General features: G+C 61.1%; 60 protein-coding genes (1 of these 60 running past the window's edge). 32 read left to right on the top strand and 28 right to left on the bottom strand.

The window, feature by feature from the left end:
- Together Q0Z69_RS09120 and Q0Z69_RS09115 are read left to right on the top strand one after the other, a co-directional pair.
- On the top strand, nt 1-462 hold the end of the coding sequence (locus Q0Z69_RS09120; protein ID WP_298032393.1) for a sodium-dependent transporter. 999 nt of this gene lie to the left of the window's left edge; the window shows 462 of its 1,461 coding nt (coding positions 1,000-1,461); the start codon falls outside the window, past its left edge; the stop codon is at nt 460-462.
- Nucleotides 463-716: 254 nt separating this feature from the next.
- A complete protein-coding gene (locus Q0Z69_RS09115; RefSeq protein ID WP_298032390.1) occupies nt 717-1,361 on the top strand; it encodes a sugar O-acetyltransferase in 645 nt (214 codons plus the stop codon).
- 64 nt (nt 1,362-1,425) lie between these two features.
- On the opposite strand, the gene Q0Z69_RS09110 is transcribed toward Q0Z69_RS09115, so the two are convergent.
- From Q0Z69_RS09110 to Q0Z69_RS09085, 6 genes are all read right to left on the bottom strand, one after another.
- Nucleotides 1,426-2,451 carry a rod shape-determining protein gene (locus Q0Z69_RS09110; RefSeq protein ID WP_298032388.1) on the bottom strand — a complete coding sequence of 342 codons (1,026 nt, stop codon included), beginning with the start codon at nt 2,449-2,451 and terminating at the stop codon, nt 1,426-1,428.
- Nucleotides 2,452-2,636: 185 nt separating this feature from the next.
- Nucleotides 2,637-3,296, bottom strand: coding sequence for a ComF family protein (locus Q0Z69_RS09105; protein WP_298032386.1), 660 nt, complete (start codon nt 3,294-3,296; stop codon nt 2,637-2,639).
- Nucleotides 3,293-3,538, bottom strand: a complete 246-nt coding sequence (locus tag Q0Z69_RS09100; RefSeq protein WP_298032383.1) for a helix-turn-helix domain-containing protein — start codon at nt 3,536-3,538, stop codon at nt 3,293-3,295. The genes Q0Z69_RS09105 and Q0Z69_RS09100 overlap by 4 nt, the downstream gene beginning before the upstream one ends.
- A gap of 654 nt (nt 3,539-4,192) precedes the next feature.
- Nucleotides 4,193-6,397: an ATP-dependent RecD-like DNA helicase gene (locus Q0Z69_RS09095; RefSeq protein WP_298032380.1), complete on the bottom strand. Its 2,205-nt coding sequence runs from the start codon at nt 6,395-6,397 to the stop codon at nt 4,193-4,195.
- Nucleotides 6,375-6,743: a hypothetical protein gene (locus Q0Z69_RS09090; protein WP_298032378.1), complete on the bottom strand. Its 369-nt coding sequence runs from the start codon at nt 6,741-6,743 to the stop codon at nt 6,375-6,377. Before Q0Z69_RS09090 ends, Q0Z69_RS09095 begins: the two co-directional genes overlap by 23 nt.
- Nucleotides 6,744-6,853: 110 nt before the next feature.
- On the bottom strand, nt 6,854-7,060 hold the full coding sequence (locus Q0Z69_RS09085) for a helix-turn-helix domain-containing protein (RefSeq protein WP_298032376.1): 207 nt from the start codon (nt 7,058-7,060) through the stop codon (nt 6,854-6,856).
- Nucleotides 7,061-7,148: 88 nt separating this feature from the next.
- On the opposite strand from Q0Z69_RS09085, the gene Q0Z69_RS09080 reads away from it, so the two are divergent.
- The gene (locus Q0Z69_RS09080) at nt 7,149-7,364 is read left to right on the top strand and encodes a hypothetical protein (RefSeq protein ID WP_298032373.1); all 216 of its coding nucleotides are present in this window, start codon (nt 7,149-7,151) and stop codon (nt 7,362-7,364) included.
- Here the strand turns inward: Q0Z69_RS09080 and ybeY are convergent.
- From ybeY to Q0Z69_RS09060, 4 genes are read right to left on the bottom strand one after another with little or no spacing between them, the layout of a single operon-like run.
- Complete coding sequence (gene ybeY / locus Q0Z69_RS09075; RefSeq protein WP_298032370.1) at nt 7,354-7,848, bottom strand: rRNA maturation RNase YbeY; 495 nt, start codon at nt 7,846-7,848, stop codon at nt 7,354-7,356. The genes Q0Z69_RS09080 and ybeY overlap by 11 nt on opposite strands.
- Nucleotides 7,848-8,822, bottom strand: a complete 975-nt coding sequence (locus Q0Z69_RS09070; protein ID WP_298032367.1) for a PhoH family protein — start codon at nt 8,820-8,822, stop codon at nt 7,848-7,850. Before Q0Z69_RS09070 ends, ybeY begins: the two co-directional genes overlap by 1 nt.
- 27 nt (nt 8,823-8,849) lie before the next feature.
- Entirely contained in the window at nt 8,850-10,043 is a 1,194-nt protein-coding gene (locus Q0Z69_RS09065; RefSeq protein WP_298032364.1) for a sporulation protein YqfD, read from the bottom strand.
- The gene (locus tag Q0Z69_RS09060; protein WP_298032361.1) at nt 10,037-10,333 is read right to left on the bottom strand and encodes a YabP/YqfC family sporulation protein; all 297 of its coding nucleotides are present in this window, start codon (nt 10,331-10,333) and stop codon (nt 10,037-10,039) included. The genes Q0Z69_RS09065 and Q0Z69_RS09060 overlap by 7 nt, the downstream gene beginning before the upstream one ends.
- An 89-nt stretch (nt 10,334-10,422) precedes the next feature.
- On the opposite strand from Q0Z69_RS09060, the gene Q0Z69_RS09055 reads away from it, so the two are divergent.
- Nucleotides 10,423-11,337, top strand: coding sequence for a nucleoside recognition domain-containing protein (locus Q0Z69_RS09055; RefSeq protein ID WP_298032359.1), 915 nt, complete (start codon nt 10,423-10,425; stop codon nt 11,335-11,337).
- Between the two features lie 68 nt (nt 11,338-11,405).
- On the opposite strand, the gene deoC is transcribed toward Q0Z69_RS09055, so the two are convergent.
- Both deoC and Q0Z69_RS09045 read right to left on the bottom strand, forming a co-directional pair.
- Nucleotides 11,406-12,062 carry a deoxyribose-phosphate aldolase gene (gene deoC, locus Q0Z69_RS09050; protein WP_298032357.1) on the bottom strand — a complete coding sequence of 219 codons (657 nt, stop codon included), beginning with the start codon at nt 12,060-12,062 and terminating at the stop codon, nt 11,406-11,408.
- Between the two features lie 3 nt (nt 12,063-12,065).
- Entirely contained in the window at nt 12,066-12,335 is a 270-nt protein-coding gene (locus Q0Z69_RS09045) for a hypothetical protein (protein WP_298032354.1), read from the bottom strand.
- 116 nt (nt 12,336-12,451) lie between these two features.
- Between Q0Z69_RS09045 and Q0Z69_RS09040 the strand changes: the two genes are divergently transcribed.
- The 3 genes from Q0Z69_RS09040 to Q0Z69_RS09030 all read left to right on the top strand — a co-directional run bounded on the left by Q0Z69_RS09040 (nt 12,452) and on the right by Q0Z69_RS09030 (nt 15,303).
- Nucleotides 12,452-13,021, top strand: a complete 570-nt coding sequence (locus Q0Z69_RS09040) for a DUF4304 domain-containing protein (protein WP_298032351.1) — start codon at nt 12,452-12,454, stop codon at nt 13,019-13,021.
- A gap of 33 nt (nt 13,022-13,054) precedes the next feature.
- Entirely contained in the window at nt 13,055-13,510 is a 456-nt protein-coding gene (locus tag Q0Z69_RS09035; RefSeq protein ID WP_298032348.1) for a DIP1984 family protein, read from the top strand.
- A 491-nt stretch (nt 13,511-14,001) separates the two neighbouring features.
- Nucleotides 14,002-15,303 (top strand): trypsin-like peptidase domain-containing protein, encoded by a 1,302-nt coding sequence (locus Q0Z69_RS09030; protein ID WP_298032345.1) that lies wholly within the window; start codon nt 14,002-14,004, stop codon nt 15,301-15,303.
- A gap of 48 nt (nt 15,304-15,351) precedes the next feature.
- Here Q0Z69_RS09030 and Q0Z69_RS09025 read toward each other — a convergent pair whose 3' ends face one another.
- Entirely contained in the window at nt 15,352-16,008 is a 657-nt protein-coding gene (locus Q0Z69_RS09025; RefSeq protein WP_298032341.1) for an HAD hydrolase-like protein, read from the bottom strand.
- A gap of 270 nt (nt 16,009-16,278) precedes the next feature.
- Between Q0Z69_RS09025 and Q0Z69_RS09020 the strand changes: the two genes are divergently transcribed.
- Nucleotides 16,279-17,643, top strand: a complete 1,365-nt coding sequence (locus Q0Z69_RS09020; RefSeq protein WP_298032339.1) for an MATE family efflux transporter — start codon at nt 16,279-16,281, stop codon at nt 17,641-17,643.
- Between the two features lie 359 nt (nt 17,644-18,002).
- Here the strand turns inward: Q0Z69_RS09020 and Q0Z69_RS09015 are convergent, their stop codons facing one another.
- From Q0Z69_RS09015 to Q0Z69_RS09005, 3 genes are read right to left on the bottom strand one after another with little or no spacing between them, the layout of a single operon-like run.
- Nucleotides 18,003-19,892, bottom strand: a complete 1,890-nt coding sequence (locus Q0Z69_RS09015; RefSeq protein WP_298032336.1) for an ABC transporter ATP-binding protein — start codon at nt 19,890-19,892, stop codon at nt 18,003-18,005.
- Nucleotides 19,885-21,648 carry an ABC transporter ATP-binding protein gene (locus tag Q0Z69_RS09010; protein ID WP_298032334.1) on the bottom strand — a complete coding sequence of 588 codons (1,764 nt, stop codon included), beginning with the start codon at nt 21,646-21,648 and terminating at the stop codon, nt 19,885-19,887. Before Q0Z69_RS09010 ends, Q0Z69_RS09015 begins: the two co-directional genes overlap by 8 nt.
- The gene (locus Q0Z69_RS09005) at nt 21,642-22,082 is read right to left on the bottom strand and encodes a MarR family winged helix-turn-helix transcriptional regulator (protein WP_298032332.1); all 441 of its coding nucleotides are present in this window, start codon (nt 22,080-22,082) and stop codon (nt 21,642-21,644) included. Before Q0Z69_RS09005 ends, Q0Z69_RS09010 begins: the two co-directional genes overlap by 7 nt.
- Nucleotides 22,083-22,554: 472 nt before the next feature.
- On the opposite strand from Q0Z69_RS09005, the gene Q0Z69_RS09000 reads away from it, so the two are divergent.
- Genes Q0Z69_RS09000 through Q0Z69_RS08970 form a run of 7 tightly spaced genes read left to right on the top strand, consistent with a single transcriptional unit; the run spans nt 22,555 to nt 26,414 of the window.
- The gene (locus Q0Z69_RS09000; protein WP_298032328.1) at nt 22,555-22,731 is read left to right on the top strand and encodes a hypothetical protein; all 177 of its coding nucleotides are present in this window, start codon (nt 22,555-22,557) and stop codon (nt 22,729-22,731) included.
- Nucleotides 22,732-22,748: 17 nt separating this feature from the next.
- Complete coding sequence (locus Q0Z69_RS08995; RefSeq protein WP_298032325.1) at nt 22,749-23,288, top strand: DUF2975 domain-containing protein; 540 nt, start codon at nt 22,749-22,751, stop codon at nt 23,286-23,288.
- 17 nt (nt 23,289-23,305) lie between these two features.
- Nucleotides 23,306-23,527, top strand: coding sequence for a helix-turn-helix transcriptional regulator (locus tag Q0Z69_RS08990; protein WP_298032323.1), 222 nt, complete (start codon nt 23,306-23,308; stop codon nt 23,525-23,527).
- Complete coding sequence (locus Q0Z69_RS08985; RefSeq protein ID WP_298032320.1) at nt 23,524-23,880, top strand: hypothetical protein; 357 nt, start codon at nt 23,524-23,526, stop codon at nt 23,878-23,880. Before Q0Z69_RS08990 ends, Q0Z69_RS08985 begins: the two co-directional genes overlap by 4 nt.
- Before the next feature lie 52 nt (nt 23,881-23,932).
- Nucleotides 23,933-25,450: a DUF4173 domain-containing protein gene (locus Q0Z69_RS08980; RefSeq protein ID WP_298032317.1), complete on the top strand. Its 1,518-nt coding sequence runs from the start codon at nt 23,933-23,935 to the stop codon at nt 25,448-25,450.
- A 34-nt stretch (nt 25,451-25,484) separates the two neighbouring features.
- A complete protein-coding gene (locus Q0Z69_RS08975) occupies nt 25,485-25,982 on the top strand; it encodes a hypothetical protein (RefSeq protein WP_298032314.1) in 498 nt (165 codons plus the stop codon).
- 15 nt (nt 25,983-25,997) lie between these two features.
- The gene (locus Q0Z69_RS08970) at nt 25,998-26,414 is read left to right on the top strand and encodes a hypothetical protein (RefSeq protein WP_298032311.1); all 417 of its coding nucleotides are present in this window, start codon (nt 25,998-26,000) and stop codon (nt 26,412-26,414) included.
- A gap of 80 nt (nt 26,415-26,494) precedes the next feature.
- Here Q0Z69_RS08970 and Q0Z69_RS08965 read toward each other — a convergent pair whose 3' ends face one another.
- Together Q0Z69_RS08965 and Q0Z69_RS08960 are read right to left on the bottom strand one after the other, a co-directional pair.
- The gene (locus Q0Z69_RS08965) at nt 26,495-27,337 is read right to left on the bottom strand and encodes a GDSL-type esterase/lipase family protein (RefSeq protein ID WP_298032309.1); all 843 of its coding nucleotides are present in this window, start codon (nt 27,335-27,337) and stop codon (nt 26,495-26,497) included.
- Nucleotides 27,338-27,494: 157 nt separating this feature from the next.
- Nucleotides 27,495-28,412 (bottom strand): sugar phosphate nucleotidyltransferase, encoded by a 918-nt coding sequence (locus tag Q0Z69_RS08960; RefSeq protein WP_298032307.1) that lies wholly within the window; start codon nt 28,410-28,412, stop codon nt 27,495-27,497.
- Nucleotides 28,413-28,595: 183 nt separating this feature from the next.
- On the opposite strand from Q0Z69_RS08960, the gene Q0Z69_RS08955 reads away from it, so the two are divergent.
- The 16 genes from Q0Z69_RS08955 (at nt 28,596) to Q0Z69_RS08880 (ending at nt 43,671) form a co-directional block, all read left to right on the top strand.
- The gene (locus Q0Z69_RS08955) at nt 28,596-29,012 is read left to right on the top strand and encodes a Fur family transcriptional regulator (protein WP_298032306.1); all 417 of its coding nucleotides are present in this window, start codon (nt 28,596-28,598) and stop codon (nt 29,010-29,012) included.
- Nucleotides 28,999-29,712: a metal ABC transporter ATP-binding protein gene (locus Q0Z69_RS08950; protein ID WP_298032304.1), complete on the top strand. Its 714-nt coding sequence runs from the start codon at nt 28,999-29,001 to the stop codon at nt 29,710-29,712. Before Q0Z69_RS08955 ends, Q0Z69_RS08950 begins: the two co-directional genes overlap by 14 nt.
- A complete protein-coding gene (locus tag Q0Z69_RS08945) occupies nt 29,709-30,518 on the top strand; it encodes a metal ABC transporter permease (protein WP_298032301.1) in 810 nt (269 codons plus the stop codon). The genes Q0Z69_RS08950 and Q0Z69_RS08945 overlap by 4 nt, the downstream gene beginning before the upstream one ends.
- Nucleotides 30,519-30,872: 354 nt before the next feature.
- Nucleotides 30,873-31,334: a ribosome maturation factor RimP gene (rimP, locus tag Q0Z69_RS08940; protein ID WP_298032298.1), complete on the top strand. Its 462-nt coding sequence runs from the start codon at nt 30,873-30,875 to the stop codon at nt 31,332-31,334.
- 393 nt (nt 31,335-31,727) lie between these two features.
- Nucleotides 31,728-32,870 (top strand): transcription termination factor NusA, encoded by a 1,143-nt coding sequence (gene nusA, locus Q0Z69_RS08935; RefSeq protein ID WP_298032296.1) that lies wholly within the window; start codon nt 31,728-31,730, stop codon nt 32,868-32,870.
- Nucleotides 32,871-32,892: 22 nt separating this feature from the next.
- Entirely contained in the window at nt 32,893-33,171 is a 279-nt protein-coding gene (locus Q0Z69_RS08930) for an RNase P modulator RnpM (RefSeq protein WP_298032293.1), read from the top strand.
- Entirely contained in the window at nt 33,161-33,841 is a 681-nt protein-coding gene (locus Q0Z69_RS08925) for a 50S ribosomal protein L7 (RefSeq protein WP_298032290.1), read from the top strand. Before Q0Z69_RS08930 ends, Q0Z69_RS08925 begins: the two co-directional genes overlap by 11 nt.
- A gap of 66 nt (nt 33,842-33,907) precedes the next feature.
- Nucleotides 33,908-36,277, top strand: coding sequence for a translation initiation factor IF-2 (infB, locus tag Q0Z69_RS08920; protein ID WP_298032287.1), 2,370 nt, complete (start codon nt 33,908-33,910; stop codon nt 36,275-36,277).
- Nucleotides 36,278-36,390: 113 nt separating this feature from the next.
- Complete coding sequence (locus tag Q0Z69_RS08915; protein WP_298032286.1) at nt 36,391-36,654, top strand: PF20097 family protein; 264 nt, start codon at nt 36,391-36,393, stop codon at nt 36,652-36,654.
- 342 nt (nt 36,655-36,996) lie between these two features.
- On the top strand, nt 36,997-37,392 hold the full coding sequence (rbfA, locus tag Q0Z69_RS08910) for a 30S ribosome-binding factor RbfA (RefSeq protein ID WP_298032283.1): 396 nt from the start codon (nt 36,997-36,999) through the stop codon (nt 37,390-37,392).
- A 3-nt stretch (nt 37,393-37,395) separates the two neighbouring features.
- Nucleotides 37,396-38,352 (top strand): bifunctional oligoribonuclease/PAP phosphatase NrnA, encoded by a 957-nt coding sequence (locus Q0Z69_RS08905; protein ID WP_298032280.1) that lies wholly within the window; start codon nt 37,396-37,398, stop codon nt 38,350-38,352.
- Nucleotides 38,353-38,457: 105 nt separating this feature from the next.
- Nucleotides 38,458-38,598 (top strand): hypothetical protein, encoded by a 141-nt coding sequence (locus Q0Z69_RS08900; protein WP_298032276.1) that lies wholly within the window; start codon nt 38,458-38,460, stop codon nt 38,596-38,598.
- Between the two features lie 198 nt (nt 38,599-38,796).
- Complete coding sequence (gene truB, locus Q0Z69_RS08895) at nt 38,797-39,663, top strand: tRNA pseudouridine(55) synthase TruB (RefSeq protein WP_298032273.1); 867 nt, start codon at nt 38,797-38,799, stop codon at nt 39,661-39,663.
- A gap of 5 nt (nt 39,664-39,668) precedes the next feature.
- A complete protein-coding gene (locus Q0Z69_RS08890; RefSeq protein WP_298032269.1) occupies nt 39,669-40,562 on the top strand; it encodes a bifunctional riboflavin kinase/FAD synthetase in 894 nt (297 codons plus the stop codon).
- A gap of 262 nt (nt 40,563-40,824) precedes the next feature.
- The gene (locus Q0Z69_RS08885; protein WP_298032265.1) at nt 40,825-41,688 is read left to right on the top strand and encodes a patatin family protein; all 864 of its coding nucleotides are present in this window, start codon (nt 40,825-40,827) and stop codon (nt 41,686-41,688) included.
- Nucleotides 41,689-41,925: 237 nt separating this feature from the next.
- Complete coding sequence (locus Q0Z69_RS08880) at nt 41,926-43,671, top strand: Na/Pi cotransporter family protein (protein ID WP_367272275.1); 1,746 nt, start codon at nt 41,926-41,928, stop codon at nt 43,669-43,671.
- A gap of 50 nt (nt 43,672-43,721) precedes the next feature.
- Here the strand turns inward: Q0Z69_RS08880 and Q0Z69_RS08875 are convergent, their stop codons facing one another.
- Nucleotides 43,722-44,627 (bottom strand): NAD(P)/FAD-dependent oxidoreductase, encoded by a 906-nt coding sequence (locus tag Q0Z69_RS08875; RefSeq protein ID WP_298032264.1) that lies wholly within the window; start codon nt 44,625-44,627, stop codon nt 43,722-43,724.
- 144 nt (nt 44,628-44,771) lie between these two features.
- On the opposite strand from Q0Z69_RS08875, the gene rbr reads away from it, so the two are divergent.
- Nucleotides 44,772-45,380 (top strand): rubrerythrin, encoded by a 609-nt coding sequence (rbr, locus tag Q0Z69_RS08870; protein WP_298032261.1) that lies wholly within the window; start codon nt 44,772-44,774, stop codon nt 45,378-45,380.
- 115 nt (nt 45,381-45,495) lie between these two features.
- On the opposite strand, the gene Q0Z69_RS08865 is transcribed toward rbr, so the two are convergent.
- The 9 genes from Q0Z69_RS08865 to Q0Z69_RS08825 all read right to left on the bottom strand — a co-directional run bounded on the left by Q0Z69_RS08865 (nt 45,496) and on the right by Q0Z69_RS08825 (nt 54,537).
- On the bottom strand, nt 45,496-47,001 hold the full coding sequence (locus tag Q0Z69_RS08865; protein WP_298032259.1) for a tripartite tricarboxylate transporter permease: 1,506 nt from the start codon (nt 46,999-47,001) through the stop codon (nt 45,496-45,498).
- A gap of 21 nt (nt 47,002-47,022) precedes the next feature.
- On the bottom strand, nt 47,023-47,487 hold the full coding sequence (locus tag Q0Z69_RS08860) for a tripartite tricarboxylate transporter TctB family protein (protein WP_298032256.1): 465 nt from the start codon (nt 47,485-47,487) through the stop codon (nt 47,023-47,025).
- Between the two features lie 69 nt (nt 47,488-47,556).
- Nucleotides 47,557-48,573, bottom strand: a complete 1,017-nt coding sequence (locus Q0Z69_RS08855; protein WP_298032252.1) for a tripartite tricarboxylate transporter substrate binding protein — start codon at nt 48,571-48,573, stop codon at nt 47,557-47,559.
- Complete coding sequence (locus Q0Z69_RS08850) at nt 48,570-49,574, bottom strand: ComEC/Rec2 family competence protein (RefSeq protein ID WP_298032249.1); 1,005 nt, start codon at nt 49,572-49,574, stop codon at nt 48,570-48,572. The genes Q0Z69_RS08855 and Q0Z69_RS08850 overlap by 4 nt, the downstream gene beginning before the upstream one ends.
- Nucleotides 49,575-49,659: 85 nt before the next feature.
- Nucleotides 49,660-50,655 (bottom strand): LacI family DNA-binding transcriptional regulator, encoded by a 996-nt coding sequence (locus tag Q0Z69_RS08845; RefSeq protein ID WP_298032246.1) that lies wholly within the window; start codon nt 50,653-50,655, stop codon nt 49,660-49,662.
- A 248-nt stretch (nt 50,656-50,903) separates the two neighbouring features.
- Entirely contained in the window at nt 50,904-51,638 is a 735-nt protein-coding gene (locus tag Q0Z69_RS08840; protein WP_298032243.1) for an elongation factor P 5-aminopentanone reductase, read from the bottom strand.
- Between the two features lie 324 nt (nt 51,639-51,962).
- Nucleotides 51,963-52,835 (bottom strand): MBL fold metallo-hydrolase, encoded by an 873-nt coding sequence (locus tag Q0Z69_RS08835; protein ID WP_298032241.1) that lies wholly within the window; start codon nt 52,833-52,835, stop codon nt 51,963-51,965.
- A 17-nt stretch (nt 52,836-52,852) separates the two neighbouring features.
- Nucleotides 52,853-53,743 (bottom strand): PfkB family carbohydrate kinase, encoded by an 891-nt coding sequence (locus Q0Z69_RS08830; protein ID WP_298032238.1) that lies wholly within the window; start codon nt 53,741-53,743, stop codon nt 52,853-52,855.
- Between the two features lie 17 nt (nt 53,744-53,760).
- Entirely contained in the window at nt 53,761-54,537 is a 777-nt protein-coding gene (locus Q0Z69_RS08825) for an HAD family hydrolase (RefSeq protein ID WP_298032236.1), read from the bottom strand.
- Nucleotides 54,538-54,641 lie beyond the last annotated feature (104 nt).

The following is a 54,641-nucleotide window of genomic DNA, read 5'->3' as shown; positions in this document are numbered from 1 at the left end:
ATCTCCTCCGCCATCGCTCTGATCGAGGTCATCATCACCTACTTCATGGACCACGCCGCCGCCAAGGGCAAGAACGGCAACCGGCACAAGATCGCCTTCTGGGTGTGCGCCGCCATCATGGTGGAGGCCGCCATCGTGGCGCTGGACGGCCTGGGCAGCAACGACATGTGGATCCCCTTCCGAAACACCTTCGGCGTCATCGGCGAGTTCAACGACTGCTGGCTGGACTTCATGGACGCCCTGTCCGAGGGCATCGCCATGCCGCTGGGCGCGCTGCTGACCAGCATCATGATCGGCTGGGAGATCAAGCCCAAAACGCTGCTGGACGAGATCAACACCGGCAGCACCGCCAAGATCAACGGCTTCTTCTCCTTCTGCATCAAATTCGTGGTGCCGCTGGCCATGATCCTGATCCTGGTGGGCCAGATCGACACCTTCTTCCACCTGGGCATCTTCGTTTGATCCGCTTTTCTGATGGCGCGGCCAGAAGGCCGCGCCGTTTTCTTATCATGCCCCAAACAGTATCCGCCAAATCCTGAAGATCGCAGTCGCTTTCGCAACACAGCCGGGCCTTCCGGCACGGCTGGTATCCACTATACTTAAATCCAAAGAAAAATGCAAGCCCCCATCTCTGTCAGAGTGCCCCCTCCCGGCAGAGCTTGCATCCATTAGAAAAGTATTGTATGATACCCGCAGTGAACAGAGGAGGCTCCTTTATGACTGAACAAGACCGTATGCACGCCGGCCAGCTGTACTACGCCGGAAATGAGGCCCTATCCGCCGCCCGGGACCAGGCCAAGCGCCTCACCTGGCGCTATAACCAAATGGACCCCGCGGACTGGAACGGACGAACCGCCCTCCTGCAGGAGCTGCTTGGCCGCCTCGGGAAGGACAGTTGGATCGAGCCGTCCTTCCGCTGCGACTATGGCTCCAACATCACTCTGGGCAACGGCGTATTCATCAACTATGACTGCGTCTTTCTGGACGTGGCCCCTATCACCATCGGTGACCGGGTGCTGATCGCCCCTCAGGCGGGCCTGTACACCGCCAGCCACCCTCTGGACCCGGAGATCCGGGCCTCTGGGCTGGAGTTTGGCCGTCCCATCACGTTGGAAAGCGATGTCTGGCTGGGAGGCCGCGCTGTCGTCTGCCCCGGCGTCACCATCGGCAGCGGCTCCATCATCGCCGCCGGCTCTGTGGTCACCAGGGATATCCCCGCCGGCGTTCTTGCCGCTGGAAGCCCCTGCCGGGTCCTCCGCACTCTCACAGACGCGGACCGAGCCGTCTGGGAGCGCCAGCGCCGGGAATACGAGGCCTCCGGCGGCCGATATGGTGCCGCAGTTTCTCAGGATCAGAACTGAAAAAGGTCCGGGCCAAAGGCCCGGACCTTTTCTCATCTCTCAGGAAGCTCAGCCTCTCTGCATATCAGTTCATCTGCCGTCTCCGGCTCAGATTCATGGTGCCGTCCTGCATATTTCCCAGGGAGTCCAGGCTCTTGCCGGTACCCAGGGCCACGCAGCTGATGGCATCCTCGGCGATCATGGTGTGGATGCCGGTACGGGCGGTAACCAGCTTGTCAAAGCCGGCCACCAGGCTGCCGCCGCCGGTCATGACGATGCCGTTGGTGGAGATGTCCGCCACCAGCTCCGGGGGCGTCCGCTCCAGCACGGAGTGGATGGCCTCCATGATGCGCTCCACCGGCTCCTCAAAGGCATCCATCATCTCCGTGGAGCTGACGGTGACCACCTTGGGCAGGCCGGTCAGCAGGCAGCGGCCCTTCACATCCATGGTCTCCTCCTCGTCCTTGGGGAACACGCAGCCGATCTGCTTTTTCATCTCCTCGGCGGTGCGCTCGCCCACCAGCAGGTTGTGGGTGCGGCGCATATACTTCACCACGGCCTCGTTCAGCTGGTCGCCGGCAATCTTGATGGAGGCGCTCTCCACCACGCCGGAGAGGGAAATGACGGCGATATCCGCGGTGCCGCCGCCGATATCCACCACCATGTGGCCGTCGGGCTTGGCAATGTCGATGCCCGCGCCGATGGCGGCGGCCACCGGCTCCTCGATGAGATACACCTTCCGGGCGCCGGCCTGGATGCCCGCGTCAATCACGGCGCGCTCTTCCACTTCCGTGATGCCGGAGGGAACGCAGATGATGACCCGGGGCTTGAAGAAAGAGACCCCGGCCACCTTGTGGATGAATTCCCGCAGCATCCGCTCGGTCATGTCATAATCGGAGATGACGCCCTCCCGCAGGGGACGGATGGCCACAATGTTGCCGGGGGTGCGGCCCAGCATGGCCTGGGCCTCGGTGCCCACCTTCAGCAGCTTGCCGGTGTTCTTATCCAGCGCCACCACGGACGGCTCATTCAGCACGATGCCCTTGCCCTTCACATATACCAAAACCGAAGCGGTACCCAGATCGATACCGATATCCTTAGCCATGGACATACTTCCACCTCATTGATCTTTCTGTTTATTATGAACGGTTTTTCCGCAAACAATCACATAGGGTTATTATACCGGCAGAGTTTACCGATTGCAACCCTATTCTTTGTCATTTTCCGCACTTTAACCCCCATATGCGGCCTGATACGCCGCCCGCAGACGGCTGTGGGCGAAAAGTTTACAAAAGTTTATTTTTTCTCCCGGGTCAGCGCCGCGGCGGCGCAGGCCACAGACTCCGCCCCGGCGTCCCGCAGGACCCGGACGCACTCTGTCAGTGTGGCGCCGGTGGTGCAGATGTCGTCGATCAGCAAAATACGCTTTCCCCGGATGCGCTCCAGCTCAACCGGTTCGTAGACCCCCAGAACATTGGCCCGGCGGGCCGCAGCATCGCGGATGCCGGACTGTGCGGGATTGTGGACCGTCTTTTCCAGCAGGCGCACCGGCTCCGTGTCCCACGCCCGGCAGGCGGCGCGGGCCAGCAGCTCCGCCTGGTCGTAGCCCCGCTTCCGCAGCCGTCCGGCACTGACGGGGACCCAGGTCACAGTGTCGAACTCCCCGGAAAACTGCTCTGCCACGCACTGGGCGATCAGCTCCCCCAGCGGCTCCGCCAGACTGGAAGAGCCCTGGAACTTGTAGCGCAGGATGCCGTCCCGGGCCAGGTCCTCGTACCACAGCGGCGCGGCGCACCGCAGGCCGCCGGGTCCCTCCCGCAGCGTCTCGTTCCCCTCCGTCCAGGGCAGCGCCTTCCGGCAGGCCGGGCAGATTCCCGGACGGTCCAGGACCTTTTTGCAGAAGGGGCATTTGGGTGGGAAGAGGAGGTCTAAAACGGTCGCCAGCCACTTCCTCATTCCGCCTGCGCCTCCAAGAGCGCATCATACGTGGTATGGAGCGCGTCACGGATGCCCCGCAGCTGGGTAGCCTGTATATGCCGTGTTCCCCGCTCGATCTTCACCAGGGTCTCCCGGGTCATTTCCACCCCGTCCAATTGCAGCAGACGGACCAGTTCCGTCTGGCCGATATTCCGACTCTTGCGGATCCGCCGGATATTGGCGCCGATGTGGATATCCTGTTTGATCTTCTGCTCTTCCATACAAGCCTCCGCAAAAGGACCGTTTTGGGTCCGTTTTGCCTTATTGTATGGAGCCGTAGATTTTTAATGGGACCAGTTTTGGTCCACTTTTGTAGGCACCTGTGGATTCCAACTCAGTTTCTCTTTAAAGAGAGAGGAGCATGGAATGTGCCGCTTTGCGGCACGGGAATACGCCCCCATTTCTCTCTAACAGATAGAAACGGCCGCGCCCGGTCAAAGAGAGACTACGGAGGGGGATTTCGATTTCCCCCTCCGCACCACCCCTTGAACCGACACAGAGAGGAGGAGCCCCTCCCCTCTGGACTTCCCTCCCTGGGGGCCGCCGGCGGAGCGGCAGCGAAAAGAGAAGGAAAACCTGTCCGGGACTTCCAGCAAAGTTTGCACCCATGTATCAATCTGCGGCATAAACACGCTGATGGACGCCAGCGCACAGCGCAGCCGGATAATGCCCGGCAGGGTTTTTCCAAACGCAATTCGCACGACCCCCGCACTTCGGCCAAATTTTCCCTACGGGAAAATTTCTGGCCGCCAAAGCGTCTTTCCTTTTGACCGTGAACGACCGTTTTCTTTTCCGCAAGAGGAAAAGAAAATGGGGGTTCATTCTCGTGCCGCAAAGCGGCACAATCTCCGCCTCTCTGGCAAAGAGAAAAAATCTCATTCCCCGCTGTGAGCCAGCCGCCAACGCAGGCCGGAATAGCGCCGCTGCTGTTTGTCATTGGCGGCCATGGCCCGGATGACCGCGTCGTCGCCCACCGCCACCAGCAGCTCCCGCGCCCGGGTCAGAGCCGTGTAGAGCACGCCCCGCACCATCAGGGACGGTGCGGCGGGCGTCGCCGCCAGCACCACGCAGCGGTATTCGCTGCCCTGGGCCTTGTGGACGGTCATGGCATAGGCCAGATCTACCTCGTTCAGCATCTCCACGCCGTAGGTGGCGGTCCGCCCGTCGAAATCCACCGCCAGCCACTCGCCGGAGGGGTCGATCTGCAAAATTTTTCCCACATCGCCGTTGAAAATACCGGTGCCGGCCGTTCCGTCCTCCCGGCACCACACCGCATCGTAATCGTTCCGGGTCTGCATGATGCGGTCTCCCTCCCGGAAGAGGCGGTCGCCCCATTGCAGCTCCCGCTTGTCCGGCTGTTGGGGATTCAGCGCCTCCTGGAGGCAACGATTCAGATAGATGGTGCCGGCGGCCCCCTTGCGGGTCGGCGTCAGCACCTGGATCTGGTCCGCCGGGATGCCCATGTTGTCCGGCAGCCGCTTTCCGCACAGCTCCACCACGGTGGAAACGACCCGCTCGCCGTCCCGGCGGCACAGGAAGAAAAAGTCCCCCTGGTCGTTGCTGAGCTGGGGCGCGTCGCCCCGGTTCACCGCGTGGGCGTTGCGGATGATGGCAGACCGCTCCGCCTGCCGGAACACTTCCCGCAGAAACACCGTCTCCACTTTTCCGCTGCGGATGAGGTCGGAGAACACGTTCCCGGCTCCCACAGAGGGGAGCTGGTCCGCGTCGCCCACCAGCACCAGCCGGGTCCCTGGGCGCAATGCCCGCAGCAGGGCGGAAAACAGCGTCAGGTCCACCATGGACATCTCGTCCACGATCACCGCATCCGCCTCCAGCGGCTCCTGCTCTGATTTGGTGAAAGTCACCTGGCGGGTCGCCTCATTCCAGCTCATGCCCAGCAGCCGGTGGACGGTCTGGGCCTCCATGCCCGTCAGCTCGCTCATGCGCTTGGCCGCCCGGCCGGTGGGGGCCGCCAGCAGGATGTCCAGTCCCATCTTCCGGAACAGGGCCACGATGCCCCGCACGGTGGTGGTCTTGCCGGTGCCGGGGCCGCCGGTGAGGATCAGGACCCCCGTCCGGGCCGCCAGGGCCACCGCCTGCCGCTGCTGGGCGGCATAGGTGATGCCCTGCTCTGCCTCGATCTCCGCCACGGTCCGCTCCGCCTGACGGCTCTCGTCGGCCTCCGCCACCAAAAGCGCGCTCAGGCGGGCACAGGCGGAAACCTCCGCCTCCCACAGCCGCCGGAGATAGCAGGCCTCCACGTTGGCCACCTGCTCCTGAACCACCGCCCGCCGGTCAATGAGACCGTCCAGCGCCCGCTCCACCAGCTCCGCACCGCAGTCCAAAAGCTGGCAGGTGGCGGCTATCAGCTTGCCCCGGGGCAGGAACACGTGGCCGTTGTTCTCGTTGTGGCTCAACTCAAAGGTCACCGCCGCCTGGAGCCGCTCATCACTGTCCGCGGCGATGCCCATCTGCATGGCGATCCCGTCGGTGACGGAGAATTCCACACCGCAGTCGTCGCCGGACAACAGATAGGGATTTTCCCGCACCATCTCCAGCGCCCCGTCGCCGTACCGCTGCCGCAGCTGCATGGCCAGCACCGGGGGGAGCTGGTACTGGGCCAGAAAGGCCATCAGCCGCCGCAGCCCCATGTGATGGCGAAAGCTCTCAGCGATCTCCTGGGCCTTTCTCGCCGTGACGCCCTTGATGAGGTTCAGCCGCTCCGGTTCCCGCTCCAGGATGTCCAGGGTCTCCACGCCGAAGCGGTCCACGATGCGCCGGGCGGTGGCCGGGCCAACGCCCTTGCAGACGCCGGAGGACAGATAGGCGAAGATCTCCTCCTCGTCCTCCGGCAGCGTCCGCTCCAGCTCCACGGCCCGCAGCTGCTCCCCGTGCTGGGGGTGCTGCTCCCACACGCCGCTCACCGTCAAATGCTCCCCCGGCGCCACGCAGGGGATGCACCCCACCACCGTGATGACCTCTCCCTCCTCCGTCAGGAGGCGAAGGACCGTATAGCCGTTCTCGGCGTTTTGAAAAATGACGCTATGTACGGTGCCCTCACGGGCGGTCAGCTCTTCCATGGACTTCCTCTTTCAGGGATCTTTGCCCCAAGTAAAATTCTTTTGCGTCGATCAGCTCCGCGTTTTTCTCCCGGTCCGCCAGGTACTGGGCCAGGCCCCGGGCGTCCTCCGTCAGTCCGCAGTCCGCCAGCAGGATCTTCGCCCCCGGCAATCGCCCCTGGACCCGCCGCAGCTCCCGCACGTCCGCCTCCATGGCCAGGGCCTCTCCCTGAAGGGGCAGCACCAGCAGCAGGCCGGGAATAGCGGGACGGCCCGTGTGAAGGATCGCTCCCGCCAGAAGCCAGCCCAGCGTGGTCAGGCCCACGGCGGAGAGAAACGCAATGACGCCGTCCTGTAAAAGCAGCATTTCCATCACCTCGGGACAGTGTATGCCGGAGGGTTGGACGGAGTGCCGATCCCCGCGGCGGAGACCGGTCACGGGCCGGGGACGGGGGATTTTTCGCCCCGCCAGCGCCTCTACCGCTCCTCCGTCCGTCCCACCAGATAGTCGATGGATACGCCGAAGTGGTCCGCCAGCTTCCAGGCGTTTTCTATGTTGGGGAGATTCGCTCCCCTTTCAAACCGTTGATAGTGCTGTTCTGCAATTCCAATAGCCTCCGCCACCTGGACTTGCGTCTCGCCTCTTTCCTTCCGCAATTCCCGGACTCTCTCTTTAAAAATCATCGTTCTCTCCTCTTGACACATAATTTTTGTTGTGTTATCATAGTATTGGCCACAACGAAAATTACGTGTTTATGAAAGGTGGTACAATATGTCCGACTTCATGAAATTCCTCTATACCAGCTATATCAAGCCCCAGCTGGCGGCAGCGCCCCAGGAAGAGTACGAGGCCCCGCTGGACCTGGTCCGCAACGTATTGGACCCTCACGCCCGGGAGTGTTATGAAAAAGCGCTGGAATTCACCGCCATCCACGCCTTTCTGCTGGGCCTGCGGACCGGGCGGGGCCTGCCGGGACTCAACGGATGATGCTGAGGGACGCCAGGACAGCCTCCTCCCGCGCCCGCATACGGGCCTTCTCCGGCCCCTCGTCCAGGTGGTCGTAGCCCAGCAGGTGCAGGATAGAATGCGTCACCAGATACGCCAGCTCCCGGCGGTTGGAGTGCCCGTATTCCTTGGCCTGGGCCGCCACGCGCTCCATGGAGATCACCATGTCCCCCAGGGGGATCAGGCCGGTGCCGGGGTCCGCATCCTCCTCCCCCGGCAGCTCACCGGGCCGCAGGTCAAACTCCGGAAAGCTCAGCACGTCGGTGGCACGGTCCACCTGCCGCATGTCCCGGTTGATCTGGTGGATGTTCTCGTCGCCGGTCAGCAGCACATCCACCTCGCAGGGCAGGTCCATGCCCTCCGCTGCCAGGGCCGTGCGGATGACCTTTCGGATCAAAGCGCAGTTCCGCTCATTGGCCGCCCCCGGCATGTCGGCGGTGATGGGAATATAATGCCGCTTTGCCATCACTTCTTCCCCTTTCCGCTGCTTTTGCGGTTCTCATAGTCCTCATAGGCCGCCACGATCCGCTGGACCATGACATGGCGCACCACGTCGGCGTTGGTCAGCTGGCAGATGCCGATGCCCTCCACATCCCGGAGGACCCGCATGGCCTCTTTCAATCCGGATGCCTTGCCGTCCGGCAGGTCGATCTGGGTCACGTCGCCGGTGATGACGATCTTGGAGCCAAAGCCCAGCCGGGTGAGGAACATCTTCATCTGCTCCCGGCTGGTGTTCTGGGCCTCGTCCAGGATGATGAAGCTGTCGTCCAGGGTCCGGCCCCGCATATAGGCCAGAGGGGCCACCTCGATGTTGCCCCGCTCCAGATATTTCTGATAGGTCTCCGCCCCCAGCATGTCGAACAGGGCGTCGTACAGCGGCCGCAGATAGGGGTCCACCTTGCTCTGCAGGTCGCCGGGCAGGAAGCCCAGCCGCTCGCCGGCCTCCACCGCCGGGCGGGTGAGGATGATGCGGTTCACCTGCTTGTCCCGGAAGGCCTGCACGGCGGCGGCCACCGCCAGATAGGTCTTGCCGGTGCCGGCGGGGCCTACGCCGATGGTCACCGTGTTTTTCAGCACGGACTGGATATACTCCTTCTGGCCGATGGTCTTGGGCTTGATGGGCCGGCCCTTGGCGGAGATGCACAGCACGTCGCCGGTCAGCTCCGTGATCCGGTCCTCCTTGCCGGAGCGCACCAGTCCGATGACGTAGCGCACGTTCTGCTCGCCGATGGACTCTCCCCGGGAGGAGAGCGTGAGCAGGGCCTGGATGGCCTTGGCCGCCAGAAGCACCTCCTCCGGCTCGCCCTCGACTCGCAGCTCCCCCTCCCGGTTCACCACAGAGACGGAAAACTCCTGCTCCAGCAGCCGGATGTTCTCGTCAAAGGAGCCAAAAATGTTCACGGCCTGTTCCAGCCGCTCGATGCTGATCCTCTGTTCCAAATCTTTCACTCCGTATTCCTTCGGGCTTCAGCCCGGTTCTTCCGTAATGATCGGCACGCTCCGGCCGATCTGTTCCACACACTCCGCCGACAAGGTCACGATCAGATCGTCTCCCCGCCGTTTGGAAGCGCACAGGGTCGACGTCACCGTGCCGTGGGGGTCCACCATAGCGTGGAGCTGCTCCGTCAGGACCGCCTCCGCCGCTTTTTCCGCCTGGGCGGCGGTCCGCTCCACCGGAGCAGTCTCGTAAAAGCGGTATGTCTCCGTCACCACCGTCACCGGCAGCGGGATCCCCAGCAGGGTCAGGGAATGTCTGTTTATCATTTTATCATATTTTGCCGTCTCAATGCTACTGTTTGAGAAGAATTTTACCCGCTGTTTTCCAAAAATCAAGCTGACACCGGTTTTTTCCCTGCCGGTATACCGCTTTTCCGCCCCGGTGAGGGGGATCCGGGCGGTGAGGGCATACCAGGTCCGGGCCTGGACAGCCCCCATGCCCGCCAGGACCCGGGCGCCAAAGGTCTCCGTGTCCTCCACGCCGGAAATGAGGAGCTGGCCCTCCGTCACGGCGGTGCCGGGCAGCACGGCGGCCACGCCGTCCAGCGCCTGGACCCGCAGCACCAATCCCGCCCGCCGGGCCACAATATTGGCCGGGGGCTGCCGGCCTACGATCTCCGGCGGTTCGACACGTTCCCGCACCTGTACGCTGGCCCGGCAGCCGGAGACGTTGACAGCGATCCAGCTCAGTTCCGGGACCTCCAGCAGCACATGGTTGCGGATGTCCTCCCCGTCCAGCGACAGGCCGAAGCTGCCCAGGCCCACGCCGCAGTCCTCCAGTGCCCGCAGGATCTTCTCCGTGGGGACGGTCTCGTTGCCCTCCACCTGAAAGTCCCACACGAAAAAGCTGCTCAAAAACAAACACAGGCCGCAGGCGACCAGTCCCGTCACCAGTGCCTGCCGGTGGCGGAACCGGCTCAGGAAATAGGGCGCGCCCTCCCGCCGCACCACTGTCAGGGCGCAGTCCAGCGGCTCTGCCGCCTGCTGCAGGACCCGCCAGTCCCGGCGGCTAAGGCGGCAGGTAAAGGCGGTGGGGCTTTCCCACTCCAGGTCCCAGAAGGCCAGGTCCCGAGCACCGCACAGATTCAATACCCGCTCCGGAAACGGGCTTTCCGCCCGGATGTGGACCTGCCCCCGCAGGCGGTTGACAGCCCCGCTCAGCATGGCCCGGCCCATTCCACTGCGGCGATGCGCCCGCCGATCCGCAGTTCTCCCGCCGTCATAGCCAGCAGGGTCAACCGCTGGCCACGGACCCGCAGGACCCCGGCGGCAGTGTTGGCGTCGATCTGGGTCTCGCTGTACGCCAGGATGCCGGTGTGGTGCTCCAGATACAGCTGGCGGTTCCCCACCATCTCCAGACGGGGCAGTCCCGCCACCACATCCGCGGGCAGATCGAACAGCTCCGCCACGGTGCTGAGGATGCCGCCCTCCCGCGGCTGTCGATTACGTTCCATACGCTTCACCTCCTTCCGACTGTATGAGCCTCCGGCCCAAAACTTGCATGTCATGGGCCGACGCCGCATAAGGTCCTGTGGTGATGTGTATGAAAAACCGCTGGCGGGCCGACGCCTGCCTGGTTCTGTGCGGCGTTCTCGTCTGGTTCCTGGCGGATGCCGTCCGGGTCCGGCAGGCGGCGGCGGAGGCGCTGGCGCTGTGCGCCGGGTCCGTGATCCCCGCCCTATTTCCCTTTTTGATCGTGTCCCGCCTGCTGGTGGTCATGGGCTTCAGCCAGTGGGTCTCCCCCCTCTTCTCCGGCCTGATGACTTCCCTTTTCCGTCTGCCGGGGCTGAGCAGCAGCGCCCTGCTGCTGGGGCTGGTGGGGGGCTACCCTATCGGCGCCCAGACGGCGGCGGAGCTGTACCGCAAAAACCTGCTGACCCGGGGGGAGACCGTCCGCCTGCTGACCTTCTGCAACAATTCCAATCCCGTTTTTCTCATCAGCGTTCTGGGCGTTGGGGTATTCGGCAGCGTCCGGGCAGGGGTCTGGCTTTGGCTCATCCACGTGGCCGCCGCCCTGCTGACCGGTCTGCTGTGCCGAGGAACCGGCGGAACGGCCAGAGACCAGGGACCGGCAAGGTCTCTTCCTTGTCAGCCGTCCTCCCTGTCCGCCGCCTTTGTCTCCGCCGTCCGAGACAGCGCCGCCGGGATGCTGTCGGTCTGTGCGTTCGTGGTGTTCTTCTACGTGCTGGCAGCGCCCCTGAAAGAGCTGGGGCCCCGCCTTGGCCCCGTCCTGGTGGGCGCTGTGGAGCTGTTCTCCTTGACGCCGCTGCTGCCGCCGGACCACCTGGGCTTTGTTCTGGCGGCGGGCTGCGCCGGATGGGGCGGGCTGTCGGTGCTGTGCCAGACCGCCGCCGTGGTAGAGGACCTGCCCCTGACCCCCTGCGTGCTGGGGAAGCTGCTCCACGGCCTGCTGTCCGCTCTGCTGGCAGCTTTGCTGGCCGGGTACGCCCTGGCCTAAAAGGCGGAAAAAGCCTCTTCGTTTTGACAACGAAGGGGCTTTTTCGACACATTTATAACTATTTGTATTTACTTTTCCATAGCCTTGACCGCTTTCACGACCCGGCTGGTGCCGAGGCGGGACGCGCCCAGACGGATAAAGTCCTCCGCGTCCTTCAGATCTGCGATACCGCCCGCCGCCTTGATCTTCACGCCGGACCCCACATGTTTCGCGAACAGCGCTACGTCCTCCCGGGTCGCTCCGCCGCCGCCGAAGCCGGTGGAGGTCTTGATGAAGTCCGCCCCGGAGGCGGTGACGATCCCGCACAGCTTGATCTTCTCTTCGTCGGTGAGGAAGCAGCACTCGATGATGACCTTCAGCAGCTTCCCCTTGCAGGCAGCCTTCACCGCCTGGATCTCCGCCAGCAGGTCCTCCCACCGGCCGTCCTTGGCCCAGCCGATGTTGATGACCATATCCACCTCGTCGGCGCCGTTGTCCACCGCATCGGCAGCCATGAAGCACTTGGCCGCTGTGGTGTCGTAGCCGTTGGGGAAGCCGATGACGGTGCAGATAGGCAGCCGCCCCGCCGTGTATGATGCCGCCTGCTTCACGAAGCTGGCCGGGATACACACGCTGGCGCAGCCATACTTGATGCCGTCGTCGCAGACGGCCTTGATCTCCGCCCAGGTGGCCGTTTGGGCCAGCAGGGTGTGGTCGCACTTGCTCAGGATCTCTTTCAGTTCCATATTTCAACGCGCTCCTTTATTTGACTTTGCAAGGGCAATTTCATCTGTTTTCAGCATACCACACTTCTTCGGAAACCGCAAATGCTCCTTCCATTCCCCCACCTGTTCTTCCACTGCCAAAGCCATGCCGCCGCTTTTGAGGGCTCGCACCTTGAAGCTCCAGGCTTGCTGTGGTATAATCAAATCACTTGAAAAGTGGTAAAGCCACTTTTCAAGTGCCGCAGCACAGGCGCTGTGACAGGCCGCAGTTTGCGGCTTTGATTTGGATTTCATAGTCAATAACCGCACGCTTTTTGCGTATGGCGGGCACAGCCCCCCTGAAAAATCGTCTGCGATTTTTCAAGTTCATTAACTAATGTGATGCGGCTGATGCACAGGAGGCCGGGGCGATGAACGTGAACGATTCCTTTCAGGAATTGCTGGACCAAATACATAGAGAACTTCTCAAGCCCAGGGGCTGGAAAAAGCAGGGCAGCAATTTCAGGCTTGTACACGATGACGGCCTCGGCCAGATCATCAACTTTCAGAGATCAAGGTGGAACACAGCTGAAAGCTGCGGTTTCTTCATCAATTACGGTGTCTATATCGAGGCGGATCCCACGCTGAAGAACAAAACGTTCAAAGAGTACCACTGCCAGCTCAGGCGCAGGGCTGCTCATGAAGGGGATATCTTCACGATAGATGCTCACGATCTGTCCGCGGTCAAGCAGGATGCCGCGGCGGCTGTCCGCTCCGCCCTGGCATTTTTTGATCTCATCGGCACAAAAGAGCGCTTTGTAAAGATGCTTTTGTCGGGCGAGGCCCAGAAGTATTCCGCCGCACCCGTCCTGCACTACCATACTTGTAAGCTGTTGTGCGGCATGGGCTACTATCGTGAGGTCCAGGAGATCATAAAAGACAGGGGCGGGCCATATTTCGAAGAACTTAAGGAACAGATCGGGCAAAAAATAAATCGCTGAACAGAATTTGTAAAGAGATCGGAGGAGCATACCATGAAACTTGCCGAGGCGCTTCAGGAGCGGGCGGACATCAACCGGAACATCGAGCAGCTGAAAAGCCGTCTGAACAACAACGTACTGGTGCAGGAGGGCGAACAGACCGCGGAGAAACCCGAACGGCTGAAGCGGGAATTGGACGATTCTATCCAGCGGCTGGCTTACCTGATCTCCCGCATCAACCTGACAAACTGCGAGACCAAGATCGGCGGGCAGACGCTGACGGAGCTGATCGCGGAAAAAGACGCCCTTTCCCTGAAGCTCAGCGCTTACAAGGAGATCGCCTATACCGCCAGCCAGACCTCCTACCGGGCGAGAGGCACAGAGATCAAAATAAAGCCGGCCATCGCCGTGGGGAAGTGGCAGGCGGAGATCGACGCAATGTCCAAGGAGCTGCGCCTGCTGGACAACAAGCTGCAAGCGTGCAACTGGAACACTGACCTGATCGAGTAGCGCACGCGCTGGTAGCGGAAGCAGGGTGAATGTCACGCGGCGACAGCGCAAGTCGCAATTGGGTCGCGCCGAAGAGCAGGCGCGGGGTTCGATCCCCCAAGCATCGTTATGCTCCGACCGCGTACACAGGCACCGTAACAGAGCATCGTTATCACCAGACATTGACTGCGGCCGCGAGGGTGGGAACGGGGAATTTCTTCAAGCCTCCGATCACTTCCGGTCTATAGTCGACACACACGTGCTTTGCCCGTTCAGCGGTTATTACCGCTGGTTGAAAATCTGCTTTTGCTGATTTTCAAGTGTGTTGACTATATCGGGCTGTCCAACGGCGGACAGCCCGATTTTTTTTACCGCCGCCCCTGCCGCTGCGGCTATGTCCGCATCCATGCGGAAGGCTGCCCTTGCCAATCTCCCGCTCAGGTGCTACAATACCCGCAGTACATTACCCTCAGTGGACAATGATTTCAATTCAAGATTTCGGAGGCATGCTCATGAAAAAGCGAATCTTTGCGTTCTTCTGCGCCCTGACATTGCTGCTGGGTGCTGTTCCCGCCGCCGCGGCCCTGGAGGGCGAAACTTTGCGGGCAGCGGACACCCTGGCCGCTCTGGGGTTGATCGATGCTGGAAATTATGATTTGGACAAGCCCGCGGCCCGCGCCCAGGCCGCCGTGCTGCTGGTTCGTCTGGCAGGTGCGGAGCAAGCCGCCGCCAAGGACCTGTGGATCTCCGGCTTTACAGACGTTCCCGCCTGGGCCGCCACCGCCGTCACCTATGCCGCCCACCAAGGCTGGGTCTCCGGCACTTCCCTGACCCGGTTCAGCCCCAACGGCGCCGTCACCGCCAACGCCTGGTGCGCCATGCTGCTGCGGATGCTGGGCTACAGTGACAAGAACGGTGACTTCACTGTGTCTGACGCCGCGGCCTTTGCCCAGCGCCTGGGCCTGACGGCCCGAGGCTACGACGGTCCCCTGACCCACGGCCAGCTCTATGAGATCGCCCGGGATGCCCTCACCTTCCCCCGAAAAGACGGCACCGGCTCCATTGCGGCCCATCTGGCCGGTCAGAGCGCTTCTGTCAGGGCTGCGGCCAACGCCCTGGGGCTGCTGTCCGAGACGCTGACGGCCCGGCAGGCGGCGGACCGCCTCATGGCCGCCGTGTTCTGCCTGGATACATATGAAAAACAGGAGCAGGCCGACAAGGGAGATCCGTCCGCCAACGCCAGCGGCTTCTTCATCTCCGCCGACGGTCTGGCCGTCACCAACTACCACTCTATTGAGGACGCCATCCTGGCCACCGTGACCCTGGTCACCGGCGAGACCTATCCGGTGGAGCGGGTCATCTGCTACGATCCGGACATCGACATCGCCGTGCTCCGGGTCTCCCGGACCTCCACCGCCAACAAGACCACCTCCGCCTTTGCCTTCCTGGACCTGGTGGGCGTAGCCGACGCCCGCCGCGGCGACACGGTCTATACCCTGGGCAATCCCCTGGGCCTGGGTCTGGCGGTCAGCTCCGGCATCATCAGCGCCACGGACCGGAAGGTGGACAGCTACGCTCTCCCCTGTATCATGAACACCGCCGACATCTCCAAAGGCAGCAGCGGCGGCGCCCTGCTGAACGTCTACGGCCAGGTGGTGGCCGTCACCACCGGCGCCTATACCTATGGCAACAATATGTATCTGGCAGTGCCGGTGGACCCGGTGATGGAGGCCGACCTTACCATTCAGGGCCAGACGCTGGCGGAGGTAGCAAAGACGGAAGCTGTCAAGAATGACGAGAGTGCCCAGAAATGATAAGCACAAAAAAAGGACGTCCCCCAGGGACGTTCTTTTTTGATACCCTCAGTGGTTCAAGATGAACTCCTCCAGCTCCCCGGCGGTCCGGACCACCGCCACGGCGCCGGCCTCCGCCAGCTCGCCGGGGGCAGCATAGCCGAAGAACTCCACGCCCACGCAGTCGATGCCGCAGTTCCTGGCCCCCAGCACATCGAACTTCCGGTCCCCCACCATCAGGATGGCGGGCTTGTCCGCATCCGTCAGGTCCAGGCGGCGCATCGTCTCCCGGATCACGTCCGCCTTCTCCCAGTCCGCCACCGGCGGACTGCCCACAATGGTCTCCATAGCGGGGGCAAAGCCGAATTTATCACAGATCGGCACACACAACTCCTCCGGCTTACTGGAGGACAGCGCCAGCACATAGCCCCGGTCCCGCAGGCGGCCGCACAGCTCCGCCATGCCCGGCGCGGGCTGGTTCTCGAATTTGCCGATGGGGACATACCGCTCCCGGAACAGCCGGATGCCCTCCGCCGCCTCCGCCGGAGAAAAGCCGCAGAACCGGACAAAGGAATCCTGCAGCGGCGGGCCGATGAAATTCAGCAGCGTCGCCTCCGCCGGCGCGGGCCTTCCCATTTTGTCAAACGCGTAGCGCAGGCTGTTGAGGATGCCCTCTTTGGAATCCGTCAGCGTCCCGTCCAAGTCGAAAAAGATGTAATGATACATAACACATCTCTCCTTTTCCGGAGAGATTTTATCATGATTTCTATGGGTCCGCAAGGGGCAATCCCGCAGTTTCCCATATTCCTCCGCCGAAACGGCAGAAAGCGCCGGGGAACGCTCCGGAAAATCCGCCGGGGCAGGACGGAGAGCCGTCCCTCTGCGGGGCCGGAACCCATGGGCCAGCAATTTTGGACGGGAAAATTGTTGAAAACAGCTATTGAGTCCCGCCCCCCGGTGTGGTAGAGTGGTCAGCGCACGATAGGAGGCGTTCTCATGAAAACAGCCGCGCGGCGTTCCGCGTCCCAGGACCTGACCCAGGGTCCTCTGGCAAAGCAGATCTTTTTCTTCAGCGTTCCCCTGATCCTCTCCAATGTTCTTCAGGTCCTCTTCAACATGGCGGATGTGGCGGTGGTGGGCCAGTTCGCCGGACCGCTGGCCCTTGGCTCCGTAGGCTCCACCACCATTTTGGTTTCTCTGTTCACCGGGCTGCTCATCGGCCTGTCCAGCGGCGTCAACGTGCTGACGGCCCTCCACTTCGGTGCCCGCAGCAAAAAGGAGCTGTCGGAAACGGTCCACTCCGCCGCTATCCTGTGCACCCTGGCAGGGCTGCTGCTTTTGCTGGTAGGCACGGTGTTCGCCCGGGACATCCTGTCCCTGCTCCGCACCAAGGAGGAGCTGATCGACGGCGCAGCGCTGTATCTCCGCATCTATTTTCTGGGGATGCCCGCCCTGGGGATCTATAATTTCGGCAACGCGGTGTTCAGCGCTGTGGGCGACACCCGGCGTCCCCTGTGCTACCTCTCCATCGCCGGAGCGGTGAATATCGCGCTGAACCTGTTCTTCGTCATCGTCTGCGGGATGGACGTGGCGGGCGTGGCGGCAGCCAGCGTCATTTCCCAATATATCTCCGCCGCGCTGATGACCATCGCCCTCTTTCGCTGCCGGGAAGGCCACGGTCTCCGCCTTTCGGCCCTCCGGCTGTACAAAAGCCGCAGCCAGACCATCCTGGCCCTGGGCATCCCCTCTGCCTTTCAGCACGGCATCTTCGCCTTGGCCAATCTGTTCATCCAGATGGGTGTCAACTCCTTCTCCGCCACTATGGTGGAGGGCAACTCCGCAGCCGCCAACGCTGACGGCCTCATCTATGACGTCATGGCCGCCGTCTACACCGCCTGCAGCAGCTTTATCGGCCAAAACTTCGGCGCCGGGCGGTGGGACCGCATCCGCCGCAGCTACCTGCTCTGCACTGTCTACGCCTTCGGCGCAGGCCTGACGCTGGGCCTTCTTCTGCTGGCTTTCGGTCCCCAGTTCCTCTCCCTCTTTACCCGGGAGCCGGAGGTGGTGGAGGCCGGCATGGCCCGGCTGACCATCATGGGCCTCTCCTACGGTTTCTCCGCCTTTATGGACAATTCCATCGCCGCCTCCCGGGGTCTGGGCAAAAGCCTGGTCCCCATGGTGCTGGTCATCTTAGGCTCCTGTGTGTTCCGGGTCGTGTGGGTCTGCACCGTGTTCGCCCACTTCCGCACAGTGCCGTCGCTGTATCTTCTGTACATCTTCTCCTGGACCATCACCGGTGCTGCGGAGGTCCTGTACTTCGTCAGGACCTCCCGCCGCCTGCGGCAGGAGCATCTGGCATAGAAACGGCCGTCTGGGCAAATGCCCGGACGGCTAAAACTGCCGGAGAGTCCCTGCGGGGCTTTCCGGCAAAAGACCACAGCCCGCCGCGCGCACTCGTTGGCCGCAGCCAACTCGCACACTTGCGGGCCGAGAGGTATGTTTCCCGACGCACATGTCGCCGGGAAACATCAATCCAACTTTTTTCGCGCCTGTAGGCGCGAACTCCATGAGACTTTTTGACATGCTGAGCCGTCCGGGCAAATGCCCGGACGGCTGTTTTTTCGCCGATCCGGCCGCCCTGCCGGAACACAGGGCCGGCGGCAGGCCAGATGGACATGGCCTGCCATTCGGAAAAACGCTGACAGTGCGTTCCCGCCTTCTCAGTCAAGCTCCGCCCGGCCTGTGTACAGCTGGTAATACCGCCCCCGCTGCTCCAGCAGGTCGTCGTGGTCGCCCCGCTCGATGATCTCGCCCTGCTCCAGCACCATGATGGCCTTGGCGTTGCGGACGGTGGACAGCCGGTGGGCAATGACGAACACGGTCCTCCCCGCCATCAGCCGGTCCATGCCCTTTTCGATGAGCTTTTCGGTGCGGGTATCGATGGAGCTGGTGGCCTCGTCCAGGATCAGCACCGGCGGATTGGCGCAGGCCGCCCGGGCAATGTTCAGCAGCTGCCGCTCCCCCTGGCTCAGGCTGCCGCCGTCGCCAGAGAGCACAGTGGCATAGCCACGGGGCAAGTGCCGGATGAAGGTGTCCGCCCCCGCCAGCCGGGCGGCGGCCTCCACCTCCTCGTCGGAGGCGTCCAGACGGCCGTAGCGGATATTGTCCGCCACGGTGCCGGTGAACAGGTGGGTGTCCTGCAGCACCACGCCGAGGGAGCGGCGCAAAGAGTCCTTCTCGATGTCCCGCACGTCGATGCCGTCGTAGGTAATGGTGCCGCTCTGGATCTCGTAGAACCGGTTGATGAGGCTGGTGATAGTGGTCTTGCCCGCGCCGGTGGAGCCGACAAAGGCGATCTTCTGCCCGGGCTTTGCAAACAGGGAGATATCGTGAAGAATGACCTTCCGCTCATCGTAGCCGAACACCACATGGTCGAACCGCACGTCTCCCCGCAGAGGCGTCAGCGTGCCATCCGGATGCTTCCAGGCCCAGGAGCCGGTGTCGAATCCGGCCTCTGTCAGACGGCCCGCCCGGTCCTCCGTGACCCGGACCAGAGCCACCTGGCCCTCGTCGGTCTCCGGCTGGACCTCCATCACCTCAAAGATGCGCTCCGCACCAGCCACGGCGGAGAGGATGGTATTCATCTGCTGGGAGATCTGTGTGATAGGCTGGCTCACCTGCTTGGCATACAGCAGAAATGCCGCCAGGTCTCCCAGATCGAAGCCTCCGCCGCCCACAGCCAGGATCGCTCCCACGCAGCAGGTGATAGCGTAATTGACGTAGCTGAGGTTGCCCATCACCGGCATCATCATGCCGGCGTAGATCTGGGCGCGGGTCCCTGCCTGGCGGTAGGTCTCGTTCCGCTCCGCGAAGCCCGCCATGGCGGCGTGCTCGTGGTTGAATACCTTGATGACCTTCTGCCCCTCGATCATCTCCTCGATATAGCCGTTCACCTCGCCCACGGCCTTCTGCTGCGCAGCGAAGTAGCGGCGGCTGCGGCCCCCGATGGTCTTGACGACCCAGAGCATCACCGCCAGCATGGCGAAGGTGATGAGGGTCAGCGACGGGCTGAGCACCAGCATCATAATGATAGTGCCGGTGAAGTTCAGCGCACAGGACACCAGGCTGCCGAAGCTGTTGTTCAGCGCCTCGGACACCGTTTCGATGTCGTTGGTATACCGGCTCATCAGTTCGCCGTGGGTGTGGGTGTCAAAGTATTGCAGGGGCAGCTTCTGCATCCGGGCAAACAGGTCCTCCCGGATCCTTGCCACCGTGTTCTGAGACACATGGACCATGATGCGGGCATAGCCGAAGGAGCAGGCCGCGCCGGTGATATACACCGCCGCCATGACCCCCAGCATCCGCGCCAGCCCCGGAAAATCGCCGGGCAGAATATAGTCGTCGATGAGGGGAGAGATGATATAGGACCCGCCCACAGTGCAGGCGGAGGAGATCACCAGCAGCGCCACCACCACCGCCAAGTAGGCTTTATACCGGCCCAGATAGGCCATCAGCTTCCGCAGTGTTCCCCACATGTCCTTGGGCTTGCGGAAGCCGCCCTTGGGGCCGTGTCCCGGCCGGCCGGGGTGCGCGTTTCTGTTCTCAGCCATCGATACCAACCCCTTCCTGCTGGGAGTGATAGACCTCGCGGTAGATCTCACAGGTCTCCATCAATTCGCTGTGGGTCCCCTGGGCCGCCACACGGCCTCCGTCCATCACCAGGATCAGGTCCGCGTCCATCACGGAGGTGACCCGCTGGGTGATGATGAGCTTGGTGGTGTCCCGCAGCTCATTGACGAAGGCGCTGCGGATCTTCGCGTCGGTGGCGGTATCCACAGCGCTGGTGGAGTCGTCCAGGATCAGTACCTTGGGCCGCTTCAAAATGGCCCGGGCGATGCACAGCCGCTGCTTCTGGCCGCCGGAGACGTTGACGCCCCCCTGGCCCAGGTCCGTGTCCAATCCGTCGGGCATCCGCTCCAAAAACTCGTCGGCGCAGGCGGCGCGGCAGGCGGCCCACAGCTGCTCCTCCGTGGCGTTGGGATCGCCCCACAGCAGATTTTCCCGGATGGTGCCGGAGAACAAGGTATTTTTCTGCAGCACCACGGAGACCGCGTCCCGCAGGTGCTCCATGGTATAGGCTCTCACGGGACGGCCTCCCACGGACACCGTACCCTCGTCCGCCTCGTACAGCCGGGGAATCAGGGCCACCAGGCTGGTCTTGCCGCTGCCGGTGCCGCCCAGGATGCCCACTGTCTGGCCGGAGCGGATGTGCAGGTCGATATCCCGCAGGACCCACTCCGGACTGTCGGCACTGTACTTGAAGGACACATGGTCAAAGTCGATGGAGCCGTCCTTCACCGCCGCCGGCCGCTCGCATTCCGCATCGTTCACATCCAGCTCCGCCTCGCTGTCGTCAATGGCAGGCCGCTCTTCCAGCACCTCCACGATGCGCTTGGCGCAGGCCACAGACCGGGTCAGCATCATGAAGGTCATGGACACCATCATCAGCGACATCATGATCTGGGTGATGTAGGTGAAAAATGTGATGAGCTTGCCAGCCTCCAGCGTCCCGCCGTAGACCATCTGTCCGCCGAACCACATGACGGCGATGATGGTGCCGTAGACGATCAGCATCATGATGGGCATGTTCACCACCACCACGCCGAAGGCCCGCTCCGAGGCGCTCTTCAGCGCCTGGTTCCGCTTGGCGAACTTCTCCTGCTCATGGTCTTGGCGCACGAAGGATTTGACGACCCGGATGCCGGTCAGGTCCTCCTGGACCACCAGGTTCAGCGCGTCGGTCCGCTCCTGAAGGGAGCGGAACATGGGTCCTGCCTTCACCAGGATCACACTCACCACCACCGCCAGCAGGGGAATCGCCACCAGGAACACGCCGCTCAGTTCCATACTGATGCGGACGGACAGCACCAGAGCGCTCACCAGCATCACCGGCGCCCGCACCAGCAGCCGCATGCTGAACATCAGCGTCATCTGCATGTTGTTCACATCGTTGGTCAGCCGGGTCACCAGGGAGGCGGTGGAGAACCGCTCGATGTTGGAAAAGGCAAAGGTCTGGATGTGGTCGTACTCCGCCTTCCGCAGATTGGCGCCGAAGCCCTGGCCAGCCACAGAGGAGCAGATGGCCGCCCCTACGCCGAAGGCCAGGGAAACCACCGCCATCACCACCATCAGCAGGCCTTTTCTCAAAATAAAATTCTGGTCCCCATTGGCGATGCCGATATCCACGATATCGCTCATCACCAGAGGGATCAGCAGCTCAAAGATCGCCTCGGCGGCGCTGCATCCCACGCCCGTCACGATCCACAGGGTATAGGGCTGCGCATGAGGCCACAGTTTTTTCAGCATAGTTTCCGGTCCTCCTCCAGATTACGGATGATCCTGTCCAAAAGGCTCCGTAGCGTCTGCTCCTCCTCCAGGGTGAAGCCCCGGAGCAGCGCCCGCTCCGTGTCCATGAACCGCTCCCGGAACAGCAGCTGCCGCTCCTCGCCCTTTTCCGTCAGGGTTATCAAGCGCTTTCGGGCGTCGCTGCCAATGACGGTCCGCCGCACCAGGCCCTTCTCCTCCATCCGGTCCAAAATGCCGTTGGCCGTGGAAGGCTTCACCTTCCAAAAGGCCGTCAGCTCGCACTGAGGCGCGCTGCCCCCGTGGTGGTGGAGATACAGCAGGGCGTGGGTCTGGGCGGGGGTCACGTCGTAGCCGGACAGCCGCGCGTCCATCCGCTCTTTCGCCAAATGGGCGCAGCAGCCCAGCACAGGTCCCAAAGCATTGGGATGGTCCATACCCATCCTCCTTTTCTAAATATTTAGTGTGCTAAAAGTTAGTGTACTAAATACTAGCATGCCCGCCGCAGGCAGTCAATATGCAAAATGTTGATATTTTTTGAACGTTTTGTAAACAAAAATCGTGGATATCCAGAGGGTTGTAAACAAATTATGAAGATTCTGGATTCCCTGTTGACAATTCACCGGCGGCCCGATATGATGAAACCGTCAAGCGGGAAGCTTGACCGACACACACCATTTTCCCTCTCCTTTCTCTATATCAAACCAGAACGCGGGCGGCCCTGTGGGCCGCCCGCGTTCTGTCTTTTTTACTGCTCGTTGTCCACTGAGGATATGCCTATCCTTTTTTAATTTTATCGAAAATCAATAAATAATCATTGACAATCAATAAGTCTCATGTTAAGATGCCCTCAAAGAGCCACGGCAGGCCCACAGCCTGCTATTTCTCGCTCTGCCGGAGGTATCTCTTATGGGACTCACCACATTTTTGACACCCATCGCCCTGCTGCTGTTCATCCTGGCCGTCGTTCTGCTGGTCCAGGGCGTCCGCCGGAAAAGTCTGGCCCGGCTGTGCGCTGCTGCCGCTATGCTGCTGCTTCTGGCAGTTGGCTACGCTGTGCTGATGGAATTCATAACCCGCATGTGAGAAGGAGGAAACCATCTATGGAATCGACCGCCGTGCAAAAAATTGCCAAAGTTTTGAACATCTTGGTGCTGATCACGTTCATCTGCAACCTGATCGCCCTCTTTCTCGTTCCCGGCGTGGTTTTCGCGTCGCCGCAGGCGCGGACGCACCAACTGTTCCACGTTTCCCCCCGCTATTTCCTGCTGGCCTGGACCGGTGTCTGGGGCGACGCCTATTTGGCTGTTCTGACCCTGTTTCTGCTGTTCTCCGGCGTCTGCACCGCCGTCATCCTCCGGCAGGCCCGTCGGGTCCTGAACACCATTCTGCGGGGGGAGCCGTTTTCTATGGAGAACGCCCTTTCCCTGAACCGGGCCGCCGCCTGCGCCTTTCTCATCGCCGCCGCGGCCCTGGCCCGGGTTGTGTTCAGCGTCTGCTGGTACCGCTCTGCCGCTCCCCTGGCCACCTACAACGCTCTGTTCGTGCCCCTGTTCGCCATGTTCGGCCTGCTGTGCCTGGTGATGTCCGCCCTGTTTCGCCAGGCGGCGGAGCTGAAGGCGGAAAACGACCTGACGATCTGAGGAGGAGGCGCTGCACGATGGCAATTATCGTCAATCTGGACGTGATGATGGCAAAGCGGAAGATGTCCCTGAACCAGCTTTCGGAGAAGGTGGACATCACCCTGGCCAACCTGTCCATCCTAAAAAACAACAAGGCCAAGGCGGTGCGCTTCTCCACCCTGGAGGCCATCTGCGCCGCCCTAAACTGCCAGCCGGGAGACATCCTGGAATTCGTGCCGGACGGAGAGGATACGCCATGAGTTTATCACGCTTATCTGCCCGCCGCCGCGGAACGTTGCTGCTCTGCCTGGTCCCTCTGCTGGGCGGCGCTTTCTGGTACCGCCACCACTTTACCCCCTCCCGCTGGGCGGCACTGCATGACCGGGGCAATCTGGTGGGCAGCCTGCTGCGGCAATATGATGGGCTGGCAGGGCTGGACGAAGCGGCTTTGGACGCACTGCTGGGCCATGTGGATACGGAGACCTGGCGGGGAGAATCACGCCGCTGCTACTGGATCGGCAGCGGACGGAGCCTGGAGTGGTTCCCGGAGTATATGGTCATCTATCTCCACGAAAACGGCACCGTCAGCCGCGTGGAATACGAGTGGGCCTAATAATTGGGAAATCGTCCGTCATTGGCGGACAAATGCGATAGGAGAATTTGATATGGAACCTTTTGAAAATGCCCTCCCGGCGGGGGGCTCGGCGAAGCCTGTCCAAAATCCTGCACAGAATTACGAAATAACCCGAAAGGAGCGGCTGCTCCTTCCCTGCACGCTGGCGTTCTGTGTGCTGCTGGTGAACACCCTCTTCACCTACGGCCCCACCGCCGGTCTCACCGCCGCAGTCTTTGTGTGGTACGCCCTGGTGCTTTCCTTCACCGGCTCCAGACCGCTGCTGGCCCGCCCAAACCGCATCCTGCTGCTGGCTGATCTGTTCCTGGCCCTGACTTTGGCCCTTGGCTCCAACTGGTACTTCCGCCTGTGGGACCTGCTGGCCCTGCTGGTGCTGCTGCCGGTCCACGCCGTGGGCCTGTCCGGCGCGCCCCGCCTGCCTTGGTACCGCCCCATGATGCTGTGGGAGCGGCTGTGCCTGCTGCTGTCCGGCCTTTTCGGCCGGCTGGGGGCCGCTTTCGCCGCCCTGGCCGATCCCCGGGGAGAAAAGCGCCGCTGGGTCCCGTCCCTTCTGGCGGGCGCTGTCTGCGCCCTGGCCCTGCTGGCGGTCCTGCTGCCCATCCTGGCCTCTGCCGACGCGCTGTTCGCCGCCGCCACGGCGGACCTCCAGACCTGGCTCCAGCGCCATCTCTCCATCGCTCTTTGGAAACTGTTCTGGGGACTGATCCTGACCCCCTTCCTCTTCGGCCTGCTGTACAGCCTCCGGCATCCCAAGCCCCTGAAGTCTGCCGCCGCTCCCGCCCTTCCCGCCGCCGACGCGCTGCTGTTCCTGCTTGTGCTGGCGGTGCTGGACGCGCTGTATCTTCTGTTTCTGGCAGTCCAGTCCGCCGGGCTTTTCGGCGGGCCGGACTATCTGGCCCAAAAGAACATCAGCTACGCCGAGTGGGCCCGCAGCGGCTTTTTCCAGATGGTAGGCGTTACCGTGGTGAACCTGGCTGTCGTTATGACGGCGCTGTCCCTGTCCCGGCGGACCGGGCGGAGCTGGGCCGCTTTGCGGGTCCTCGCCGCCCTGCTGGTGGGGGAGAGCCTGGTGCTGCTGGCCTCCGCCGCCTGGCGGATGACCCTGTATGTCAGCGCATACGGCCTCTCCTTCAAGCGCTGCATGACTTACTGGGGCATGGTGATGATGGCCCTGTTCCTGCTGGCGGCGCTGTGGAAGGTCCTCCGCCCGGACTTTGGTTTCTGCCGCTTGGCCTTCCCCCTGGCCCTGGCGGGATGGCTGGTGATTCACTGCGTCCCGGTGGACTATCTGGTGGCAAAAAACCAGGTGGACCACTATCTCAGCGGTGAGAGCGCCGTCATCGACACAGGGTATCTGCTCTATGGCCTGTCCTATGACACTCTCTCCCAGCTGGAGCGACTGGACGGCAGCCTGATCTGCCGTAGCGGCGGCGGTTATCAGCGGCTGGACATCCTGCTCGCCGCCCGCCGCGCCGATGCCCAGGTCGAGTGCGCCGACTGGCGCACCTGGTCCCTCTCCGCGTGGCTGGCCGCCGGAGGCGGCAATTGAACCTCTGCCCGGAGGCTTGAAAGGAGTCTTGCTCATGAATTTGATCCACATTCTCCGGCGGCTGTCCGTCGCCGCTCTTCCCATTTTGCTTCTGGCTGCCTGCGGCGGAGCGGAAAACGTTCCGCCAGACCTGCCCGGTCTCGACACGGAAGCCGCCGTAGTCACGGCCGCCTCCGATACCCACAGCGGCAACGGCGACGGGCTGGCCTATTGGGAGCTGGCTTTTCCAGAGGACGCTCCAGTGCCCCGGGAAAATCCCTGGCGTCCCCTGCCCCTCAGCGGGAATCTGACGATTCTGGCCTACGGCATCTCGAACGGCGCTTTCAGCAATGGGCCGTATCTCACCGGAGAGGACGGCAACTGCCTCCTCCCAACTGTGGAACACGGCTATTACTACTTTGAGGACCGCCACAGTGAAAGCACAGACCCCCACAGCGATCATGGCCTGCTGGACCGGGCTTCCTTCAACCTCACTCTGGCTCTGTATGATACTGACAGCCATACGCTCTGCTGCTGTGAATTCGACACCTGACAGGAGGCCTCTCTGATGAAAAAAGTCCTGCTTCCCACCGTTCTCTGCCTGCTTCTCGCCCTCTGGCTGATCCTTGGCCGGACCGCGCCGGAAAAACGGGTCGTCCGATATGTAGAGGCTCATCAAGCGGAGCTGCAAACCGCCGTGGACGACTATTTTCTCCGTGGACAGCACCTGTCCTACGGAGGCGATATCCAAACCGCCAACGACTGGCCCGGCCAGCACCCCATGATAGAGTATCTGCTGTTCACGACTCCGGGCGGCTATTACGGCTTCTACTACTCCCCCGACCAAGTCCCCCTGGCCTTTCAAAACACCGGCGTCCCCCTTGTCCCCTCTGATGGCGGCTGGTGCTGGCAGGGGGAGGGGGATAACCATGGGACAACGCGCCTGATCTCCCCCGGCTGGTATTTCTTCGAAGCGCACTTTTAAAGAAGCACTGAAAAATGGGCAAAAATAGAGCGGCACGGTCGGCCACCGTGCCGCTCTTCTGTATATAGAGCTATGGATATTCAGTTCTCCGCCGTCACAGGATGGGTCCGCAGATAGCTCAGCCATGCCCGGCATCCTGCCTGATTCAGATGGACGCCGTCAAAGTTCCAATCCGCCCGCAGGAAGCCGTCTCCGTCGGTCACGGCCTCCGCCACATTGACGAAGGGGCAGTCCTTTTCCTCTGCCAGCTCCCGCAGAACGGTGTTGTAGGCGTCGACCCGGGCGTTGTTCACATAGGTGCCCTTTTCGTCCTGCTTCCGGCTGACCGGAATGATGGACTGCAGCACCAGCACCGCCTCCGGATGGTCCGACCGGATGCGGTCGATCATCCTGCCGCACTGATCCCGGAAGATGTCCGTCCCATTCCAGCCCAGCTCGTTGACCCCCAGCATCACATAGATCTTGCCGCAGGGCGTTTCCGCCAGGGCATCCAGCAGGGGCAGCTTCCCCTGGCCCGTCTCCACTGCCTTGGTGAACACCGACTCCACTGTGGCCCCGGTGGCGCAGAGATAGGTGCCGGTCTCCAGGCCGCTGTACAGCCGGAAGCCGTCTGTCCGGGAGTCCCCCAGAAACACCACGTCGTCAAAATATGTATCCTCCACCGCCTCGCTCTCCGGCACCGGCGCCCAAGGCTGTTCCTGGGCAGACGGCTGCTCCTCCGGCGGCTGTTCCGCCTCCGGCTCCGCCAGAATCGCGGCTGCCGGGACCATCTGCCGCGCCGGCTCCGGCGCTTCTGCCGGAGAATCCGCTGCCACGCCGCTGGGCCGTCCGGAGGACAGCAGGAGCACCGCCGCCGTCAGCGCCAGCAGCGCTCCCGGCAGACGCAGCCTGTTTTTTCTCTGTTTTTCTCTCTTTCCCACCATGTATCCCCTGTTCCTTCACACCAGTCTCTCCGCCGTTTGTCTCTATCTACTATTATAGACGAAGGACCCCGGTAAAAGTCGGAACAAACCGGTTAAAAAACGGTATCAATTTCTCAGGATTTTGTTACTTTTTCAGTGCTTCCCGGGACTGCTGCCCTCATTTCCGCAGGTCTTCCGGATAGGCCCCGGCGGCATGGAGCTTTTTCAGCTCCTCCGCCACCACCTCCCGGTCCTGCTGATAGGTCATGCCGAACCAGCGGTCGGCAGAACTGAGCACGGATACCTCCAGCTTTCCCGCCCGCATCTGGTGATCCACCATCACCGGCAGCAGACACTCCGCCTTGATGTCATCCCCCGCCTCATAGCGCAGGAACTCCTCAAAATAGTCCCGCAGCGCCGGGAAGATAGAGGGGGCAAAGCCCCAGAAGTTCATGGACACCACCGTGTCCGGCGCCAGATCCTGGCCCTCCGCCAGGTCCCGCAGGGAGCCGTCGGGGTAAAGCTGAATCTTCAATGCCTCCCGCACAGACCGCAGGCGGCCCCCTTCCACGGTACACACCCCTCGGGACACCGTACCATGGAGGCTGGCGGTATTTTTCAGCAAATAGCCCACCATGGCGGCCCGCCCGTCTGCGGGCAGCTTCACCAGCTCCTCATAGATGGTCCGGTAGGCGTCGATGCCATAGTAATCGTCGGCGTTGATGACGCAGCAGGGACCGTCCACCACATCCGCCGCGCACAGCAGGGCGTGGACCGTGCCAAAGGGCTTGGTCCGCTCCGCCGGGATGGCATAAAACGATGGTACTGAGGAAAAATCCTGGAAGGCGTAGGCTACCTCCACAGGGCTTCCGTCTCTGGCGGTCTTTCGCCGCAGATAGCCGCCGCACAGCCGCTCCATCATCTCCTCCATCTCCGGCTTGATGATGAACACGATCTTGTTGAAGCCTGCCCGCAGGGCGTCGTAAATGGAGTATTCCATCAAAATCTCATGGTGCGGACCGATGCCGTCCACCTGCTTGCTGCTGCCGTATCGGGAGCCGAGGCCCGCCGCCATGATGACCAACGAAATTTTCATGTGTCTGCTCTCCTATGCACCATACCGCACAGTTTCCCGCGGTGTTTTATGTAAATATCATATCGTGTTTTCCAGCGTTTTGCAACCCTGTCTTCCGGCATTTTGCAGTCCCTCTTGACTTTTTTGGACCAGCGCCTATAATATGAAAATGATTCTCATTCTCATTTTTTTGGAGGGACTGCTATGCCCTATACCACCAAACAGCGTCAGGCCGTGCTCCGCTGCCTGTCCCAGCGCCGGTCCGAGGCTCTCACCGCCGCCGATCTGGCGGAGGATCTGCGCCGGGAGGGCCAGAGCGTGGGCCTGGCCACCATCTACCGCCAGCTGGAAAAGCTGGAGCAGGCGGGCCGCATCCACAAGATCGCCACGGAAGAGGGCGCCCTGTACCAGTATTGCCCAGATCCCTCCCCCGCTCACGACTGCTTCCTTCTGCGGTGCGAGGGCTGCGGCCGCATCGTCCACCTGGACTGCGACCATCTGCGGGAGTTGTGCGGCCATCTGGAGGCGGAGCACCACTTCCGCGTCGATCCCCGCCGCACCGTGCTGACAGGCCTGTGCGCCGCCTGCGGAGAAAAGGAGGCAGCCTGTGAAAGCAAATGAGCTGATCGTCTGCCGGGATGTCTCCCTGGGCTATGAGGGCCGCAGCGTCCTCGCCCACCTGGACCTGACCATCCAGGCGGGAGATTACCTGTGCATTGTAGGCGACAACGGCTCCGGTAAATCGACCCTGCTGCGGGGCCTTCTGGGTCTGCTGACGCCCCAGTCCGGCAGCATCCAGCGGGCGCCGGAGCTGGAAAAGGGGGCTGTGGGCTATCTGCCCCAGCAGACCCAGGCCCAGCGGGATTTTCCCGCCACCGTGTACGAGGTGGTGCTCTCCGGCTGCTTGAACCAGGGAAGCTTCCGCTTTTTCTACACTGCCGCCCAGAAATCCCAGGCTCTGATGAACATGGGCAAACTGGGCGTTCTGGAGCTGAAGGACAAGAGCTATCGGGACCTGTCCGGCGGCCAGCAGCAGCGGGTCCTGCTGGCCCGGGCGCTGTGCGCTGCCAGCCGCCTGCTGATCCTGGACGAGCCCATCACCGGCCTGGATCCTGCCGCCGCCCAGGACCTGTATAAGACCCTTGCCTACCTCCATGAAAAGGAGGGTATGGCGGTGGTCATGGTGACCCACGATCTGAAAGCTGCCCTCCGTGGAGCCCGCCGGGTCCTGCACATCGGCCGGGACGGCTTCTTCCTCGGCACGGCGGCGGATTATCTGGCCTCCCCCCAGGGGCGGCGTTTTCGGGAGGCGGACCTATGAATATCCTGCTCATGTTTTCCTGGCCCTTCATGCAGCGCGCCCTGGTCGCCGGGGTCCTGGTGAGCCTGTGCGCCGCCCTGCTGGGGGTCCCCCTGGTGCTGAAGCGGTACTCCATGATCGGCGACGGCCTGAGCCACGTCTCCTTTGGCGCCCTGGCCATTGCCGTGGCCCTGGGCGTCACGCCGCTGTACTTCTCCATCCCCGTGGTGATTTTGGCAGCCTTTCTTCTGCTGCGGGTCGCGGACCATCCCCGCTGGAACAGCGACGCCGCCGTGGCCGTCATGAGCGCCTCCGCTCTGGCCATCGGCATCCTGGTCATCTCCCGCACCACCGGCATGACCACCGACGTGGACAGCTACATGTTCGGCAGCGTTCTGGCCATGAGCAAGGCAGACGTGGGGCTGTCGGTGCTGCTGTGCGCCGCGGTGCTGGCGCTGTTCGCCCTGAATTACCACAGGCTCTTCGCCGTCACCTTTGATGAGAGCTTCTCCCGGGCCACCGGTTTGAAGGCGGACCGCTACAACACCCTGCTGGCGGTGCTGACCGCCCTTACCATCGTGCTGGGGATGCGGATGATGGGGGCCATGCTCATCTCCTCCCTGGTGATCTTCCCCGCCCTGACGGCCATGCGGCTCTTCCGCAGCTTCCGGGGCGTCATCCTTTCTGCCGCCGTCACCTCGGTGGCCTGCTTCTGCGTGGGATTGACAGCATCCTTCACCCTCTCCACACCAGTGGGCGCGTCGGTGGTGTGCGTGGATCTGGCTGTGTTCCTGGCCGCCTGCCTGTTCTCGGCCCTCCGGCGGTGAAGCGCTGGCCGGTCCGCCGGGCCGTTCTGTTTTCCCTTCCCTAAAAAATCCGCCCTCCATGCGGAGAAAACGGCAAAAACCGGGCGGGCTCATATCGAGACCGCCCGGCAGAAGGACAGGATCATTCCCACACAAAGCTGTCCGCGCCCGCGCCCAGCTCAAAATGATACTTGAGCTTTATACCCGCGCTTTATACCCGCGGAGAAGAAAACACTTGCACTCCTCTATCATTTGTGGTATATTAACGTATGTTAGAGTATGTAAGGTATGGAGTGGACCAACGGTCCGCTCTTTTCTTTGGACTTTTTAAGGTCCCAAAATTTCCGAAATCCGCCAACAAAAGGGAGGTCCTTCATGAAAAAAATCACCGAACTCACCGCCGAGCTGGCGGCCCCCGCCATTGCGGAGCAGGGCTGCACCCTCTGGGACGTGGAGTACGTCAAGGAAGCCGGCACCTGGTATCTCCGGGTCCTGCTGGACAAGGAGGGCGGCGTGGACATTCTGGACTGCGAGGCCGTCTCCCGCAAGCTTTCGGACCTGCTGGACGAAGCGGACCCCATCGAAGGCAGCTACACTCTGGAGGTCGGCTCCGCCGGGGCAGAGCGGGCGCTGAAGCGGCCCGCTGACTTCCGGCGATTCCTGAACTGTCCCGTGCTGGTGAAGCTGTACCGCAATCAGGACGGCCGCAAGGAATTTCCCGGCATTCTGGAGGATTACGACGAGGCCACCGGCGCCGTTACCATCATGGAAGGCGGCCAGCGGCGGACCTTCGAGAAAAAAGACGTGGCCCTGGTGCGGCTTCGAGTCGAGTTTTGAGACATACTGTCTCAAAAGCCGCCCATATGGGGATGAGAGCTTTCCCCTCAGCCGTCTAAATTCCTAATGGTGTAAAATTTTTATCAATTCATGATACCCTCAGTGGACAAAGGGCAATACGGTTTTTCGGGGCATCTTGAGCAGCTGACTGCGTTATCCTCGTTGCCGGGCGCCAGCCCGGCGGCCTCGGCTGCCTTGCCAGCCACTAAATCTGCTCCCGAAAAACTCTAAAGACCTGCCAGCGAGAAAAAACCGGCGCTGGCAAGGAAGAGGACGACGGTGGGCCGACGCCCACCTAGGACGATGACGCAGCCAGCGTTGATTTTAGCCGCTGGCAGGCGTATTGCCCTTTGTCTACTGAGGGTAACGAAACAACAGTAAGGAGAATCACCGATGAAAGGCAAAAAGCAGAAAGAACCCGCAGGTATGAATCCCGCGGAGATCTTCGCCGCCCTGGCGCTGCTGGAAAAGGAGCGCAACATCCCTCAATCCTTCATGATGGAGAAGATCATCCAGGCCATCACCACCGCCTACAAGCGGGACCACGCTGGCGTGGAGAACGTCATCGTGGATGTGGACGAGGCCCATCAGGACCTGAAGATGTACGTCCAAAAGAATGTAGTGGACGAGGAGGACTACGTGGACCCCTTCAACGAGATGCCTCTGGCCGAGGCCAAGGCCCTCTCTGCCAAATATGAGATCGGCGACGTGGTCAACATTCCCGTGGACAAGATGGAGTTTGGCCGCATCGCCGCCGGAAACGGCAAGCAGGTCATCATCCAGGGTCTGCGGGAAGCCGAACGTGGACAGGTCTATGACGAATTCAACTCCAAGCAGCATGAGATCCTCACCGGCGTAGTGACCCGCGTGGACCCCCGCAACGGCAATGTGTCCCTGCGCATCGGCACCGGCACTGAATCCACCGAGGCGCTGCTGATGGCCGGCGAACAGGTCCCCGGCGAGGAACTGACCGAGGGGATGCACGTCAAGGTCTATGTGGTGGATGTGCGCCGCTCCACCCGGGGGCCCCAGATCCTGATCTCCCGGACACACCCCGGCCTGGTGAAGCGCCTGTTCGAGCTGGAGGTGCCTGAGATCTATGACGGCACCGTGGAGGTCCGCTCCATCGCCCGGGAGGCCGGCAGCCGCACCAAGATGGCGGTCTGGAGCAACGACGGCAACGTGGATCCCATCGGCGCCTGCGTAGGCCCCAAGGGCCAGCGGGTCGCCAACATCGTGGAGGAACTGCGGGGCGAGAAGATCGACATCATCAAGTGGGACGACGATCCCGCCGCCTTCATCGCAGCCGCCCTGGCGCCCGCCGACGTGGTGGACGTGTGGATGACCGGCGAAGGCAAGGCCTGCCGCTGCATCGTGCCTGACGATCAGCTGTCCCTGGCCATCGGCAAGGAGGGCCAGAACGCCCGCCTGGCCGCCCGGCTCACGGGCTATAAGATCGACATCAAGCCCGCCAGCTACCGGGACGAGGACCCGGATGAGCTGATCGAGATCGCCGACGAACCGGAAGAAGAATAAGCAAGGAAAGGCGGCCTGACAAATGCCGAAAGTGAAAAAGATCCCCCAGCGGCAGTGTGTGGGCTGCCGGGAAATGAAAGATAAAAAAGCGCTGCTTCGGGTCGTCAAATCCCCGGAGGGTGACGTGAGCCTGGACTTCAGCGGCAAAAAGCCGGGCCGGGGCGCCTATGTGTGCCACGACGTGGCCTGCCTCCGGCGGGCCAGAAAGTCCCGGGCCTTGGAGCGGGCCTTCGAGACCGCCATCCCCCCTGAGGTCTACGACGCCATGGAAGCGGAATTGGGAGGCACCGATGGACAGTAACAACCTCCTCCCTCTGCTGGGGCTGGCCCTGCGGGGCGGCAATCTGGCCGTCGGCGAGGAGCCGGTGGAGGCCGCAGCCCGCGCCCGGGACGCCCGGGTCTTGCTGCTGGCCGCCGACGCGGCGGAGAACACCCGCCGCCGGACGGCGCACTTCGCCGAGGCAGGCCAGTGCCTGTGGCTGCGGCTCCCCTTTACCAAGGCGGAGCTGGGCCGCGCCACCGGCCGCACCGCCGTGGCCCTGGTGGCCGTGACGGATATCGGCCTTGCCAACGCAGCGGTCCGCAAATTGGCCGCTCTGGACCCCGTCCAGTACGGCAAGGCGGCAGACCGCCTGGAGCTGAAAGCCCAGCGGGCCGCAGAGCGCCGTTCCGAGCAGCTGGCCCATGAAAAGAACCGGCGGACTGGAAAACGGAAGTCCCAAAAGGCTCCTCCCGATCAGCCCCCCGCGCTGGAGCCGTCTCGCAAACGGGCGTCCGCAGACGGCGAACGCCCCCGCAAGGCCCCGCCCCGCAGAAGCGCCGGGCTCCGCCGGTCCACTGCCGGTCCGCCGGGCCGCAGGGACGGAGGCCACAGCGGCGGCAGGCTCCGTCCCGGAAAAAAGGCCGGACCCTACGCCCACAGCCGCCCGGTGAAAAAGGGCAAAGGCTCCTTCCGCAAAAAGGAAGGCTGACGGTTCCGACAGCATCTTTGAAAAATTTCCCCAACCTCCCGGTTGGTCTGTAACGAGGTGTTTTTATTGGGTATTGAAAAATACAGGGTCCATGAGGTGGCCAAGGACTTCGGCCTGCCCACCAAGACCATTACCGAAATTCTGACCAAGTATGTGGCCGCGCCGAAAAACCACATGCAGGTCCTGTCGGACCATGAGCTGTCCGTCATTTTCGACTATCTGACCCAGCGCAATCAGATCTCCGGCATTCAGGTCATCTATGCCGAGGCGGCCCCCGCCAAGCAGGAGGCCCCCAAAGCCGCTCCTGCCAAGCAGGAAGCCCAGCAGACGGCCAAGCAGCAGGGCAAGCCCGCCGCCGGCAAACAGCCCGGGAAGCCAGCCCAGCAGGCTCCCCAGCAGGTGGGCAAACAGCAGCCCGCTCAGCAGGCAAAGCCCGCCCAGCCCATCAGCCGTGTACCGCAGAAGAAGATCGTGGACACCCGCAAGGGCGGCGACGTGAACCTGGCCAAGTACGACGAGCGCTTGGAGGATCTGGGAGGCCAGCGGGGCGAGCGGATGCAGCAGCGGGGCGGCAAGGAAAAGTTCCGCAGCAATCAGCGCCGGAACGGTCCCGCCTTTTCCAACAAGCGCCGCCAGGATGAGGCGGAGAAAATGCGCCGCCTCCAGCTGGAGATCGCCAAGAAGGCCCCCATCAAGGTGCAGATCCCCGATGAGATCTCCGTAGGTGAGCTGGCCAGCCGCATGAAAAAGACCGGCGCCGAGGTAGTCAAGTGCCTGATGAAGAACGGCGTCATGGCCTCCCTCTCCCAGGTCATCGACTTCGACACCGCCGCCATCATCGCCGAGGAGATGGGCTGCAAGGTAGAGAAGGAAGTGGTCGTCACCATCGAGGAGAAGCTGATCGACGTCCACGAGGATAAGCCGGAGGACCTGGTCCCCCGCGCTCCCGTGGTGGTGGTCATGGGCCACGTGGACCACGGCAAGACCAGCCTGCTGGACACCATCCGCAACACCTCCGTGGCGGCGGGCGAGGCCGGCGGCATCACCCAGCACATCGGCGCCTATCAGGTGCAGGTGAACGGCAAGCCCATCACCTTCCTGGATACCCCGGGCCACGAGGCCTTCACCTCCATGCGCGCCCGGGGCGCCATGATCACCGACATCGCCATCCTGATGGTGGCGGCGGACGACGGTATCATGCCCCAGACCATCGAGTCCATCAACCACGCCAAGGCGGCCAACATCCCCATCATCGTGGCCGTCAATAAGATCGACAAGGAAAACGCCAATCCCGACCGGGTCATGCAGCAGCTGACCGAGCACGGTCTGGTGCCTGAGGAGTGGGGCGGCGAGACCATCTGCTGCAAGATCTCCGCCAAGAAGAACATTGGCATCGACAACCTGCTGGAGAACCTGATCCTGCTGGCCGAGATCCAAGAGCTGAAGGCCAATCCCAACCGGGCGGGCCAGGGCACTGTCATTGAGGCCCGGCTGGACAAGGGCCGCGGCCCCGTGGCGACCCTGCTGGTGCAGAACGGCACGCTGAAGCAGGGCGACATCATCATCGCCGGTACCGCCGTGGGCCGCGTCCGCACCATGCTGGACTACAAGGGCAACCGCCTCACTGAGGCCGGTCCCTCCGTCCCCGTGGAGATCGCCGGCCTTTCCGAGGCCCCCTCTGCCGGCAGCCCCTTCTTCGCCGTGGCCGACGAGCGCATGGCAAGAGAGCTGGTGGAGCAGCGCAAGGCCGAGGAAAAGGCCAAGGCCGCCGCGCCGGTGCAGAAGGTCTCTCTGGAGAACCTGTTCGACCAGATCCAGGCCGGCGAGCGCAAGGAGCTGGCCCTGATCGTCAAAGCCGACGTCCAGGGCAGCGTGGAGGCCGTGAAGGCCTCTTTGGAGAAGCTCTCCAACGACGAGGTCAACGTCCGGGTCATCCACGGCGGCGTAGGCGCCGTCAACGAATCCGACGTGATGCTGGCCGCGTCCTCCAATGCCATCATCGTGGGCTTCAACGTCCGGCCTGACGCCGCCGCCCGGGACGGCGCGGCGCGGCAGAACGTGGATATGCGGATGTACCGGGTCATCTACGACTGCATCGACGAGATCGAGGCGGCCATGAAAGGCATGCTGGCCCCCAAGTACCGGGAAGTGGTGCTGGGCCACGCCGAGGTCCGCCAGACCTACAAGGTCTCCGGCGTAGGCACCATCGCCGGCTGCTACGTCCAGGATGGCAGGATCGTCCGTTCCTGCTCTGTCCGCCTGGTGCGGGACGGCATCGTCATCCACGAGGGCAGTCTGGCCTCCCTGAAGCGGTTCAAGGACGACGCCAAGGAGGTCAAGGAGCGCTTCGAGTGCGGCCTGACCATTGAGAAGTTCAATGATATCAAAGAAGGAGATATTGTTGAGGCCTTCACCATGGAAGAGATCCCCAGATAAGTCGCATATTGCAGGGGCGGCGGCAGTGCCGCCGCCCCTGCGTCATTGGAGCAGGTCCTGCCATACATTCAGGGCTTTTACTGCTAATTGCACGCTGGCGCCTGGAACCGGCTATGATAGGACCGACACGACAAAGTGGAATTGCAGGAAGTGCGCATAGGAACTGCCCCAAATGCGGCCGTGAAATGAAGGACGGACAAACAGGTAATCGGCTTGCATTCAACAGGCAGAGGCATAAACTGTCATTGAATCCGAAGGATGGTGAGGATGTAATGATTGCAAAAAAGTCTTTTGCATCGTCTGATTTCCATGAATGGATCTGCAAGCCATGCGGCATGGTTGTATTTGATTATCAAAGCGTGATTACACGCTGGTAATTTGACAGCTTTCCGCTTTCGTTACTGCCCCAAAATTTGAGAGAGGAATCATCAACCATACAAGGGCCATATGAGTGCCGCCTTTCCCATGGATCGGGGCGGGCGGGGATGGAAACTCTATGAAGGCCCCGCCATTTTGCCTGCCGTTCGGCAGAGTACATCCGCGCCAACGGGGCAAACTTTTTGCAGCGGAACGGACTGCCCCATGCAAATGCCGCGTCTGCGGGACCGGTTTTCATTTGCGAAGATCGTGAGATTCGCATTGGCAGGCCATCGCCCCGCCGGTTAAACAGAACTTGGTTTTCTTTCAACAGCGGTGATTATATCAAAAGGAGGAATCCCATGCCCAGTAATCGAATCGGCCGTATCAATGAAGAGATCCAGCGGGAGCTGAGCGATCAACTCCGCCGCCTGAAGGACCCCCGGGTCTCCCAGGTCGGTATGGTCTCCGTGACCCGGGTCGACACCACCGGCGACCTGCGCTACGCCCGAGTCTATATCAGCGTTCTGGACAAGTCCCAGGAAAAGGACGTGCTGAAGGGGCTGAAGTCTGCCTCCGGCTTCCTGCGCCGGGAGCTGGGCCGTGCCCTGCAATTGCGCTACACTCCGGAGCTGCAATTCATCGGCGACGACTCCATTCAGCACGGCGCTCACATTCTGGAGCTGCTGCGGGACCCGGACAAGGTGAAGCCCGTCAATCCCGAAAACGACGCCGTCCTTTCAGACGGGGAGGAGTGAACCATGCTGACTGTCCAGGAAGCCGCCTCCCTGCTGCGGACCTTTGACAACATTCTGATCCTGACCCACGTCCGTCCCGACGGGGATACCGTGGGCTGCGCCGCCGCCCTGTGCGCGGGCCTCCGGGCCTTGGGCAAGACCGCCTGGCTCCTGCCCAATCCGGAGCTGACGGAGACCACCGCCCCCTATTTTGCCCCCTACGCCGCCCCAGCCGGCTTTGTGCCGGAGAAAGTGGTCTCTACCGACATCGCCACCACGGCCCTGTTCCCGGAAAACGCCAGGCCCTATGCGGACCGCGTCGACCTGGCCATTGACCACCATCCCTCCTTCGAGCACTTTGGCCGGACCAACATCGTCCGTCCGGAAGCCGCCGCCTGCGGTGAATTGCTGTATGACATTTTGGCCGCCCTGGGCCCCATCACGCCCGAGCTGGCCCTGCCGCTGTATGTGGCGGTATCCACCGACACCGGCTGTTTCGCCTATGCCAACACCACCGCTCATACCCATGCCGTAGCGGCGGCGCTGATGTCCGCCGGCATCGACTACCAAACCGTCAACAAGGTGTTCTTCCGCACCAAATCCCGCAAGCGGATGCTGCTGGAGGGCGCCATGCTGAACGACTGCGCATTTTACGACCGGGACCGGGTCGCGGTGCTGTCCGTCCCCCTGTCTCTGATGGAGCGGGTCCAGGCCACTGAGAGCGATGCTGAGGACCTGTCCGCTCTGGGCGGGCAGATCCAGGGCGTGGACTGCGCCGTCACCATGCGGGAGCTGCGGCCAAACGTGTGGAAGCTTTCTCTGCGGACCGGGGCCCGGGTCAATGCCACAGAGGTCTGCCGCCTGATGGGCGGCGGCGGCCACGCGGCGGCGGCGGGGGCCACCATCGAAGGCCCCTGGGCTGTCTGTCGGGACCGGGTCCTGGACTGCATCGCCCAAAAGGTCCCGGATTTCGCCCGGTGACATCAGCTGTTCTGCCGCCGCAGGATCCGGTGTCCACATTGGCCGGCGGTTTCCCGAAACACATCAGAAGGAGGCTTCCCTATGAGCTGCTGGACAAGCTGAAAGGTGAGCGGGGTCCTGATCGTCATTGCGCTGGTGCTGTACTGGATCACCGAGCAGTCGGGATCTATCGTCTGCGGAGTGCTGACCTTTGCGTTCCTGGCCCTGGACGTCATCCAGGCCCTGAACCACACTGCGGCTGCCTGATTCGCGCCAAGGGCCTCCGTATGCCCCTCTACTGCCCCCCACTGCGGCGAGGAGAAATGCTGCCGCCTGACCAGCAGGACCGCCATCCTGACTGGTAAGATCATCAAAAATTAGGAATCAGGAGTTAGGAATTAGGAATTTGGTTGGAATCGAGAAAGGAATTTCTCATTCCTCATTCCTAATTTCTCATTGATCAAAATGCCTAATGGGATCATCATCATCGACAAGCCCGCCGGCTGGACCAGCATGGACGTCTGCGCCAAACTCCGGGGGATCTTTCACGAAAAGCGGGTCGGCCACGGCGGGACCCTGGACCCCATGGCCACCGGCGTTTTGCCGGTGTTCGTGGGCCAGGCGACCCGGGCCGTGGAGTTCTCGGAAAACAGCCGGAAGGAGTATGTGGCTGGTCTCCGCCTGGGGCAGATCACGGATACCCAGGACGTCACCGGAACCACCCTGGAGATCCGGCCTGTGGCTGTGTCCCAGGGCGGCGTGGAGGCCGTGCTGGCCCGCTTTACCGGGGAGATCCAACAAATCCCGCCCATGTACTCCGCCATCAAGATCAACGGGCAAAAGCTCTATGACCTGGCCCGAAAGGGCAGGGAGGTAGCCAGGAAGCCCCGAGCCGTCACCATCTACGAGCTGGAGCTGCTGGAACAGACCGGTGAGGCGGAGTACCTGCTCCGCTGCGTCTGCTCCAAGGGAACGTACATCCGCACCCTCTGCCACGACATCGGGCAGGCCCTTGGCTGCGGCGGCACGCTGTACAGTCTCCGCCGCACCATGGCGGCGGGCTTCACTCTGGCGGATGCCGTCACGCTGGAAGACGTACAGAAACAGGGCGAAGCCCTGCTTCTCCCCGCCGACAGCCTGTTTGCCCAGCACCCCATACTGCTGCTGCGATCCGACAAAACAGAAAAACGGGTCCTCAACGGCAACCCCGTCACAGATCCCGGCCTGCCGGACGGCGTCTACCGTGTCTACGGTCAGGACGGTGCCTTTCTCTGCCTCTCCCGGGCGGAAGGCGGCACCCTGACCTCCATCAAGAACTTCTTTGGAGCGTAACAGCCATGAAAGAACGAGTCATTGCCCTGGGCTTCTTTGACGGAGTCCACCTGGGCCACGCAGCCCTTCTGCGCCGCACGGCGGAGGAGGCAGCCCAACGGGGCGCGGTCCCGGCGGTATTCACCTTCGACCGGGTCCCGAAGGAGGTAGTCACCGGTATTTCCTGCCCTCTCATCAACTCCCCGGAGGACCGCCGGGACCTGGTGGAGCGTCTGTACGGCATCCGGGAGGTTATCATGGTCCCCTTTGATCATGAGATGATGACCACCACTTGGGAGGATTTTATCACGGAGATCCTGGTGAAGCGGTATCATGCCGTCCATCTGGTGGCGGGCCACGACCACCACTTCGGCCACAAGAATCAAGGCTCCCCGGAGCTGCTGGCTCAGAAGTGCGCCGAGCTGGGCCTAGGCTGCGACATCATCCCCAAGGTGGAGGTGGGCGGCGTCACCGTCAGCTCCACCTACATCCGCCGCCTGGTAGAACTGGGACAGGTGGAACGGGCCGCCCAATTTCTGGGCCACCCTCATGTTCTGACCCAGACCGTCCGCCACGGCCGCCGCATCGGCCACACCATCGGCATCCCCACGGTGAACCTGACGGTGCCGCCTCATGTACTGGTCCCCAGCCACGGCGTTTACGCCACCATGGTCCATCTGCCGGACGGCTCCCGCTGCCCCGCCGTTACCAATGTGGGGACCCGCCCCACAGTGAACAACGGCACTGACGTCACCGTGGAATCCTGGCTGCTGGACTTCGACGGCGACCTGTACGGTCAGACCGTCCGGGTGGAGTTCTTCCACCACATCCGGGACGAGATCCGCTTTGACTCCCTGGACGCCCTGAAAGCCCAAATCACCGCCGACGCGAAGGAGACCCGGCGGCTCCTGGCAAAGTAGGCCTGAACACAATGGCCTGGGCGGGCTATCTCTGCTCTCTGCCGGTTTTGTTATGATAAGAAAGCACGTTCTGGACCGATGTCCCGGAGCGCGCTTTTTTCTCGGGAACCAACAGTATTTTTTGATGCCCGCATTGATTTTGCTGTAGTTTTGTATTAAACTACCTCCATAAAGTCAAAACGATGGGCGGGCCGCCGCCACATCGCGCCTATACTCCCGCGGCAAATTGGGGAGGATAACATTTTTGAAGGAAGTGACCTCTATGAAAACCGGTCTGGTTCTGGAGGGCGGGGCTCTGCGAACAATTTTCTCCTCCGGCGTGTGTGACGCGTTTCTGGATGCGGATCTGCCCCTGCCGGACTATACAGTAGGCGTCTCCGCCGGCATCGCCTACGGCGTCAGTTATCTGTCCCGCCAAAGCCGCAGGAATCTGAAGCTGGTGACCACCTATGCCGACGACCGCCGCTATATGGGCCTGCGGAACTGGCTGGATCCCAAAAACCGCTCCTACTTCGGCCTGAAATTTGCCTATGAGACTATTCCCAACCGGCTCCTGCCCTTTGACTATGATGCCTTTGAGGCTTACCCCGGCACGGCGGAGGCGGTGGTCACCAACCTCAACACTGGCAAAGCCGACTACTTACCGGTTCCCCGGCGGGACAGCCCCAACCTTCTGCTGGAGGCCTCCTGCGCCATCCCGCTGATGTTCCCGGTGATTGAGATCAGCGGCCAACCCTATCTGGACGGCGGCTGCGCTGACCCCATTCCCTGGCGGCGGGCCTTTGAAGCAGGCTGTGACCGGGTCGTAGTGGTCCTGACCCGAGAGCGGGACTACCGGAAGGAAGACAGCGCCTCCACAGCCCTGCTCCGGCGGAGGTTCCGCAGCTATCCCGCGTTTCTGGAGACCATGGCCGCCAGGACCCGGCGGTACAACGACTGCCGGCAGGAGCTGTTTGAGCTGGAAGCATCCGGAAAGCTCCTGGTCATCGCTCCGGAGGATACCCTGGGCTGCTCCCGGACAGAGCGGGACGGCGAGGTCCTGCGGGCCTTGTGGCAGGAAGGCTATTTTGCCGGACGCCGCTCTGCTGAGGCTGTCCGGTCATTCTGGACAAAAGAAACCCTGTGAGTTCCACCGAAGGGCGGCGCTGTTTTCAGCGCCGCCCTCTTTGTGCAATCGTTTGAAATTCGGCGATTTCTACAAAATTTGTACGTAATATCAGCAAATCCAGCAGTTTATTCCGCAAATTTTGCATTTGGTTATTCCGCCAGCTGTTCAATCGCTTGTTTTACATATATAATAAACTGGAGACATAAGGTACTCTGTCCGGCCCGAAGGCCGGAGAATCCATAAAGGAGCAAGCGTATGGACATTTTTTCCCTTTTGACCCTCTGCGGCGGCCTGGCCTTTTTTCTTTACGGCATGACTACCATGTCCAAGAGCCTGGAAAAGATGGCGGGCGGCAAGCTGGAGCGAACTCTGAAGCGCATGACCTCCAGTCCCCTGAAAAGCCTGCTGCTGGGCGCCGGCATCACCATCGCCATCCAGTCCTCCTCCGCCATGACGGTGATGCTGGTGGGGCTGGTAAATTCCGGCGTCATGGAGCTGGGGCAGACCATCGGCGTCATTATGGGATCCAACATCGGCACGACCCTGACGGCGTGGATCCTGTCTCTCACCGGGATCGAGAGCGAGAATGTGTTTGTCAATCTGCTGAAGCCGGAAAATTTTTCGCCGGTGATGGCTCTGGCGGGCATCATCCTCATCATGGGATCCAAGAAGCAGCGGCGGCGAGACATCGGCCGCATCCTGGTGGGCTTCTCCATATTGATGTACGGCATGGAGCTGATGAAGGAGGCCGTCAGCCCTCTGGCGGAGCTGCCCGGCTTCTCCGATCTGCTGACCGCCTTCAACAATCCCCTGCTGGGCGTTCTGGTGGGCGCGGTGTTCACCGGCGTCATCCAGTCCTCCGCCGCGTCGGTGGGCATTTTGCAGGCCCTGGCCCTCACCGGCTCCATTACCTACGGCATGGCCATCCCCATCATCATGGGCCAAAATATCGGCACCTGCGTCACCGCTCTGCTCTCTTCCATCGGCGTGAACCGGAACGCCAAGCGGGTCGCGGTGATCCACATCTCCTTCAACATCATCGGCACTGTGGTGTGTCTGGTGCTGTTCTACGGCGGCAATGCGGTGTTCCATTTCAGCTTTATGGGCATGACCGTGGGAGCTGTGGGCATCGCCCTGTGCCACACCATTTTCAACGTGCTCACCACCGCGCTTTTGCTGCCCTTCTCCCGCCAGCTGGAAAAGCTGGCGCGGAGACTGGTTCGCAGCGAGGACCCTGCCCAGCAGTTCGCCTTTCTGGACCCCCGGCTGCTGCGGACGCCCGGTGTTGCCATCAGCGAGTGCACAGCTATGACAGGCAGCATGGGCCAGCTGGCCCACGAGAACCTGCTGCTGGCCATCCGGCAGCTGTCAGATTACAGTGAGGAGCGGGAGACCCTTATTTTACAAAATGAGGACAAGCTGGATCTCTACGAGGACCGTCTGGGGAATTATCTGGTGACTATCTCCCAGCACGGCGTGTCCATGGACGATATCCGCACCGTCTCGCGGCTGCTCCATGCCATCGGAGACTTTGAGCGCATCGGCGACCATGCCCTGAATCTGCAGGAGTCCGCCCGGGAGCTGCGGGAGAAGGAGCTGCGCTTTTCCGAGGGTGCGCGGGCGGAACTGCAGGTGCTGGTCGCGGCTCTGGAGGACATCATGGGCAAGGCCTTCGGCTGCTTCCTGGCGGACGACGCCGCGGCGGCCCGGGAGGTGGAGCCTCTGGAGGAGACCATCGACCAGCTGATCGAAGAGATCCGCTCCCGCCACATCCGGCGGCTCCAGACCGGAGACTGCACCATCCAATTGGGCTTCGTCCTCAGCGACCTGCTGACCAATTTCGAGCGGGTCAGCGACCACTGCTCCAACATCGCCGTATCGGTGATGGAGGAGCGGGGCATCCAGGGCCGCCACGCCTACATCCACGACCTGAAGGGCGGCGGCGGCTTTGCCGCCAGTCTGGACGGCGATCTGGAAAAATATCACCTGCCTCAGGCATAATCCCAGAAAAGCCCTCTGCCGCGCCGTGCGCGGCAGAGGGCTTTTTGCCGTCATTGATGTCCCAGCCAGTCAGCGGCCATATGGGCGGCCATGGCGCCGTCCGCCGCCGCGGTGACAATCTGACGCAGGGATTTTTGCCGCACGTCTCCGGCGGCAAACACCCCGGGCAGCTCCGTCCGGGTATCCTCCCCCGCCGGAACGTAGCCGGCCGCGTCCAAATGGAGCTGTCCCCGGAGCGGCTCGGTGTTGGGAAGGCGGCCGATGGCGACGAAAACGCCGTCGCACGCCAACTGCCGCAGTTCCCCCGTGGAAATGTCCCGGTAGGACAGACCGGTCACACGGTCACGGCCCAGGATCGCGGTGATCTCCGCGTTCCATATTGGCATGATGTTTTCCGCCGCCTCCAGCCGTTCCAGCTCGCGGCGCTCCGCCCGCAGGGCGTTCCGCCGGTGGACCAGCCAGACCCGGCGGCACAGCCGGGACAGGTCCAGGGCCTCCCCCACGGCGGAATTGCCGCCGCCCACCACCGCCGCGTCCCGGCCCCGGAAAAGCGGGCCGTCACAAGCGGCGCAGAAGCTGACGCCGCGCCCGCGCAGGGTCTCCGCTCCCGGCACGTCCAGAGTGCGGGGCCTGGCCCCGGCGGCGTAGATCACAGTCCTTCCCTGATATGTCCCGGCGGAGGTCCGGACGGTTCGCCGGGACAGGTCCAGCGACACGGCGGTCTCTCCCCGCAGCTCCGCCCCTGCCTTTCGGGCCTGTTCCAGCATGGCGGCCGCCAGATCCGGGCCGCTGGAGGGAGCGCTGCCCGGGCAGTTTTCCACCGTCCCGGCGGAGGCAAGCTGTCCGCCCAGTTCCGGCCCTGTCAGCAGCGGTGTTTGCAACCCGGCCCGGGCGGCGTACAGGGCCGCCGTGCAGCCTGCCGGTCCGCCGCCGATGATAAGCGTGTCATATTCCATAGGCTTTCCTCCTTTTCCAGGTATAGTATCCGCCGGATCAGGCTAAAATACCCATATCCACAGCGGACAGAGGGCGGATGGCCTTTCAGGGCGCTTTGGGACGCACCGATGTCTGCCAAACATCAGCATAAGGGGGAATTCGACATGTCCATAGAACTGAAGGACAGCGAGACGCTGAAAAATCTGATGCGGGCCTTTGCAGGGGAAAGTCAGGCACGCAACCGCTACACCTTTGCCGCCTCTCTATGCAAACAGCAGAAGCTGCACGTGCTGGAGGCGGCGTTCCGGTTCACCGCCGACCAGGAAAAGGAGCACGCGGAGATCTTTTACAACCACATGAAGGAGCTGGCCGGGGAGACGATCCACATCGACGGCGGCTACCCTGTGGACATCACCAATGACGCGGCAAAACTGCTGCGGGCCGCCCAGCACAATGAGTATGAGGAGTTTGACCCGGTATACAAGTCCTTTGCCGATACCGCCCGCTCCGAGGGCTTCCCCAAGATCGCCGGGTCCTTCCAGCAGATCGCCCGGATCGAGCAGACCCACGGAGACCGCTTTGGCCATCTGGCAGACCTGCTGGAGAGCGGAAAGCTGTTCGTCTCCGATGTGAAGTGCGCCTGGATGTGCCTGAACTGCGGCCACATCCAGGAGGGATTGGAGGCCCCCAAGACCTGCCCCGTCTGCGACCACGATCAGGGCTTCTTCATCCGGCTGGAAATGGCCCCATACAGCGGAATGCCGGTCCGCTGATTGGCATGCCCAGCGGAAGCGGCTCCCTGCCGTCCGCCCTCCGCGCGGCAGCCGCAAAAAACCGCCCATGCTGAGAGGCATGGGCGGTTTTTGACAGTCGATTTGGCGGTAGATATTATTTGGCGGCATTTTCCTTTGCCAGCTTGTTGGACTTGTAGTTCTTCCACGCGAAGATCAGCACGGAGGCCACCGCGATGACGATGAACGCACAGCTGATGGGACGGGTGAAGAAGATCTTGAAGCTGCCCTCGGAAATGACCATGGCCCGGCGGAAATTCTTTTCGGCCAAGGGGCCAAGAACGATGCCCAGCAGAATGGGGACCAGCTGGAAGTCCATGCGCCGCAGGAAGTAGGACACGATGCCGAAAATCAGGATGATATAGATGTCATACACGCGGTTGTTGGTGGAATAAGAACCGGCGATGCAGAAGGTCAGCACGATAGGAGCCAGGATCTCATAGGGAATGCGGGTGATGTGAGCGTAGAACCTGGTAAATACGTTGCCGATGATGTACATGAAAATATTGACCACGATCAGGCCGATCATGATGGCATACAGCACATTGCCTTGCTCCGCAAACAACGTGGGGCCGGGGACCATGCCGTGGAGCATGAAGGCGCCCATCAGGATGGCGGTGGCGCCGTCGCCGGGAACACCCAGAGTCAGCATGGGGATCATGGTAGCTCCGCATGCGCCGTTGTTGGCGGATTCGGAGGCTGCCACGCCCTCGATCTCGCCGTGGCCAAAGGTCTCGGGGTGCTTGGACGCCTGCTTGGTCTGATTATAGGCGATGAAGGCCGCCAGACCGCCGCCGGTGCCGGGGGTCGCGCCGATGATAACACCGATGAGGGAACCCAGTGCAATGGGCTTGCGGCAGCGGCGGTATTCGTCTTTGGTGATCTTATCCTTGGTGATGGCCGAGGCGCTGATGGTCTTGTGATCTGTTTTGGGATCGTACTTGGACTTCATCAGGATCTCGGAGATGGCGAAAAGGCCGATAAGGGCGATGATGAGGTCGATGCCTGCCATCAGCTTCCGCTGGCCGAAGATGAACCGGGCCGTGCCGCTGATGGAGTCCACGCCGATGGTGGCCATGAACAGGCCGATACATGCGCCGATAAGTCCCTTGAAAATGCTGTTGTTGGAAACGCCGGCGATGACCGACAGGCCAAAGACCGCCAGGGCAAAGTATTCGGCAGGCCCGAACAGCAGGGTGATCTTGGCGATCAGGGGTGCCAGGAACAGCAGTGCAAAAGCACTGATAAGGCCGCCGATGGTGGAGGCAAACAGGGCCATTTGCAGAGCTTTAAAGGCTTTGCCCTTCACTGTCATGGGGTAGCCGTCAAACAGTGTGGCCGCGTTGGCCGAGGTGCCGGGGGTGTTGATAAGAATTGCGGTGATAGAGCCGCCGTAGGTGCCGCCGCAGTAGATGGCCAGCAGCATCAGGATGGCCATGGTGGGGTCCATGCCATAGGTAAGGGGGATGCAGAGGATGATGCCCAGATCAGAGGTCAGACCGGGAATCGCCCCCACCACGATGCCGATGGCAAGGCCCAGAGGGATGATCAGAAAGTTCTGCCACTGCGCCAGGATCTGCAGTCCGCCTAAAAATTGTTCCATATGCGTTCTCCTTTCTGATCGTCAGGGCAGCGAAACGTGGAGCATGACCCGGAACACATAGTACACGATGCCCACCATCGCCAGGGGGATGGCGTAGTAGTACCATTTGCGGGCGCCGTAATAGAGCATGATGGCCAGCACCAGGATCACCGTGGAGACCACAAAGCCCAAGGGCTGGACCATGAAGCAATATGCCACCAGGAACAGTGCATACAGGATGGAGCGCATTTCCTTCTTAAAGCCCACGGAGCGGAAGCTCTCCTTCGTGACCACCAGTTCTTTTTTCTCTCTTGCGAAGATACCCTCCAACAAAAGGCCCACGGCGAAGATAAACATTCCACCGATAGCGATTTTGGGAAGGGTCTGGGCGTTGATGGCTGATTTCTCCATGGTCTTGATCTGCGTGGGGATCAGGACCCACAGAATGGCGCCGACGATGGAAAAGATAGCGCCGGATATGATCTCAGAATTATATTTTATCTTCATAATGGCGTACCTCGTGTTTGAGAGTGGAGGCGCCCCATGCCGCAAGGGCAGGCACGGGGCGCCGATAGATCACTGCACCAGGGGGATGTACTTGGTCATAGCTTCGGTCTGGGAGGCGACCATGTCCAAGATCTGCTCGCCGTCAGAGTCCCAAGCTGCCATGCCCATGCCCTTCATGAACTCCTGGAACTCGGGGTCGGCGTAGACCTGCAGCACGAAGTCACGGAGGATCTCCTGCTTCTCAGCGTCCACAGTGGAACGAACGGCAAAGTAGTCCATACCGGTGAACTCCACGTCGATGCCCTGGTCCTTGAAGGAATCGATATGGCCGATGCCTTCCACGTCCAGGCCCTCGGGGATAAAGGTGCCAAGGCAGTTCAGTTCGCCGTTGATGACATAGTCACGATAGGTCGGGGGAGAACCGATGGCTACGTCCACATGGCCGCCCACCAGGGCGTTGATGGCCTCCTGGCCGCCGTCATAGGGAACAGCTTCGCAGGGGATGTCCAGGATAGCGAACAGGGCGGAGATCATGGTGTAGCTGTCGTTGCCGGGGCCGCCGGTGGTGGCGTACTTGATGGTGTGGCCGGCGTTGGCGTAATCCACCAGCTCCTGGATGTTGGTGATGTTGCTGGAGGCGTTGGTCAGGATGACGAACTCGGTGATGCGGATGCCCACCAGCGGAGTGATGTCTTCAATGGTGTAATCCACATCGATGAAGCTGGGAGTCAGAGAAAACAGGGGGCCGTTGCAGCAGAACAGGGTATATCCGTCGTCCTCGGCGTCCAGGAAGTCGTGCATGCCGATGGTGCCGGAGCCGCCGGTGTGGTTCTCCACGATCATGGGAACGCCCAGGATCTTGTCGCTGTAAGAGGCGATCTGACGGGTTATCACGTCAGGGCCGCCGCCCAGGCTCCAGGGCTGGATAATGGTGATCTCCTTCTCAGGCCAGTTGGAAGCAGGCTTTTCCGCAGGGGCCTCAGTCTTAGACTCTTCCTTATCAGGTGCGGGGGTCTCCTTAGCACCGCAGGCAGCCAGACTCATGACCATGACGAGTGCGAGGAGCAGAGACAGTAGCTTTTTCATCTTGAATTCTCCTTTTTATTGATTTTAATAAATTCCGTCCGTATCCCGCCGGAATCCATTACAAGAGTGATGGCCTGAAAACCTTCAGGCTGGGAGAAGTAGGGCGGATATTCCCGCTCGTCCGTAAACAGAAAGCTGGGGGCCCTTCCCGCTGGGGCCATGGCGCTCAGCCGCTCATACACCGCCGGGTTGGCGCTGTTGTACCGCCGGTCGGAAGAGGCGGTGGTGATCACATGGGAAAGGGGCATTTTTGCCATAAAATGTTCGCTGATCGAGTCGATTTGCCCGTGATGCGGTAATTTGAGAACGTTCACATTTTCGAGCAAAAAATCAGGGACCTCATTCCACTGGCGGGGACAGCTGTCCGCTGCCGCCAGCAGCACCGTCTGTTCCAGCTCAAACCGCAGCAGCAAGCTGGTGTGGTTCGACATGCCGTCCAATTGGCCCAGCAGCGCAGTGGTCCGGTCCGGGCCGCCAACCGTCTTGTAGGCATTCTCCACCAGCTCTATATAGCTCTGGATAGAAGCGGGCTTGGGAGCCAGGACCCGCACTGTCAGCCCCTCAGTCAGTTCCAGAGCATCTCCAGCATGAAGGACCGTCACCGGGACGGACTGGTCCACGGCCCGCAGCAGGATGCGGCGATAGGCGTTGAGAGCATTGGTGTACAGCGGTACGCTGCGGGGCGCCTGGGGGCCTGGATGCAGCTCCTGCCCCCCCAGAAACGGCTCCGTCGGGTAAGGCACAAAAAGCCTGCCTACGGTGGTCTGCTCCAGGATCGGCTCCAGGCCGCAGACGTGATCCTCGTGGATGTGGGAGATCATTAGGTCGTCGATATGGCTGATCCCCTGGGACTTCAAGTACTCTGCGGCGGGAATGCGATAGGGGTCTCCAGCAAATTCCGCCGGCAGAGCACTTCCGCCGTCCAGCAAAGCAGTGTAGCCGCTCTCCGCCTGAAATAAGACGGCGTCCCCATAGCCGACGTTGATAAACGTGACCCGCATGGCATCCTCTCCTTTCTCAGTTTATGTCGTTTCCTGTAAATCTCGCTATCGCAGGCTGGTAAAACGCCTGTAAAATGCGCCTGCCTCAGGTGGTCTCCCGGACCACCAGCTCCACGGCGGTCTGGATCACCTCTTTGCGAGGTGGCTCGCCCTCGATCTGGGCAATGAGATGCTCCGCGGCGATAGCGCCCATGGCGGTCTTGTCGACCCGCACGGTGGTCAGCTCCGGCTCGATCATCCGGCTGTTCTCACTGTCGTCATATCCCACGATAGCAAGGTCGGCCGGGATCCGCAGGCCCGCCCGGATAGCGGCCTTCATAGCGCCGATAGCAATGGTGTCATTGGTGCAGAACAGCGCCGTGGGCCGGTCCTCCATAGACAGCAGCTCCGCCGCCCCCGCGATAGCCTGCTCTACGGTAGGTTCAATGGAGCGGATCAGACGGCCGTCTATCTTCAGGCCGTGTTTTTGCAGCACATCGCAGTATCCGCTGTAACGGGAGAGGTAGACGTGGGGAGAGAAGTTGCCGGCCAAAAGCCCGATCCGCCGGTGTCCGCGCTCCACCAGATGCTCCACCGCCAGCGCAGCGCCGCCGTATTGGTCCGTGGTAACGCAGAGGAGGTCCTCCATATCCAGCGCATTGTTCAGCAGCACCACCGGCATGTTCTGCCGGCGCAGATCCGTAACGATCTGTTCATCAGAGTGGCCCGCCAGAATGACGCCGTCCATCTGTTTTTTCACACAGGCCTGCCCATTGGGCAGCCGCAGCTCCCGGTCCGAGGAGATAAACAGACTGTATCCCTTTTGGCTACACGTTTGCAGCACGCTTTCAAAAATCGGGGAGTAAAAAGGATTTAGGACGACGGGATACTGCTTTTCATAAATAATGAAGCCGATGTTGTCGGTTCTCCCCCGCACCATGGCGCGGGCAATGGCGTCCGGCGTGTAGTTCAGGGCTTTGGCAGCCCGGTAGATCTTCTCCCGGGTCTTTTCCGTTACCAGCTCCGGGCTGGCAAACGCGCGGGATACCGTCGTCTTGGAATATCCGCAGAGCTTTGCGACGTCTAAAATCGTTGCGGCCATGTGATCTCCTCCAAATGAGCACGTTCTCATCACGCTGTGTTAAAAAAAGGACCCGAAAGCGGGCTATTTGACAATAACACAAGCAAGCGAGCAGAAAAGAGAACGTTCTCATTTAATTACTTTATACAAAAATTTTCCGTGCTTGTCAAGCATTTCCCGGCTTTTTCAAAAAATTTAGCTGTCTCATCAAGATGCGGCGGCGTTTTTGGGTAAAATCCCTAAAGATCCGCGGGGGACCGCATGCCGCCTCAGACGATGAAGCCGCCTTCGGCGCCCAGCACCTGACCGGTGATGAAGGAGGCGCGGTCCGAGGCCAGAAAGGCCACCGCGTGGGCAATGTCCTCCGGGGTCCCCAGACGGCCCAGAGGAGTCTCCTCCACCAGCATGGCCCGGGTCTCTTCCCCCAGGGTCCGCATCATGTCCGTTTCGATGCAGCCGGGGGCCACGCAGTTCACCCGGATGCCGGAGGGCGCCAACTCCAGCGCCAGGGAACGGGTCAGGCCCACGATGCCCGCCTTGGAGCAGGCGTAGGCCACCTCGCAGCTAGCGCCCCGCAGGCCCCAAATGGAGGAAATGTTGATGATGCAGCCCCGTTTTTCCGCCAGCATGTGAGGAAGAACGGCCATGGCGGCGTTTCGGGCGCCAGTGAGGTTCACTGCCAGCAAACGGTCCCACAGTTCGTCGCCGGTGTCCTGAAACAGACCGTACTGGGAGATGCCCGCGTTGTTCACCAGCAGCTCCACGGGTCCTAGCTCCGCTTCGGCAAGGCGGACCATGGATCTTACCGCCTGCCGGTCCGCCACGTCCGCCTGAACGGCGATGGCCGCGCAGCCATCGGTCCGCAGGCGGTGCACAAGATCTTCCGCCGCCGCACGCTGTTCCAGATAGTTGACGCAGACGGCCCAGCCCTCCGCCGCCAGCTCGGCGGCAATGGCACGGCCGATCCCGCGGGATGCGCCGGTAACTAAAGCGACTTGTTCCATACGGAGCTCTCCCCTTTCTCATTGTGGGCAGTATAACAAAAAAAGGGGGAAAGCGCAAGAGAGGTATTGCTTCCCATTTTCAAAGCCGCGGAACAGAGAGGGCGGATGATTTGAAAAGCGCCTTGTCCACCACAATATAGCGTGCAAACTCACCGGACTTTGCATGTTGCTGATCTTGTGGAAATCCGAAAACATATTTCCATGCAGAAAGGCGGGATTCTAAGGTATCTTTGTACATGGAACAAGTTCAAAGGACAGATGGGAAACGAAATGTTTCCCGCCTGTCCTTTGCTGTCCTGCTCCAAAATGATTTTTTATACATGTTTAAAACACATACGAGAAATCTCCCTGACAGGTGTAATACAGCTTGGAATTCCCGGCCTTGGACAGAGCGGAAATTCGTTTCTTCACCGTCTCATCACAATGTAAAGGATCTGTGCTTACCACCAATATTTTCGGAGAAAGGCGCGCCTGTGTCTCCATGGAAAAATATCCGTCGCCAAGGCCATGATGTGAAAGCTTTTGTACGATAGGACGAAGCGTCCCGGTTTGATCGAGTATCCTCCGCATATTGTCATCGGTGCTGTCGCCGCTCAACAGTGCGACGTCCTCTCCGCCGTGCCATAGGCCCCAGATGCTGCTGTCTGCGTTGCAGGCTTGCTTATGCCTCTCCAAAAGCTCTGCGATCTCGCTATCGCTTAGCCCCCTCCGACAAAGAAGTTTTGCGCAGAGGACGGATTCCATCTGCGTGGACGCCTTGGTAAACAGGCACCGCAGCCCAAACTCTCCAAATTGAAATGTCCTTCCTGCATAGTCGTCAGGAAAAAGGAGCTTCGTTTTGCAATCCGCTAAATAAGAGAATATCTGGTGATATTCTCTATAGTATTCCCGATCCCCAAACAGAGGGTAGACCCGTTTGTCAAAAACCAGATCGCCACAAGGAACTGCCATCTTTTCAATTGGAATCTGACCGATCAGTTGAAAGAAACCGCCAAAGTGATCTTGGTGAAGGTGTGTCAAAACTGCCAAATCAATTTTGCCGACTCTGTTTGCCTTCAAAAATGACAGCAGCGGCGTTCTTCCCTGATAAGTGCAGCCACCGGCATCTATCACAATACTTCTTCGGCCCTGCAGGGTATCCAAAAGTATCACCGTGCAGTCGGCTCTGCCCACGCGCAGAATATGAAGTCCATTCATGTTCGAGCGTCCTGCCCTCAGCGGTAATACGCGCGAATAAATTTCTCCACATCGTTTCGCTTGCCCTTGAAAGGCCCTGGTGTCTCCATTTTCAGAGAGACCAGCGCAGATGCATACTCCAGCGCCTCAGGAATAGATGCACGCTCCCGTTCTGTGATATAGGCGGAAAATGTTGTATCCCCCCGCCCCGTCCGGCCATCCATCCCTCTGGGTTTCAACGGACAGGTATAATAATCTTTCCCGTCATACACCAGCACCTCTGTATTATGGGTTATAAGTGCCTCTCTTACGCCCCACTCCACCATCAAACGAGCCGCTTCCCGGCGGTCAGCTGTACCCGTTAGGATCTCTGCCTCCGCGGCATCTGTTTTTAAATAGGTTATATACGGGAAAAATTCCTTTTTGCAGGGCCAGTCACTATACACCATATCTCCGGTCAAAGGATCTGGTGTCCGCAGATAGCATTGCATGTCCAAGGCAACTTTTCCGCGCTTGGCCAGCAGAGGAATGATAGCGTTTTCATAATCGCCATTCATCAGACCCGCGAGATGGAAAACCTTTGCCTGCACATCGTCCGGGATCTCTGCCGCTGTGATCTGCGCTCCTTGGGCAAGCGCCGTTGTAGTGCGCCGTTCACGTTTTTCATCCAAAAAAACATTGCGAATGGAGGACGTCCCGCTGGCTGACTCCCTCCAATAAATATCATTGTTATGGATAGGAAGGACATATGGGATCATCTTATCCCTTGCGCTGGACTTGATTAGAATACCGGTATGATTTCCACCAGCCAACGCGGAATAGGAGGCGTATACGACCGCGCCTCCTATAGACCATTCACTCCTCCCATCAAAACCTACGACTTCGTCGATGCAAAGCTCACCTATGATAAAGGTATCATAACTTTTCATTCGATTCACTCCCTCTTTTACATTCGGCATGGTCTCAGAGCTTTTTCAGGATTTATCGTGTCTAACCATGGTACCAGCGCTGCCATGTCCTCAATAACAATATCTGGACGAATATCAGAGGACACGCCCTCATCCTTTTGGGGCGAGAGAAATGACTTGATGTATACAGCTTTGGCAAATCCAAAACTTTTGGAGCCGATCACATCTCTGGACAGCGTATCGCCCACATAGACGCAGTTTTCCGGTTTTTCCTGCATTTGCCGCATGGAAATACGGAAAATCTCAGGATGCGGCTTCCGATAGCCTGTAATACTGGATACCTCTACATCCTCCATATACGTCCGTATTCCGTAATCATCCAGAACATTGAATACATTATAGAGGGAGGCATTGTTGGAAATAACACCAATGTGATAGTCCCGCTCCTTCAGCTGTTCCAGCATCTCTTTTACGCCGGTGCGAAGCTCACGATGGAAATACGTACATTCCCACATATTGGCCAGTTCTTCACAGATCCCATACAGCTTATCCCGGTCAAAATCAAATGCCCTCAAATAATACTCCGGCCAGATCTCCTCAGGCTTTTTCTCGCGGAATCCAATATCGCACCATTTTTTATAGTCTCGTATGCCTGCCATGACCAGTCTCTGGAACTGCACAAAATCTACTCCCGGCTCCAAACCGTGAAACCGCAGTGTATCCCACACACGCTGGAGTGCCTGCTGCTGGGTTTTCTCATTATGCCAGATATTTTCAAGCGTTCCACCCATGTCGAATAAAACTGTTGTTAACATAGCAGATATTCTCCCATCTTAATTTTATCAGATGCAGTACTTGATGAGGTTTTCGCTGTTGGTGTCGAAAATGTTGATCTTCTTGGGGTCGAAGCCCAGGTAGA

The sequence above is a fragment of the uncultured Dysosmobacter sp. genome, from assembly GCF_947631165.1.
Lineage (GTDB): Bacteria > Bacillota > Clostridia > Oscillospirales > Oscillospiraceae > Oscillibacter.
Note: the sequence above shows the minus strand (reverse complement) of the source record. Positions and strands in the feature narration are given on the sequence as shown.

Coding starts and splice junctions, on each gene's coding strand:
- Q0Z69_RS09115 (WP_298032390.1), top strand. CDS start 717: ATGACTGAACAAGACCGTATGCACGCCGGCCAGCTGTACTACGCCGGA.
- Q0Z69_RS09110 (WP_298032388.1), bottom strand. CDS start 2,451: ATGTCCATGGCTAAGGATATCGGTATCGATCTGGGTACCGCTTCGGTT.
- Q0Z69_RS09105 (WP_298032386.1), bottom strand. CDS start 3,296: ATGAGGAAGTGGCTGGCGACCGTTTTAGACCTCCTCTTCCCACCCAAA.
- Q0Z69_RS09100 (WP_298032383.1), bottom strand. CDS start 3,538: ATGGAAGAGCAGAAGATCAAACAGGATATCCACATCGGCGCCAATATC.
- Q0Z69_RS09095 (WP_298032380.1), bottom strand. CDS start 6,397: ATGGAAGAGCTGACCGCCCGTGAGGGCACCGTACATAGCGTCATTTTT.
- Q0Z69_RS09090 (WP_298032378.1), bottom strand. CDS start 6,743: ATGCTGCTTTTACAGGACGGCGTCATTGCGTTTCTCTCCGCCGTGGGC.
- Q0Z69_RS09085 (WP_298032376.1), bottom strand. CDS start 7,060: ATGATTTTTAAAGAGAGAGTCCGGGAATTGCGGAAGGAAAGAGGCGAG.
- Q0Z69_RS09080 (WP_298032373.1), top strand. CDS start 7,149: ATGTCCGACTTCATGAAATTCCTCTATACCAGCTATATCAAGCCCCAG.
- ybeY (WP_298032370.1), bottom strand. CDS start 7,848: ATGGCAAAGCGGCATTATATTCCCATCACCGCCGACATGCCGGGGGCG.
- Q0Z69_RS09065 (WP_298032364.1), bottom strand. CDS start 10,043: ATGCTGAGCGGGGCTGTCAACCGCCTGCGGGGGCAGGTCCACATCCGG.
- Q0Z69_RS09060 (WP_298032361.1), bottom strand. CDS start 10,333: ATGGAACGTAATCGACAGCCGCGGGAGGGCGGCATCCTCAGCACCGTG.
- Q0Z69_RS09055 (WP_298032359.1), top strand. CDS start 10,423: ATGAAAAACCGCTGGCGGGCCGACGCCTGCCTGGTTCTGTGCGGCGTT.
- deoC (WP_298032357.1), bottom strand. CDS start 12,062: ATGGAACTGAAAGAGATCCTGAGCAAGTGCGACCACACCCTGCTGGCC.
- Q0Z69_RS09045 (WP_298032354.1), bottom strand. CDS start 12,335: ATGAAATCCAAATCAAAGCCGCAAACTGCGGCCTGTCACAGCGCCTGT.
- Q0Z69_RS09040 (WP_298032351.1), top strand. CDS start 12,452: ATGAACGTGAACGATTCCTTTCAGGAATTGCTGGACCAAATACATAGA.
- Q0Z69_RS09035 (WP_298032348.1), top strand. CDS start 13,055: ATGAAACTTGCCGAGGCGCTTCAGGAGCGGGCGGACATCAACCGGAAC.
- Q0Z69_RS09030 (WP_298032345.1), top strand. CDS start 14,002: ATGAAAAAGCGAATCTTTGCGTTCTTCTGCGCCCTGACATTGCTGCTG.
- Q0Z69_RS09025 (WP_298032341.1), bottom strand. CDS start 16,008: ATGTATCATTACATCTTTTTCGACTTGGACGGGACGCTGACGGATTCC.
- Q0Z69_RS09020 (WP_298032339.1), top strand. CDS start 16,279: ATGAAAACAGCCGCGCGGCGTTCCGCGTCCCAGGACCTGACCCAGGGT.
- Q0Z69_RS09015 (WP_298032336.1), bottom strand. CDS start 19,892: ATGGCTGAGAACAGAAACGCGCACCCCGGCCGGCCGGGACACGGCCCC.
- Q0Z69_RS09010 (WP_298032334.1), bottom strand. CDS start 21,648: ATGCTGAAAAAACTGTGGCCTCATGCGCAGCCCTATACCCTGTGGATC.
- Q0Z69_RS09005 (WP_298032332.1), bottom strand. CDS start 22,082: ATGGACCATCCCAATGCTTTGGGACCTGTGCTGGGCTGCTGCGCCCAT.
- Q0Z69_RS09000 (WP_298032328.1), top strand. CDS start 22,555: ATGGGACTCACCACATTTTTGACACCCATCGCCCTGCTGCTGTTCATC.
- Q0Z69_RS08995 (WP_298032325.1), top strand. CDS start 22,749: ATGGAATCGACCGCCGTGCAAAAAATTGCCAAAGTTTTGAACATCTTG.
- Q0Z69_RS08990 (WP_298032323.1), top strand. CDS start 23,306: ATGGCAATTATCGTCAATCTGGACGTGATGATGGCAAAGCGGAAGATG.
- Q0Z69_RS08985 (WP_298032320.1), top strand. CDS start 23,524: ATGAGTTTATCACGCTTATCTGCCCGCCGCCGCGGAACGTTGCTGCTC.
- Q0Z69_RS08980 (WP_298032317.1), top strand. CDS start 23,933: ATGGAACCTTTTGAAAATGCCCTCCCGGCGGGGGGCTCGGCGAAGCCT.
- Q0Z69_RS08975 (WP_298032314.1), top strand. CDS start 25,485: ATGAATTTGATCCACATTCTCCGGCGGCTGTCCGTCGCCGCTCTTCCC.
- Q0Z69_RS08970 (WP_298032311.1), top strand. CDS start 25,998: ATGAAAAAAGTCCTGCTTCCCACCGTTCTCTGCCTGCTTCTCGCCCTC.
- Q0Z69_RS08965 (WP_298032309.1), bottom strand. CDS start 27,337: ATGGTGGGAAAGAGAGAAAAACAGAGAAAAAACAGGCTGCGTCTGCCG.
- Q0Z69_RS08960 (WP_298032307.1), bottom strand. CDS start 28,412: ATGAAAATTTCGTTGGTCATCATGGCGGCGGGCCTCGGCTCCCGATAC.
- Q0Z69_RS08955 (WP_298032306.1), top strand. CDS start 28,596: ATGCCCTATACCACCAAACAGCGTCAGGCCGTGCTCCGCTGCCTGTCC.
- Q0Z69_RS08945 (WP_298032301.1), top strand. CDS start 29,709: ATGAATATCCTGCTCATGTTTTCCTGGCCCTTCATGCAGCGCGCCCTG.
- rimP (WP_298032298.1), top strand. CDS start 30,873: ATGAAAAAAATCACCGAACTCACCGCCGAGCTGGCGGCCCCCGCCATT.
- nusA (WP_298032296.1), top strand. CDS start 31,728: ATGAAAGGCAAAAAGCAGAAAGAACCCGCAGGTATGAATCCCGCGGAG.
- Q0Z69_RS08930 (WP_298032293.1), top strand. CDS start 32,893: ATGCCGAAAGTGAAAAAGATCCCCCAGCGGCAGTGTGTGGGCTGCCGG.
- Q0Z69_RS08925 (WP_298032290.1), top strand. CDS start 33,161: ATGGACAGTAACAACCTCCTCCCTCTGCTGGGGCTGGCCCTGCGGGGC.
- Q0Z69_RS08915 (WP_298032286.1), top strand. CDS start 36,391: ATGATAGGACCGACACGACAAAGTGGAATTGCAGGAAGTGCGCATAGG.
- rbfA (WP_298032283.1), top strand. CDS start 36,997: ATGCCCAGTAATCGAATCGGCCGTATCAATGAAGAGATCCAGCGGGAG.
- Q0Z69_RS08905 (WP_298032280.1), top strand. CDS start 37,396: ATGCTGACTGTCCAGGAAGCCGCCTCCCTGCTGCGGACCTTTGACAAC.
- truB (WP_298032273.1), top strand. CDS start 38,797: ATGCCTAATGGGATCATCATCATCGACAAGCCCGCCGGCTGGACCAGC.
- Q0Z69_RS08890 (WP_298032269.1), top strand. CDS start 39,669: ATGAAAGAACGAGTCATTGCCCTGGGCTTCTTTGACGGAGTCCACCTG.
- Q0Z69_RS08885 (WP_298032265.1), top strand. CDS start 40,825: ATGAAAACCGGTCTGGTTCTGGAGGGCGGGGCTCTGCGAACAATTTTC.
- Q0Z69_RS08880 (WP_367272275.1), top strand. CDS start 41,926: ATGGACATTTTTTCCCTTTTGACCCTCTGCGGCGGCCTGGCCTTTTTT.
- Q0Z69_RS08875 (WP_298032264.1), bottom strand. CDS start 44,627: ATGGAATATGACACGCTTATCATCGGCGGCGGACCGGCAGGCTGCACG.
- rbr (WP_298032261.1), top strand. CDS start 44,772: ATGTCCATAGAACTGAAGGACAGCGAGACGCTGAAAAATCTGATGCGG.
- Q0Z69_RS08865 (WP_298032259.1), bottom strand. CDS start 47,001: ATGGAACAATTTTTAGGCGGACTGCAGATCCTGGCGCAGTGGCAGAAC.
- Q0Z69_RS08860 (WP_298032256.1), bottom strand. CDS start 47,487: ATGAAGATAAAATATAATTCTGAGATCATATCCGGCGCTATCTTTTCC.
- Q0Z69_RS08855 (WP_298032252.1), bottom strand. CDS start 48,573: ATGAAAAAGCTACTGTCTCTGCTCCTCGCACTCGTCATGGTCATGAGT.
- Q0Z69_RS08850 (WP_298032249.1), bottom strand. CDS start 49,574: ATGCGGGTCACGTTTATCAACGTCGGCTATGGGGACGCCGTCTTATTT.
- Q0Z69_RS08845 (WP_298032246.1), bottom strand. CDS start 50,655: ATGGCCGCAACGATTTTAGACGTCGCAAAGCTCTGCGGATATTCCAAG.
- Q0Z69_RS08840 (WP_298032243.1), bottom strand. CDS start 51,638: ATGGAACAAGTCGCTTTAGTTACCGGCGCATCCCGCGGGATCGGCCGT.
- Q0Z69_RS08835 (WP_298032241.1), bottom strand. CDS start 52,835: ATGAATGGACTTCATATTCTGCGCGTGGGCAGAGCCGACTGCACGGTG.
- Q0Z69_RS08830 (WP_298032238.1), bottom strand. CDS start 53,743: ATGAAAAGTTATGATACCTTTATCATAGGTGAGCTTTGCATCGACGAA.
- Q0Z69_RS08825 (WP_298032236.1), bottom strand. CDS start 54,537: ATGTTAACAACAGTTTTATTCGACATGGGTGGAACGCTTGAAAATATC.